58 protein-coding genes, 1 tRNA gene and 1 pseudogene (2 of these 60 running past the window's edge) are annotated in these 55,163 nt (G+C 59.3%); 31 read left to right on the forward strand and 29 right to left on the reverse strand.

Annotated features, from left to right (window positions below; genetic code table 11):
- Positions 1-1,039: the 3' portion of an NADH:flavin oxidoreductase gene (locus FXO12_RS23925; protein ID WP_034128747.1), read on the forward strand. 65 nt of this gene lie to the left of the window's left edge; only the last 1,039 of its 1,104 coding nucleotides appear in the window; its start codon lies beyond the left edge, outside the window; the stop codon is at positions 1,037-1,039.
- On the opposite strand, the gene FXO12_RS23930 is transcribed toward FXO12_RS23925, so the two are convergent.
- Positions 1,008-2,210, reverse strand: a complete 1,203-nt coding sequence (locus FXO12_RS23930) for a glycosyltransferase family 1 protein (RefSeq protein WP_034128746.1) — start codon at positions 2,208-2,210, stop codon at positions 1,008-1,010. The genes FXO12_RS23925 and FXO12_RS23930 overlap by 32 nt on opposite strands.
- Positions 2,211-2,264: 54 nt before the next feature.
- Entirely contained in the window at positions 2,265-3,029 is a 765-nt protein-coding gene (gene cysZ, locus FXO12_RS23935) for a sulfate transporter CysZ (protein ID WP_054896976.1), read from the reverse strand.
- Between the two features lie 294 nt (positions 3,030-3,323).
- Here cysZ and trxB point away from each other — a divergent pair, with 294 nt between their 5' ends.
- Entirely contained in the window at positions 3,324-4,286 is a 963-nt protein-coding gene (trxB, locus tag FXO12_RS23940) for a thioredoxin-disulfide reductase (RefSeq protein ID WP_010206474.1), read from the forward strand.
- 168 nt (positions 4,287-4,454) lie between these two features.
- On the opposite strand, the gene FXO12_RS23945 is transcribed toward trxB, so the two are convergent.
- The 6 genes from FXO12_RS23945 to FXO12_RS23970 are packed head-to-tail and all read right to left on the reverse strand — an operon-like array spanning position 4,455 to position 7,378.
- Positions 4,455-4,793: a HopJ type III effector protein gene (locus FXO12_RS23945; protein ID WP_054896975.1), complete on the reverse strand. Its 339-nt coding sequence runs from the start codon at positions 4,791-4,793 to the stop codon at positions 4,455-4,457.
- A complete protein-coding gene (locus FXO12_RS23950) occupies positions 4,786-5,082 on the reverse strand; it encodes a DUF1244 domain-containing protein (protein WP_057975046.1) in 297 nt (98 codons plus the stop codon). The genes FXO12_RS23945 and FXO12_RS23950 overlap by 8 nt, the downstream gene beginning before the upstream one ends.
- A 15-nt stretch (positions 5,083-5,097) precedes the next feature.
- A complete protein-coding gene (folX, locus tag FXO12_RS23955; RefSeq protein ID WP_003194073.1) occupies positions 5,098-5,469 on the reverse strand; it encodes a dihydroneopterin triphosphate 2'-epimerase in 372 nt (123 codons plus the stop codon).
- A gap of 2 nt (positions 5,470-5,471) precedes the next feature.
- The gene (gene folE / locus FXO12_RS23960; protein ID WP_003194072.1) at positions 5,472-6,032 is read right to left on the reverse strand and encodes a GTP cyclohydrolase I FolE; all 561 of its coding nucleotides are present in this window, start codon (positions 6,030-6,032) and stop codon (positions 5,472-5,474) included.
- A 20-nt stretch (positions 6,033-6,052) separates the two neighbouring features.
- The gene (gene folM, locus FXO12_RS23965) at positions 6,053-6,763 is read right to left on the reverse strand and encodes a dihydromonapterin reductase (protein ID WP_054921547.1); all 711 of its coding nucleotides are present in this window, start codon (positions 6,761-6,763) and stop codon (positions 6,053-6,055) included.
- A 57-nt stretch (positions 6,764-6,820) separates the two neighbouring features.
- The gene (locus FXO12_RS23970) at positions 6,821-7,378 is read right to left on the reverse strand and encodes a hypothetical protein (RefSeq protein WP_054896973.1); all 558 of its coding nucleotides are present in this window, start codon (positions 7,376-7,378) and stop codon (positions 6,821-6,823) included.
- Positions 7,379-7,591: 213 nt separating this feature from the next.
- Between FXO12_RS23970 and FXO12_RS23975 the strand changes: the two genes are divergently transcribed.
- A complete protein-coding gene (locus FXO12_RS23975) occupies positions 7,592-8,554 on the forward strand; it encodes a MerR family transcriptional regulator (RefSeq protein ID WP_057975047.1) in 963 nt (320 codons plus the stop codon).
- Here the strand turns inward: FXO12_RS23975 and FXO12_RS23980 are convergent.
- Positions 8,545-9,150, reverse strand: a complete 606-nt coding sequence (locus tag FXO12_RS23980) for a hypothetical protein (protein ID WP_034128738.1) — start codon at positions 9,148-9,150, stop codon at positions 8,545-8,547. The two genes, FXO12_RS23975 and FXO12_RS23980, sit on opposite strands and share 10 nt — an antisense overlap.
- 58 nt (positions 9,151-9,208) lie before the next feature.
- Positions 9,209-9,676, reverse strand: coding sequence for a PAS domain-containing protein (locus FXO12_RS23985; protein ID WP_057975048.1), 468 nt, complete (start codon positions 9,674-9,676; stop codon positions 9,209-9,211).
- A 129-nt stretch (positions 9,677-9,805) separates the two neighbouring features.
- Here FXO12_RS23985 and FXO12_RS23990 point away from each other — a divergent pair, with 129 nt between their 5' ends.
- From FXO12_RS23990 to FXO12_RS24005, 4 genes are all read left to right on the forward strand, one after another.
- Positions 9,806-10,261, forward strand: a complete 456-nt coding sequence (locus FXO12_RS23990) for a flavodoxin (protein ID WP_014719876.1) — start codon at positions 9,806-9,808, stop codon at positions 10,259-10,261.
- A gap of 175 nt (positions 10,262-10,436) precedes the next feature.
- On the forward strand, positions 10,437-11,219 hold the full coding sequence (locus FXO12_RS23995; protein ID WP_054896970.1) for a class II aldolase/adducin family protein: 783 nt from the start codon (positions 10,437-10,439) through the stop codon (positions 11,217-11,219).
- A complete protein-coding gene (locus FXO12_RS24000) occupies positions 11,219-12,121 on the forward strand; it encodes an alpha/beta fold hydrolase (protein ID WP_054921550.1) in 903 nt (300 codons plus the stop codon). The genes FXO12_RS23995 and FXO12_RS24000 overlap by 1 nt, the downstream gene beginning before the upstream one ends.
- A 118-nt stretch (positions 12,122-12,239) precedes the next feature.
- A complete protein-coding gene (locus FXO12_RS24005; protein ID WP_034128734.1) occupies positions 12,240-13,151 on the forward strand; it encodes an SDR family oxidoreductase in 912 nt (303 codons plus the stop codon).
- 176 nt (positions 13,152-13,327) lie between these two features.
- Here the strand turns inward: FXO12_RS24005 and FXO12_RS24010 are convergent, their stop codons facing one another.
- Complete coding sequence (locus FXO12_RS24010) at positions 13,328-13,552, reverse strand: hypothetical protein (protein ID WP_125919831.1); 225 nt, start codon at positions 13,550-13,552, stop codon at positions 13,328-13,330.
- 79 nt (positions 13,553-13,631) lie between these two features.
- Between FXO12_RS24010 and FXO12_RS24015 the strand changes: the two genes are divergently transcribed.
- The 3 genes from FXO12_RS24015 to FXO12_RS24025 all read left to right on the forward strand — a co-directional run bounded on the left by FXO12_RS24015 (position 13,632) and on the right by FXO12_RS24025 (position 19,991).
- On the forward strand, positions 13,632-15,422 hold the full coding sequence (locus FXO12_RS24015; protein ID WP_014719872.1) for a DUF1302 domain-containing protein: 1,791 nt from the start codon (positions 13,632-13,634) through the stop codon (positions 15,420-15,422).
- A gap of 27 nt (positions 15,423-15,449) precedes the next feature.
- Entirely contained in the window at positions 15,450-16,808 is a 1,359-nt protein-coding gene (locus FXO12_RS24020) for a DUF1329 domain-containing protein (protein ID WP_054921552.1), read from the forward strand.
- A gap of 687 nt (positions 16,809-17,495) precedes the next feature.
- Positions 17,496-19,991 (forward strand): LuxR C-terminal-related transcriptional regulator, encoded by a 2,496-nt coding sequence (locus tag FXO12_RS24025; RefSeq protein WP_057975049.1) that lies wholly within the window; start codon positions 17,496-17,498, stop codon positions 19,989-19,991.
- Here FXO12_RS24025 and FXO12_RS24030 read toward each other — a convergent pair.
- Positions 19,988-20,863, reverse strand: coding sequence for a helix-turn-helix domain-containing protein (locus FXO12_RS24030; protein ID WP_057975162.1), 876 nt, complete (start codon positions 20,861-20,863; stop codon positions 19,988-19,990). The two genes, FXO12_RS24025 and FXO12_RS24030, sit on opposite strands and share 4 nt — an antisense overlap.
- 136 nt (positions 20,864-20,999) lie before the next feature.
- Here FXO12_RS24030 and FXO12_RS24035 point away from each other — a divergent pair, with 136 nt between their 5' ends.
- Positions 21,000-21,938 (forward strand): DMT family transporter, encoded by a 939-nt coding sequence (locus FXO12_RS24035; protein WP_057975050.1) that lies wholly within the window; start codon positions 21,000-21,002, stop codon positions 21,936-21,938.
- A gap of 52 nt (positions 21,939-21,990) precedes the next feature.
- On the opposite strand, the gene norR is transcribed toward FXO12_RS24035, so the two are convergent.
- A complete protein-coding gene (norR, locus tag FXO12_RS24040) occupies positions 21,991-23,538 on the reverse strand; it encodes a nitric oxide reductase transcriptional regulator NorR (RefSeq protein ID WP_054921562.1) in 1,548 nt (515 codons plus the stop codon).
- Positions 23,539-23,685: 147 nt separating this feature from the next.
- On the opposite strand from norR, the gene hmpA reads away from it, so the two are divergent.
- The 8 genes from hmpA (at position 23,686) to queC (ending at position 32,068) form a co-directional block, all read left to right on the forward strand.
- The gene (gene hmpA, locus FXO12_RS24045; protein WP_057975051.1) at positions 23,686-24,867 is read left to right on the forward strand and encodes an NO-inducible flavohemoprotein; all 1,182 of its coding nucleotides are present in this window, start codon (positions 23,686-23,688) and stop codon (positions 24,865-24,867) included.
- 222 nt (positions 24,868-25,089) lie between these two features.
- On the forward strand, positions 25,090-25,596 hold the full coding sequence (locus FXO12_RS24050) for a disulfide bond formation protein B (RefSeq protein WP_047711744.1): 507 nt from the start codon (positions 25,090-25,092) through the stop codon (positions 25,594-25,596).
- Positions 25,597-26,389: 793 nt separating this feature from the next.
- A complete protein-coding gene (gene cyoA / locus FXO12_RS24055; RefSeq protein ID WP_034128724.1) occupies positions 26,390-27,331 on the forward strand; it encodes a ubiquinol oxidase subunit II in 942 nt (313 codons plus the stop codon).
- Positions 27,332-27,334: 3 nt separating this feature from the next.
- Complete coding sequence (gene cyoB, locus FXO12_RS24060) at positions 27,335-29,353, forward strand: cytochrome o ubiquinol oxidase subunit I (RefSeq protein WP_003194053.1); 2,019 nt, start codon at positions 27,335-27,337, stop codon at positions 29,351-29,353.
- 3 nt (positions 29,354-29,356) lie between these two features.
- Positions 29,357-29,983, forward strand: a complete 627-nt coding sequence (locus FXO12_RS24065) for a cytochrome o ubiquinol oxidase subunit III (RefSeq protein WP_003194052.1) — start codon at positions 29,357-29,359, stop codon at positions 29,981-29,983.
- On the forward strand, positions 29,983-30,318 hold the full coding sequence (gene cyoD, locus FXO12_RS24070) for a cytochrome o ubiquinol oxidase subunit IV (RefSeq protein WP_003194051.1): 336 nt from the start codon (positions 29,983-29,985) through the stop codon (positions 30,316-30,318). Before FXO12_RS24065 ends, cyoD begins: the two co-directional genes overlap by 1 nt.
- 11 nt (positions 30,319-30,329) lie before the next feature.
- On the forward strand, positions 30,330-31,217 hold the full coding sequence (gene cyoE / locus FXO12_RS24075; RefSeq protein ID WP_003194050.1) for a heme o synthase: 888 nt from the start codon (positions 30,330-30,332) through the stop codon (positions 31,215-31,217).
- 152 nt (positions 31,218-31,369) lie between these two features.
- Complete coding sequence (queC, locus tag FXO12_RS24080) at positions 31,370-32,068, forward strand: 7-cyano-7-deazaguanine synthase QueC (RefSeq protein ID WP_057975053.1); 699 nt, start codon at positions 31,370-31,372, stop codon at positions 32,066-32,068.
- Between the two features lie 107 nt (positions 32,069-32,175).
- On the opposite strand, the gene FXO12_RS24085 is transcribed toward queC, so the two are convergent.
- Positions 32,176-33,039 (reverse strand): queuosine precursor transporter, encoded by an 864-nt coding sequence (locus FXO12_RS24085; RefSeq protein WP_014719862.1) that lies wholly within the window; start codon positions 33,037-33,039, stop codon positions 32,176-32,178.
- On the reverse strand, positions 33,026-33,631 hold the full coding sequence (locus FXO12_RS24090; protein WP_080757657.1) for a helix-turn-helix transcriptional regulator: 606 nt from the start codon (positions 33,629-33,631) through the stop codon (positions 33,026-33,028). Before FXO12_RS24090 ends, FXO12_RS24085 begins: the two co-directional genes overlap by 14 nt.
- Positions 33,632-33,842: 211 nt before the next feature.
- On the opposite strand from FXO12_RS24090, the gene FXO12_RS24095 reads away from it, so the two are divergent.
- The 3 genes from FXO12_RS24095 (at position 33,843) to FXO12_RS24105 (ending at position 37,092) form a co-directional block, all read left to right on the forward strand.
- The gene (locus FXO12_RS24095) at positions 33,843-34,925 is read left to right on the forward strand and encodes a pyridoxal phosphate-dependent aminotransferase (protein ID WP_054896960.1); all 1,083 of its coding nucleotides are present in this window, start codon (positions 33,843-33,845) and stop codon (positions 34,923-34,925) included.
- Between the two features lie 84 nt (positions 34,926-35,009).
- On the forward strand, positions 35,010-35,717 hold the full coding sequence (locus tag FXO12_RS24100) for a helix-turn-helix transcriptional regulator (RefSeq protein WP_054896959.1): 708 nt from the start codon (positions 35,010-35,012) through the stop codon (positions 35,715-35,717).
- A 175-nt stretch (positions 35,718-35,892) separates the two neighbouring features.
- Positions 35,893-37,092 carry an MFS transporter gene (locus tag FXO12_RS24105; protein ID WP_173647456.1) on the forward strand — a complete coding sequence of 400 codons (1,200 nt, stop codon included), beginning with the start codon at positions 35,893-35,895 and terminating at the stop codon, positions 37,090-37,092.
- 48 nt (positions 37,093-37,140) lie between these two features.
- Here FXO12_RS24105 and FXO12_RS24110 read toward each other — a convergent pair whose 3' ends face one another.
- The 8 genes and pseudogenes from FXO12_RS24110 to FXO12_RS24145 all read right to left on the reverse strand — a co-directional run bounded on the left by FXO12_RS24110 (position 37,141) and on the right by FXO12_RS24145 (position 46,429).
- Complete coding sequence (locus FXO12_RS24110) at positions 37,141-37,857, reverse strand: hypothetical protein (RefSeq protein ID WP_057975054.1); 717 nt, start codon at positions 37,855-37,857, stop codon at positions 37,141-37,143.
- Positions 37,858-37,941: 84 nt separating this feature from the next.
- Entirely contained in the window at positions 37,942-39,195 is a 1,254-nt protein-coding gene (locus tag FXO12_RS24115; protein WP_057975055.1) for an aspartate aminotransferase family protein, read from the reverse strand.
- Positions 39,196-39,304: 109 nt separating this feature from the next.
- Positions 39,305-40,317, reverse strand: a pseudogene (locus tag FXO12_RS24120) (diguanylate cyclase domain-containing protein).
- A gap of 137 nt (positions 40,318-40,454) precedes the next feature.
- Positions 40,455-42,353 (reverse strand): alkaline phosphatase D family protein, encoded by a 1,899-nt coding sequence (locus tag FXO12_RS24125; RefSeq protein WP_160049772.1) that lies wholly within the window; start codon positions 42,351-42,353, stop codon positions 40,455-40,457.
- A gap of 157 nt (positions 42,354-42,510) precedes the next feature.
- A complete protein-coding gene (locus FXO12_RS24130; RefSeq protein ID WP_125919832.1) occupies positions 42,511-42,732 on the reverse strand; it encodes a hypothetical protein in 222 nt (73 codons plus the stop codon).
- Positions 42,733-42,999: 267 nt separating this feature from the next.
- Positions 43,000-45,243, reverse strand: coding sequence for an ATP-binding protein (locus FXO12_RS24135; protein ID WP_160049773.1), 2,244 nt, complete (start codon positions 45,241-45,243; stop codon positions 43,000-43,002).
- Entirely contained in the window at positions 45,240-45,854 is a 615-nt protein-coding gene (locus FXO12_RS24140; protein WP_054922006.1) for a biliverdin-producing heme oxygenase, read from the reverse strand. Before FXO12_RS24140 ends, FXO12_RS24135 begins: the two co-directional genes overlap by 4 nt.
- Before the next feature lie 212 nt (positions 45,855-46,066).
- Positions 46,067-46,429, reverse strand: coding sequence for a response regulator (locus FXO12_RS24145; RefSeq protein ID WP_003194033.1), 363 nt, complete (start codon positions 46,427-46,429; stop codon positions 46,067-46,069).
- Between the two features lie 162 nt (positions 46,430-46,591).
- On the opposite strand from FXO12_RS24145, the gene FXO12_RS24150 reads away from it, so the two are divergent.
- Complete coding sequence (locus FXO12_RS24150; protein ID WP_054897818.1) at positions 46,592-47,023, forward strand: VOC family protein; 432 nt, start codon at positions 46,592-46,594, stop codon at positions 47,021-47,023.
- A 30-nt stretch (positions 47,024-47,053) separates the two neighbouring features.
- Positions 47,054-47,428, forward strand: a complete 375-nt coding sequence (locus FXO12_RS24155) for a cytochrome c family protein (RefSeq protein ID WP_034128041.1) — start codon at positions 47,054-47,056, stop codon at positions 47,426-47,428.
- A 20-nt stretch (positions 47,429-47,448) separates the two neighbouring features.
- Here the strand turns inward: FXO12_RS24155 and FXO12_RS24160 are convergent, their stop codons facing one another.
- The 3 genes from FXO12_RS24160 to FXO12_RS24170 are packed head-to-tail and all read right to left on the reverse strand — an operon-like array spanning position 47,449 to position 49,331.
- Positions 47,449-47,856, reverse strand: coding sequence for a barstar family protein (locus FXO12_RS24160; protein ID WP_306109888.1), 408 nt, complete (start codon positions 47,854-47,856; stop codon positions 47,449-47,451).
- Positions 47,857-47,911: 55 nt separating this feature from the next.
- Complete coding sequence (locus FXO12_RS24165) at positions 47,912-48,169, reverse strand: colicin E3-like toxin immunity protein (RefSeq protein ID WP_082430498.1); 258 nt, start codon at positions 48,167-48,169, stop codon at positions 47,912-47,914.
- Between the two features lie 7 nt (positions 48,170-48,176).
- Positions 48,177-49,331 carry an S-type pyocin domain-containing protein gene (locus tag FXO12_RS24170; protein WP_057975058.1) on the reverse strand — a complete coding sequence of 385 codons (1,155 nt, stop codon included), beginning with the start codon at positions 49,329-49,331 and terminating at the stop codon, positions 48,177-48,179.
- Between the two features lie 193 nt (positions 49,332-49,524).
- Between FXO12_RS24170 and FXO12_RS24175 the strand changes: the two genes are divergently transcribed.
- Both FXO12_RS24175 and FXO12_RS24180 read left to right on the forward strand, forming a co-directional pair.
- Positions 49,525-49,995 carry a helix-turn-helix domain-containing protein gene (locus FXO12_RS24175; RefSeq protein ID WP_054922011.1) on the forward strand — a complete coding sequence of 157 codons (471 nt, stop codon included), beginning with the start codon at positions 49,525-49,527 and terminating at the stop codon, positions 49,993-49,995.
- A complete protein-coding gene (locus FXO12_RS24180; protein ID WP_054922014.1) occupies positions 49,992-50,567 on the forward strand; it encodes a PIN domain-containing protein in 576 nt (191 codons plus the stop codon). The genes FXO12_RS24175 and FXO12_RS24180 overlap by 4 nt, the downstream gene beginning before the upstream one ends.
- 80 nt (positions 50,568-50,647) lie before the next feature.
- Here the strand turns inward: FXO12_RS24180 and FXO12_RS24185 are convergent, their stop codons facing one another.
- On the reverse strand, positions 50,648-51,019 hold the full coding sequence (locus tag FXO12_RS24185) for a PH domain-containing protein (protein ID WP_014719840.1): 372 nt from the start codon (positions 51,017-51,019) through the stop codon (positions 50,648-50,650).
- Positions 51,020-51,175: 156 nt separating this feature from the next.
- Here FXO12_RS24185 and FXO12_RS24190 point away from each other — a divergent pair, with 156 nt between their 5' ends.
- Positions 51,176-51,811, forward strand: a complete 636-nt coding sequence (locus tag FXO12_RS24190; protein WP_054897816.1) for a LysE family translocator — start codon at positions 51,176-51,178, stop codon at positions 51,809-51,811.
- 7 nt (positions 51,812-51,818) lie between these two features.
- Here the strand turns inward: FXO12_RS24190 and FXO12_RS24195 are convergent, their stop codons facing one another.
- Positions 51,819-52,148, reverse strand: a complete 330-nt coding sequence (locus tag FXO12_RS24195; RefSeq protein WP_054897815.1) for a hypothetical protein — start codon at positions 52,146-52,148, stop codon at positions 51,819-51,821.
- Between the two features lie 83 nt (positions 52,149-52,231).
- Positions 52,232-52,316, reverse strand: a tRNA-Leu gene (locus tag FXO12_RS24200).
- 108 nt (positions 52,317-52,424) lie between these two features.
- On the opposite strand from FXO12_RS24200, the gene queA reads away from it, so the two are divergent.
- From queA to secD, 4 genes are all read left to right on the forward strand, one after another.
- Positions 52,425-53,474 carry a tRNA preQ1(34) S-adenosylmethionine ribosyltransferase-isomerase QueA gene (queA, locus tag FXO12_RS24205; RefSeq protein ID WP_034128030.1) on the forward strand — a complete coding sequence of 350 codons (1,050 nt, stop codon included), beginning with the start codon at positions 52,425-52,427 and terminating at the stop codon, positions 53,472-53,474.
- Positions 53,475-53,479: 5 nt separating this feature from the next.
- A complete protein-coding gene (gene tgt / locus FXO12_RS24210; protein ID WP_032803964.1) occupies positions 53,480-54,595 on the forward strand; it encodes a tRNA guanosine(34) transglycosylase Tgt in 1,116 nt (371 codons plus the stop codon).
- A 43-nt stretch (positions 54,596-54,638) separates the two neighbouring features.
- Positions 54,639-54,977 (forward strand): preprotein translocase subunit YajC, encoded by a 339-nt coding sequence (gene yajC / locus FXO12_RS24215; protein ID WP_003175975.1) that lies wholly within the window; start codon positions 54,639-54,641, stop codon positions 54,975-54,977.
- A gap of 62 nt (positions 54,978-55,039) precedes the next feature.
- A protein-coding gene (gene secD / locus FXO12_RS24220) for a protein translocase subunit SecD (RefSeq protein WP_003194025.1) crosses the window boundary here: on the forward strand, positions 55,040-55,163 show its start. It continues 1,745 nt past the right edge of the window; 124 of the gene's 1,869 nt are visible here — the first part of the coding sequence; its start codon is at positions 55,040-55,042; its stop codon lies beyond the right edge, outside the window.

A 55,163-nucleotide genomic window follows, 5' to 3' on the forward strand; every position in this document is an offset into this window, starting at 1 on the left:
CATGGCGCCCATGACTCGCTCGTTCTCCCCTGGCGGCGTACCCAATTCCAAAGTCATTGAGTACTACCGCCGCCGTGCCGCTGCCGGTGTGGGCTTGATCATCACTGAAGGCACCGTGGTCGGGCACCCAGCCTCCAATGGCTACCCCAACGTGCCGCATTTCTACGGTGAAGCCGCCTTGGCTGGCTGGAAGAAAGTGGTCGATGCAGTCCACGCCGAAGGCGGCAAGATTGTTCCGCAGCTGTGGCATGTGGGCAGTGTGCGCCGTATGGGCACTGAGCCTGATGCCAGCGTGCCGGCTTATGGCCCGATGGAAAAGCTCAAGGACGGCAATGTCGTTGTGCACGGCATGACCAAACAGGACATCAAGGACGTGATCAACGCCTTCGCCCAGGCCGCCAAGGATGCCCAGGCCATCGGCATGGACGGCGTGGAAATCCACGGTGCCCACGGCTACCTCGTGGACCAGTTCTTCTGGGAAGGCAGCAACCAGCGCACCGACGAATACGGTGGCAGCCTGGCCAACCGTTCGCGCTTCGCCATTGAGCTGATCCAGGCCACCCGCGCCGCTGTCGGCCCGGACTTTCCGATCATCTTGCGTTTCTCCCAGTGGAAGCAGCAGGACTACACCGCGCGCCTGGTGCAAACCCCTGAGGCGTTGGGTGAGTTTCTCAAGCCACTGTCTGACGCTGGCGTGGATATTTTCCACTGCTCCACCCGTCGTTTCTGGGAGCCGGAATTTGAAGGCTCCGACCTTAACCTCGCCGGTTGGACGCGTCAGCTAACCGGTAAGCCAACCATCACGGTAGGCAGCGTGGGCCTGGATGGCGAGTTCCTGCAGTTCATGGTCAACACCGACAAAGTTGCCCAGCCTGCCAGCCTGGAGAAACTGCTGGAGCGCCTGAACAACGATGAGTTCGACCTCGTGGCAGTGGGCCGTGCCTTGCTAGTGGACCCGGATTGGGCGGTGAAGGTGCGCGAAGGGCGCGAGAGTGACATCTTGCCCTTCAGTCGTGAGGCGTTGATGACTCTGGTGTGAGCGGTAAGAGGGCGGGCACCGGTTGGCCGTCCTCGCATACCCCGCGCAACTGGCGCTCGAACTGCTCGATAATCGCCGGCCAGCCCTGACGGCTGGCATGTTGTCGGGCATTCAAGCGCACTCTGCGCAACGTTTCGCGCTCCTCCAGCAGCCAGATGGCCGCGTCGCAAAATGCGTCTTCATCCCCAGGCATCGACAGTGCGCCGCTATAGCCATGGCGCAGATGCTGGCTCGCGGCGGCCTGGTCGTAAGCCACCACGCCCAGGCCAGACGCCATCGCTTCAAGCACCACATTGCCGAAGGTTTCGGTCAGGCTGGGGAACAGGAACAAATCCCCTGAGGCGTAATGCCTTGCCAGCTCTTCGCCGCGCTGCGTTCCGCAGAACACTGCATCGGGCAAATCGTGTTCCATCGACGAGCGCTGGGGGCCATCACCGACCACAATCAGCTTCATGCGCCGCATTGGATAGGCAGCCTGCAAGGCATCAAAGCAGCGCTTGAGCAGCCTCAGGTTCTTCTCTTGGGCCAGGCGTCCCACATGCAGCACAGCAATATCGTGGTTCTCCAACCCCCAATTTTCACGCATGGCGTTATCGCGTTTGGCCGGGTGGAACAATTGGCTGTCGACACCCCGGGATAACATATCCAGACGCTCAAAATGCCGGCGCTCCAGCTCCAGGCGCTGGCTGGCGCTCGGTACCAGGGTCAGGCTCGAGCGGTTATGAAACCAGCGCAGGTAATGGGTGACCACGCGGCTCAACAGGCTCAAGCCATACTGGTTCGAATACTGCTGAAAGTTGGTATGAAAGCCGCTGACTACGCCGATCCCCAGGCGCCTCGCAGCGCGCAGCGCCGAGAGCCCCAGCGGCCCTTCCGTGGCGATATACAGCACATCCGGGCGTTGCCGCGTCCAGCGGCGCAGCAACTTGCGCATTGACGATTGGCCCCATTGCAAGCCTGGATAGCCCGGCAGTGGCCAGCCGCGGCACAGCAGCAGTTCATCGTCGCTGGAGCGGTTTTGGTCGGCACTCTGGCGTGGGCGTACCAGCTCGACCTGATGACCGCGTGAACGCAAACCCTCGCACAGGCGGCCAAGGGTATTGGCCACCCCGTTGATTTCCGGCGGGAAGGTTTCGGTAATGAGGGTGATGTGAAGCGAGGCTGTCGTCATGACTCACAGTGTCGGCGTGGGCCATGTCGTCATTGTGTCAGGGCGATGATGGATTTATGACTTGGCCACCGCCGGCTGCGCCATCGCCTCGGCGCCTTGCTCCCGCACCCAGAACAGCGTCGCCCCGGCCACCGCCGCTGGCATCATCAACAGGTTGACCACCGGCACCAGCAGTACCAGGTAGACAATGCCGCCAAAACTCATGCTCTGCCAGCGTTTCTGGCGCAGCCACGCGAGCATTTCGTTCCAGCCCAGCTTGTGGTTGTCGGCCGGGTAGTCGATGTACTGGATCGCCATCATCCACACGCCAAACAGCAGCCACAACGGCGCCGCGATCAGGTTGACCACCGGGATGAACGACAGGATGAACAGGCCGATGGCACGTGGCAGGAAGTAACCCAGCTTGCGCATCTCCCGCGCCAGGGTGCGCGGGACCATGGCAGCCAGCTCACCCCAACTGAACGGCGGGAAGTCGTCGGTGCCACGTACCACGACCTCGACCTTCTCGGCGAGGAACCCGTTGAACGGCGCGGCGATAATATTGGCGAGCATGGTGAAGGTGAAAAACACCATCAGCACCACCAGCACGACAAACAGCGGCCACAACAGGTAATTCAAAAAGCCTAGCCAGTGGGGCAGCGTCGGCATCAAGCTGTCGACCCACAGGCTGAACTGATGGCCGGCGAAATAGATCAACCCGACGAACAGCACCAGGTTGATCGCCAACGGCAACAGCACAAACAGGCGCAGGCCTGGGCTCAACACCAGTTTGAGGCCTTCACGCAGGTATTGCGGGCCGGAAAGAGCAGGGGCGGGCATGGGGTACTCCGAGCAAAATGGCGAACGCGCCGACCTTACCGGCTTTGCACCTGATGTGAAAGCGCGGGCAGGTAGGCGACATCCAGGGTTACAAAGGTGTCGATTAGCTTGATTGCACGCATAGAGAACACCTATGAGCTGGATTGTTATTGCGTATTTCCTTAATCTTGCCCCCCTCGATACGCTGCACCCATTATTTTTCAGGACCTGGCGAGTCAAAGCCTTCCCCAAGTGCTTCGCGGTCCTTTTTTATTCCCGCCGCCCTGTGGTCCGGGCGGTCGGTAGGAGTGAGTCATGTCTGATACCCGTCATTCCCGAGTGATTATTCTCGGTTCCGGCCCTGCCGGTTACAGCGCCGCTGTCTACGCTGCCCGGGCCAATCTCAAGCCGTTGCTGATCACCGGCATGCAGGCGGGCGGTCAGTTGACCACCACTACTGAAGTCGACAACTGGCCGGGCGATGTCCATGGCTTGACTGGCCCGGTGCTCATGGAACGCATGAAAGAGCATGCCGAGCGCTTTGAAACCGAGATCGTCTTCGACCATATCAACCAGGTCGACTTCTCGAAAAAGCCTTACAGCCTGACCGGTGACAGCGGTGTGTACACCTGCGATGCACTGATCATTGCCACTGGTGCCAGTGCGCGTTACCTGGGCCTGCCGTCGGAAGAAGCGTTCATGGGCAAGGGTGTTTCCGCCTGCGCCACTTGCGATGGTTTCTTCTACCGCAACAAGCCGGTTGCCGTGGTCGGCGGTGGCAACACGGCCGTGGAAGAGGCGCTGTACCTGGCCAACATCGCCAGCACCGTGACCCTGGTTCACCGCCGCGAGACCTTCCGCGCCGAGAAGATCCTGATCGACAAGCTGCACGCCCGTGTCGCTGAAGGCAAGATCATCCTCAAGCTCAACGCCACCCTGGATGAAGTCCTGGGCGACAACATGGGTGTGACCGGTGCCCGTCTGAAAAACAACGACGGCAGTTTCGACGAGCTGAAAGTGGACGGCGTGTTCATCGCTATCGGCCACACTCCGAACACCTCACTGTTCGAAGGCGTGCTGGAAGCCAAAGACGGGTACCTGGTGGTGCAGGGCGGCCGCGAAGGCAATGCAACTGCGACCAACATCGAAGGTATCTTCGCTGCCGGCGACGTGGCAGACCACGTTTACCGCCAGGCCATCACCTCGGCCGGCGCCGGTTGCATGGCGGCCCTGGATGCCGAGCGTTACCTCGACGGTTTGAAGGACGCTTCGTTCTAAACCCGTTGACTCAAAAAAACCGGCGAAAGCCGGTTTTTTTATGCCTGGGATCTAACCTACACCACTAAACAAATGTGGGAGCTGGCTTGCCTGCGATAGCGGTGTGATAGTCACCACCGCCATCGCGGGCAAGCCCGGCTCCCACATTGAGCGGGGTTGGTTATTAAATCAGCGGCGAGTCAGAGGCTGTTCAGCAAACTTCACTGCGGCCAGTCCATGGGCAATCAACGCCCGGATATTGCCATGGTCACTGCCCTCAGGCGTCGCCACCACCGACCGGTAATGCTCACCAAACGCCAGCAGTGCTTCCTTATCACTCAACCCTTCCAGCAGCGCCAAACCCAGGGTCTTGCACGACCCTTCATTCTGCCCAGCGGCATTTTCCACACCGCCGTTGATGAAGGCTTGCGGCTGGTAGTCGTAACCCGCCGCGACGAACGCCAAGGTATCGGCAAAGGCGTGTTCGCCGCTGTTGAGGCTGGCGCGCAGGGTGTTCAAATCAGTCATGAGGCTTTCCTTTGGCGAACGCGGCCTGTTGGTCTACGTTGGCTTCTTGCTGGTATTGGGCTTTCCACTCGGCGTACGGCATGCCGTACACCACTTCACGGGCGTCATCGAGGCTGACCTCGATCTGGCGTTCGTCGGCCTCGGCCTTGTACCACTTGGACAGGCAGTTGCGGCAGAAGCCGGCGAGGTTCATCAGGTCGATATTCTGCACATCCTTGCGGCTGTCCAGGTGGGCCACCAATCGGCGAAAGGCGGCGGCTTCGAGTTCGAGGCGTTGTTGGTCGTTCATAGGGCTCACTTAGTATCAGCGGCTGGCGGCCAGAGTGATCGAAACCGACTCGGCAAAGCGCAGCGCGTGGGGCTTGTCCACTTCGACTTCGGCGTACAGCACCGATTCGTTGCTCATCACCAGGTCCAGCAATTCCTGGGTCAGGCGCTCCAGCAGGGCAAAGCGATTGCCTTCGACGTGAGCGATGATGGCCTTGGTGATGGTGCGGTAGTTCAGGGCGTGGTCGATGTCGTTGTCACGCACGGCTTCCTGGGCGGCATACAGGATGGTCAGGTTGATCAGTACATCCTGCTTGTTGAGGATTTCGTCCTCGTTGATGCCGATAAAGGTGCGCAGGCACAGGTCCTTGACCCGGATACGCGCCATGCCTGGTTGAAGTTGTGGCATTGCTACTTGCTCCGTCCAATCAGTTGCAGGAACTCCATGCGGGTGGTGTTCGACTCGCGAAAGGCGCCGAGCATCACCGAGGTGTTCATGGTTGAATTCTGTTTCTCCACGCCGCGCATCATCATGCACATGTGCTTGGCTTCGATCACCACCGCCACACCGGCGGCCTGGGTCACGTCCTGGATGGCGTCGGCGATTTGCCGCGTGAGGTTCTCCTGGATCTGCAGGCGCCGGGCGAACATGTCGACAATGCGCGCCAGTTTTGACAGGCCCAGCACCTTGCCGGTCGGAATATAGGCCACATGGGCCTTGCCGATGAAGGGCAGCAGGTGATGCTCGCACAACGAGTACAACTCGATGTCCTTGAGGATCACCATCTCGTCATTGTCGGACGCGAACAGCGCGCCGTTGACGATTTCCTCCAGATTCTGCTCATAGCCATGACACAGGTACTGCATGGCCTTGGCGGCACGCTTGGGCGTATCGAGCAGGCCCTCGCGCTGCGGGTCTTCGCCCAGGCCCTTGAGGATCTCGCGGTAGTGGTGGGGCAGGGATAAGGTCATACAACATCCTCGTAAACGGCTTACTTGATATGCCGCCCACCGTTGACGGTCAGGGTGGTACCGGTGACATAGGGATTGTCCAGCAGGTAACGCACGCTCTGGTAGATCACCTCGGGCCCGGGTTCGATGCCCAGGGCCGACTTGGCCAGGACCTTGGCGCGATAGGCCGCGTCATCGCCTTCGTTGAACATCACCATCGCCGGTGCGATACCGTTGACCTTGATCAGCGGCGCGAACTGTGCGGCAAACGATAACGTGAGGCTGTCGAGCCCGGCCTTGGTGGCGCAATAGGCGATGTGCTGCTGGCTGCCCTTGCGCACCACGTCATCGCTGATATGCACGATATCGGCGGGTGTCGAGCGTTGCAGCAAAGGTGAACAATGCAGGTTGATCAGGTACGGCGCAAGCATGTGCACGCTGAACATGTCGATAAAGGCACGGCTTTCGTCGCCCGGGGTTTCGGCGACCCAGGCTGAAGCGTTGTGGATGATTGCTCGCAGGCTTTGAGTATGGGTTTTGACTGCGGCAATGAAAGCCAGCACTCCGGCTTCGCTGGAGAAATCGGCAAACACGCCGATGGCACCGCGCTCACGCAGCGCCTGCACGCCGGGGCGTTCGCTGCGGTAGCTGAACATCACCGCTTGGCCTTCATCCAACAGGCGCTCGGCACAATGCAGGCCGACACGCTGGCCGGCACCGGTGATCAGGATCGGAGCGTTGGTTGCATTCATGGGAGGCTCAAGTCGCTGGCAGGCTCAAACTATACCAGCGCGCCGGCCTCCCTGTACTCAAGCGGCGGCTTCAGTGACTTTGCGAGGGGGCGAAGGGTGCAGCCAGTTCGCCAGCAGATGGGTCGACAGCGGTATAAAGAAATAAACCATCAACGGGGTCAGGGCTGCGGTGCTCACCAGTACGCGGCTGAACAGGTCCAACTCGCTGAGCAGCGGCCCCAGGCCGAAGTTGAACAGCAACGATACCGGGAAAAAAGCCAACCAGATGGCCACCGCCTGTTTCCAGCGTGGCGGGCGGGCACCCGCTGCGCCGAACCAGCCATCGATACCGCTGACACGGTGTTCCGACGGGTTGGCAAATAGCTCGCTGCCACGGCTCAGCCACGCGCTGCGCGAAGCGGAGAACTCCCATGCGTGCAGGGTTTTTTCATCGGCGAAGCGGAAGATGATCTGGAATTCATCATCATGGGGTGGTGGCGCCAGCACGCCGGAGCCCAGGTAACCGGGGAAGTCAGTCGCCAATTGCTCGCCTTCGCGCAGCCAGGCCATCAGTTCTTCGTAGCGACCTTTGGCCACGCGGCGCGCAACCATCAGGGTGACGGGTGAGGTAGACATCGTATATCTCCAAATCAGCAAGTGCGCCGAGCCGGGTAGGCGGCGCACGAACGAAGCTGCGGGGTGGTGCAGCGACGCAAAAGAACAGGCAAGGATTATTCCGGTTTTGCCCAAATACGCCAGAAACTTCGGATGGATCGCCGTAGATCTTGAATCATGCAGTTCAATCGGCGTTAAATAGGATCCAAATTCATACAAGTTTTTTGACTGCTGATGCCTGAAATCACTGCGCCTCTTCGCGAAACGACACCCGACAGCCACACTGACTGCGAGGGCCTGTTTCCGATTCGTGAAGTGGCAAGACTCACAGGCGTGAACCCGGTAACGCTACGTGCCTGGGAGCGTCGCTACGGTTTGATCCAGCCTGTACGCACCGAAAGTGGGCACAGGCTTTACTCAAGCACCGATATCGAAACCGTGCACCGCATCCTCGACTGGATCGAGCGTGGCGTAGCGGTGAGCAAAGTCGGCAAGCTTTTGGCGCGCGACCCACAGCCCAACGAGCCGGCTACAGCGTCACGCAGCGATACCGAACTGGAGTGGCGCCAATGGCAGGCGCAACTGCGGCAGGCCATCAGTGCCTTTGATGATCGTGAGCTCGACCGGTTGTACGGCCAGATCTTCAGCGTCTATTCGACGACCGTGGTGTTCCAGGACATTTTGGTCCCGCTGTGGCAGCAGTTGTTACGTCACCAAGGCCGCTTTGGCCAAGCCAGCGAGTGGCTGTTCTTCGACAATTTCCTGCGCTCGCGCGTCGCACGGTGCCTGCAAATAGCCTGTGCCTCGCCAGTGCCCAGGGTGTTGCTCTCAGCCATTGCCGGAGAGTGCCGTGAGCTGGAGTTGCTGGTGGCGGGCTTGTTGATGTCGAGCGAGAAACTGGCGGTCAAGGTCCTGGGCGTTGGCCAGCCACTGGATGAGTTGACGCTGATCTGCGAGCGCACTCGGCCGCAAGCCCTGGTGCTGTTTTCCAACCATGCCCCTGGCGCAGAGTTGGCGTCACGGCTCAATCGCCTGGCCTTCACCCTCGATTGCCCGTTGTTGCTGGCTGGAGAGGCGTCAGAGCTGGCAGAACTCAGCCTGGAGGGGGCATCGATTGGTTGCCTGGGCAATGACGGGCGCTTGATGCCGCGCCGCTTGCAGCAACTGCTCAGCGGCCATCTGGAGTCTCAGGCATGAACGTGAGGATGGACCAGGCGATGCTGGTGCAGGATGAACTGGCGTAACCGTTCGATCTCATCAGCATCGCTTTGGCTCAGGCGGTAGGCGAACAGGCCGCGGGCGGTTACCCGCTCCAGCGTACCGCGCAGGGCGATGCGTTCGTAGCCGGAAGGGCTGAACCACAGGGAAAACGTCTTTGGCGGTTTGACCCGGCCACGCACCTCTACCAGCACCCCTTTGAATGACACTTCGTGCACCCACAGCGCGCTGGAGTAGCCCTTGATGTTTTCCAGCGCCACCGGCGTTTCAAGCGCCAGGCGCCACGGGCGGATCATCGGCCCATCTTCAAAAATGCTCGGTACGCCCAAGCGTAAATGCACAGCATGAAACTCATCTTCCACCAAGTGCAACGGGAAGGTGAGTTGCTGGTTGTCGAACTGCGCCTGGATGGTGACCTGGTCGTGAGCCGCTAGCCGCGTGAGCAGATCGCGAATCTGTGCGCCGCCATTAACCGTCAGGCTCGACCATGCATCCCGCAGGTTGAGCTGCGGGTTGTGTGTCATGTCCTGGATAAAATCCAGCTCGTCCTGCGTCAATAGCGTGTCGCGTTGCATTGATCTGGCTCAAGGCTGAGGCATTAAAAAGCCATTATCGCTCTAAAGACCGCATTTTTTACAGTTTGTTAAATCCACTCGTCGCCTTGAGTGCGGCGAGCTCGCTCTTGAGCTCGGCCAACTGAGCTTCCAGTTGGGCGACACGCTTTTGTGCCTTGACTTGAGTGGTGACGTCTTTCTGCACACCGACGAAATAGGTTTGCTTGTCGACCTCGTTGTACACGGTCGAAAGCGATAGCTCGTTCCAGAAAGGCGTGCCGTCCTTACGGTAGTTACGCAGGATCTCTCGGCAGGTGCCGCCGCTGTCGAGTGCATCACGAATGGCGATCAAGGCCGGTTGGTCGCGGTCGCCCGCCTGCAGGAAGCGGCAGTCCTGATAGAGGATCTCGTCCAGCGTGTAGCCAGTCATCCTTTCGAAGGCCGGGTTGACGTAGATCAGTGGTTTCTCCCGGCCTTCGCGCTCGGCAACAACGATTCCGTCGTTGGACGCATTGACGACCATTTGCAGCAGTTTGGCGTTAATCATAGAGCGGTCCATGGCCTGGTTTTGACCTTGCCAGTTTATGGCAAGTCTGGAATGTTGCACGGTGCGCACTGAAATATTGGCACGGGCTGCTAATATCCCACGCTTTCACTCAACTACAGGATCAGATTGATGAAAGTCGCCATCCTCTCCGGCTCGGTCTACGGTACGGCTGAAGAAGTCGCTCGCCACGCGGAAGAAATCCTCAAGGACGCAGGTTTCAACGCCTGGCACAACGCGCGTGCCACGCTGGCAGACGTGCAGGCCTTTGCTCCCGATGCATTCCTGGCAGTGACCTCGACCACCGGCATGGGCGAGCTGCCCGACAATCTGCAGCCTCTGTACTCAACCATCCGCGACCAACTGCCCGCCGCCTGGCGCGGCCTGCCGGGAGCGGTCATCGGCCTGGGCGACGCCAGCTATGGCGATACCTTCTGTGGCGGCGGTGAACAAATGCGCGAATTGTTCGCCGAACTGGGCATCCGCGAAGTGCAGCCGATGCTGCGCCTGGACGCCAGCGAAAGCGTCACCCCGGAAGCTGACGCCGAGCCTTGGCTGGCCGATTTGATCACCGCGCTGCGCGGTTGAACCCCAGGGAGCGCCGTTATTGACGGCGCTTGTTTGACACGTATTTGTACTATTCTCTTGACTGACTCGCTCAGTCATCAAGCTGGCTGCCAAGGAAACTCCTTGCGCCTCGGCGTCTGACTAGACTGGCTCTCACTTTAGACACCATAAGAAGTGCGCCAAGGAGGTCATTGCCATGAGCCTAGCCCCTGCACCATCGCCACAAAACGTCAAAGCCCAGGTCAGCGCCGCCGAATGGCAAACCCGCGTGGACCTCGCGGCCTGCTATCGCCTGGTGGCCATGCACGGCTGGGATGACCTGATCTTCACGCATATTTCGGCCAAGGTGCCGGGCACTGAAGATTTCCTGATCAACCCCTATGGGCTGATGTTCCATGAGATCACCGCGTCGAGCCTGGTCAAGGTTGACCAGGCCGGCAATAAGCAAATGGACAGCCCCTACGAGATCAACCCTGCGGGCTACACCATCCACAGCGCCATCCACGAAGTGCGCCACGACGTGACCTGCGTGCTGCACACCCACACCGCTGCCGGCGTGGCGGTGTGTGCGCAAAAGCAGGGTGTATTGCCCATCAGCCAGCAATCGCTGTTTGTGCTCTCCAGCCTGGGCTATCACGCCTATGAAGGCGTGGCGCTCAATCATGAGGAAAAGGCCCGGTTGCAAGCGGATCTGGGTCCGAACAATTTCCTGATGCTGCACAACCACGGCCTGCTGACCTGCGCCGGCACCATCGCCGACACCTTCCTGATGATGTTCACCTTCCAGCGCGCCTGCGAGATCCAGGTACTGGCCCAAAGCGGCGGCACCGAGTTGATAGCCATCGAGCCGCAGATTCTCGCTGGTGCCAAGGCGATGGTGGCAGCTGTCACAAAAAGCGCCCAAGGTATGGGCGGTGCGCTGGCCTGGCCGGCGCTGCTGCGCAAACTGGATAATCAGGACCCCGGGTATAAAAGCTGATGCCACTCGCCGAGATACCGCTCAGAGCCTGGCGCAAGCGCGGCCAGGACTTCGTCTTTCGTGGCCACACCGTGCGGTATTGGGTGGCCGGGCAGGGCGAGCCGTTGCTGCTGATTCATGGTTTCCCCACGGCCAGTTGGGACTGGCACTACCTGTGGCAACCCCTGGCCCAGCGCAACCTGGTGATTGCCTGCGACATGCTCGGCTTTGGCGACTCGGCCAAACCTTTGGACCACGACTATTGCCTGTTGGAACAGGCCGATCTGCAACAGGCGTTGCTTGAGCACCTGCGCGTAGAGCAGCCGGTGCATGTGTTGGCTCATGACTACGGCGACAGTGTCGCCCAGGAATTATTGGCCCGGCATTACGAGGGGCGGTTCCAGATGGCGAGTTGTGTATTTCTCAACGGCGGGCTGTTTCCGGAAACCCATCGGCCGGCGCTGGTGCAAAAGCTGCTGCTCAGCCCGTTGGGCTGGATGATCGGTCGGGCCTTTGGGCGCAATGCCTTGGCCAGCAGTTTCAACCAGATCTTCGGCCCCCAGACGCGGCCCAGTGAAAGCGTGCTGGATGATTTCTGGAGTTTGATCAGTTGCAACGACGGCCCGCGTATCCTGCACAAACTGATCGCCTACATCCCCCAGCGCCGTCGTCTGCGCGAGCGCTGGCTCACGGCCATGCAGCGAGGCGAAGTACCTTTACGGGTGATCGACGGCGAGGTGGACCCGATTTCCGGGGCTCATATGGTCGAGCGCTATCGCCAACTGGTGCCCCAGCCCGACACGATAAGACTGGCCAATATCGGCCATTACCCGCAGATCGAGGCGCCGGTCCAGGTGCTCAAGCATTACCAGGCGTTTCGTGAGCGCATCAGCCAGCCTTCACCGCGCGCGGCCTATTCCTGAGCCTGCGCATCATCCCGCTGCCTTATCAAGCACCATTCAGCCCTGGCCGTCTTTATTGTGACCAAAGGCTGCTTGCGTGACACTCTGCCTATTCCCATTGTCGCCAGCGGAGTTCGGTATGAGTGAGTCAGTGCAGTTCCAGGATAAGGTGGTGATCGTCACCGGCGCCGGTGGTGGCTTGGGCCAGGCCCATGCGCTGCTGTTCGCCAGGCACGGGGCCAAAGTGCTGGTCAACGACCTGGGGGGGTCAACCCAAGGCGAGGGCGCCAACGCCTCGGCGGCCGACCGGGTGGTGGCGCAGATCCGCGCGGCGGGCGGCATTGCCGAAGCCAACCATGACTCCGTCACCGACGGCGACAAGATCGTACAGAACGCCCTGGATGTCTTCGGCCGGGTCGACGTGGTGGTCAACAACGCCGGCATCCTGCGCGACAAGACCTTCCATAAAATGGATGACAGCGACTGGGACCTGGTTTACCGGGTGCACGTCGAAGGCGCCTACAAAGTCACCCGCGCCGCCTGGCCGCATTTGCGCGAGCAGGGTTATGGCCGGGTGATCTTCACGGCGTCGACGTCCGGTATCTACGGCAACTTCGGCCAGTCCAACTACGGCATGGCCAAGTTGGGCCTGTATGGCTTGACGCGTACCCTGGCGCTGGAAGGGCGTAAGAACAACATCCTGGTCAACGCGATTGCCCCCACCGGTGGCACACGCATGACCGAAGGGCTGATCCCGCCGCAGGTGTTCGAGCGCCTCAAGCCGGAACTGGTCAGCCCACTGGTGGTGTACCTGGGCAGTGACGCCTGTGAGGAAACCGCAGGCTTGTTTGAAGTGGGTGGCGGCTGGATCGGCAAGACCCGTTGGGAGCGCAGCCTGGGTGTGGGTTTTGATCCCGAGGCCGGTTTTTCGCCGGAGGATGTGGCCGCGCACTGGCAGCAGATCTGCGATTTCGAAGGGGCTGCGCACCCCAAGGACAATATTGAGGCGCTGAAGGAAATGATGGCCAACTTGCAGAAGTTCAGCCTCTGATCATTGCCGGTAAATCAATGAATCCCACGGGGCGTCGATGACGCCCCGTTTTATTGCAGACATAAAAAAGGCCGCTGCATAGGCAGCGGCCGAAGTAAGACGTTGGATCAAGGAGCGACAAATCAACGTCAGTGAACACCGGGAACAGACTGATTACAGGATCAATCCGTTATAAATCAGCTTTTCTCCCCATTGCGGGAGCGGGCCGTTTGCCCTGAAAGCCAGGTAAGAATAATCGGTTGTAACAGAATGAGTAATAGCAGTTCGGGACAAGGACTATTACCAAATCGACAATAATTGCCCGGCACCATCGATGCCTCTGATAAGCCTTCATCCATCGCATGCATGGCCCGGTCCAGCGCCCGGCCAGAGAACCCCGTCATCCTTTCGAGCGACAACACGAATACCTCCTTGGTGCGCTTATCGCCCCTCAAGGGCGGCAGTAGGGTGGAGCCTTCTGTCACTCACCGGGGAAGACGCATGACAAAAACAATAATGCGCGCCATCTTCACGCCACAGGCGCTGGCCACTGCGGTTGCGCTGGGCTGCTGTGCCCAGGCGCAGGCTGTTTCGTTCAACATCGGCGAGATCGAAGGGCAATTCGACTCCTCGCTGTCGGTCGGCGCCAGTTGGGGCATGCGCGATGCCGACAAAAGCCTGGTCGGCACGGTCAATGGCGGGACGGGCCAGGCGTCCACCGGTGATGACGGGCGCCTCAACTTCAAGAAGGGCGAGACCTTCTCCAAGATCTTCAAGGGGCTGCACGACCTTGAGTTGAAGTACGGCGACACCGGGGTATTCGTGCGTGGCAAGTATTGGTACGACTTCGAGCTCAAGGACGAAGACCGCGAGTTCAAGCCCATCAGCGACCACAACCGCAAGGAAGGCGCCAAGTCCAGCGGTGCGCAGATCCTCGATGCCTTCGTCTACCACAACTACTCCCTGGGCGACCTGCCCGGCACCGTGCGCGCCGGCAAGCAGGTGGTCAGTTGGGGCGAAAGTACCTTCATCGGTAACTCCATCAACAGCATCAACCCGATCGACGTGTCGGCGTTCCGCAGGCCCGGTGCCGAGATCAAGGAAGGCTTGATCCCGGTGAACATGCTGTTTGCCTCCCAGAGCCTGACCAATCAACTGACCGTGGAAGGTTTCTATCAACTGGAATGGGACCAGACGGTGCTCGACAACTGCGGCACCTTCTTCGGCGGGGACGTGGCGGCGGATGGCTGCACCAATAACTACACCGTGGGCAGCCCGGCGATCCGACCGCTGCAACCGGTGGCGGCTGCCTTTGGCCAAGGGTTTGGCGTGACCAATGAAGGTGTGATTGTGCGGCGTGCCGGTGACCGCGATGCGCGCGACTCCGGCCAATTCGGCGCAGCCCTGCGCTGGCTGGGTGATGACACTGAATACGGCCTGTACTTCATGAACTACCACAGTCGCACACCGACCGTCGGCACCCTGACCGCCAATACCAACCTGGCCACCATCGGGCGCATCATCAACACCGCCAACGCCCTGGCGCCCGGTTCCGGGGGCGGTTTGGCGCAAAGCACCATGCTCGGCCGCGGCCAGTACTACCTGGATTACCCGGAAGACATCCGCCTGTTCGGCGCCAGTTTCTCCACCACCTTGCCCACGGGCACGGCGTGGACCGGCGAAATCAGCTATCGGCCCAATGCGCCGGTACAGCTCAACACCACCGACCTGACCCTGGCCCTGGTCAACCCCATTGCGGGCCAACTCGCCTCACCCATCCGCAGCAATTTCGGCGATGACAACAAAGGCTATCGCCGCAAGGAAATCACCCAGATTCAGAGCACCATGACCCAGTTCTTCGACCAGGTACTGGGCGCCGAGCGCCTGACCCTGGTGGGCGAAGCGGCGGTGGTGCACGTCGCCGGCCTGGAAGACAAAACCAAACTGCGCTATGGCCGAGACTCGGTGTACGGCGCCTACGGTTTTCAAGGTGACACCGACGGTTTCGTCACCTCCACCTCCTGGGGCTACCGGGCGCGGGCGATCCTTGACTACAACAACGCGATTGCCGGTGTGAACCTCAAGCCCAACCTGTCCTGGTCCCATGACGTCGCGGGCTACGGCCCCAACGGCCTGTTCAACAAAGGCGCCAAGGCCATCAGCGTCGGCGTGGATGCGGACTATCGCAGCACCTACACCGCAAGCCTCAGCTACACCGACTTTTTTGGCGGTGACTACAACACCCTGACCGACCGCGACTTCCTCGCCCTCAGCTTCGGCGTGAACTTCTGATCTGGCTTAAAAGAAGGACAAGACCCTATGCGTAAGATGATTGCAGTGTTGGCCCTGAGCGTATTGGCCGCCAACGTAATGGCGGCGGTATCGCCCGAAGAAGCAGCCAAGCTCGGCACTTCCCTGACCCCGGTCGGCGCCGAAAAAGCCGGCAATGCCGATGGCTCGATCCCCGCCTGGACCGGTGGCATCCCCAAAAACGCCGGCACGGTGGACAGCAAGGGCTTCCTCTCCGACCCCTTCGCTAACGAAAAACCGCTGTTCGTGATCACCGCCGCCACGGTGGACAAGTACAAGGACAAACTCTCCGACGGCCAGGTGGCGATGTTCAAGCGCTACCCCGAGACCTACAAGATCCCGGTGTACCCCAGCCACCGCACGGTCAACTTGCCGGCGGACATTTACGAGTCGATCAAGCGAAGCGCCCTGAATGTGAAGGCGATCAACGATGGCAACGGCCTGGAGAACTTCACCGGCAACCGTTACTACGCGTTCCCTATCCCCAAGAATGGCGTCGAGGTGCTGTGGAATCACATCACCCGTTACCACGGCGGCAACCTGCGGCGCATCATCACCCAGGCCACGCCCCAGACCAATGGCAGCTACACGCCGATCCGTTTCGAAGAAGAAGTAGCGGTGCCGCAAGCTATCCCGGATATCGACCCGGCCAAGGCCGCCAACGTGCTCAGCTATTTCAAGCAGTCGGTCACCGCGCCGGCGCGGCTGGCGGGCAACGTGCTGCTGGTGCATGAAACCCTCGACCAGGTGAAGGAACCGCGCCTGGCCTGGATCTACAACGCCGGCCAGCGCCGTGTGCGGCGTGCACCGCAGGTGTCTTACGACGGCCCGGGTACCGCCTCCGACGGCCTGCGCACTACCGACAACTTCGACATGTTCTCCGGCGCACCCGACCGTTATGACTGGAAACTGGTGGGCAAGAAGGAGATGTACATCCCTTACAACAGCTACAAGCTTGATTCGCCGGGCCTCAAGTACGACGACATCATCAAGGCCGGCCATATCAACCAGGACCTGACCCGTTACGAGTTGCACCGCGTGTGGGAAGTGGTCGGCACCGTCAAGCCCAGCGAGCGGCACATCTATGCCAAACGCCATATGTTCATCGACGAAGACAGCTGGCAAGTCGCCCTGGTGGACCACTACGACGGCCGCGGCCAACTGTGGCGCGTTGCCGAAGGCCATGCGCAGTTCTATTACGACCACCAGGTGCCGGCCTACACCGTGGAAACCCTGTACGACCTGATTGCAGGGCGCTACATCGCGCTGGGCATGAAGAACGAGGAGAAGAGCAGCTTCGTGTTCGGCTTCGCGGCCAAGGCGGCGGACTACACCCCGGCTGCACTGAGATCGGAGGGCGTTCGCTGATTCCACACTGAAATGAGGTTGAAAATGTGGGAGCTGGCTTGCCTGCGATAGCGGTGGGCCAGGCCGCTCATCGATTGCTGTTGCACCGCCATCGCAGCATAGATATCTACACAACTTTGTAGGCTGTAGCGGCAGACGGTAACTACGATGCGAAGCGAGTCGCCCTTGATCTTGATCTGTTTTTGATCTTGATCTTAGGCGCCCCGTTAAACCACGCTGGCGGATTACGGGCACACCGAGCCAAAGCGAGGTGCCGAGTGGTGGGGCAAGAGCCCTTTTGGTTACTTTTGGCTGGGCCGGCATTCCGGGCTCTTTTCCAAAAGTGACCCGCTGTAAAAGCGGAACCCTAAGTGGCCGTTACCGCAGGAATGGATATGTACACGGTCCAACTGTGTTGACTGTCAGGCCGTCTTCGCAGGCAAGCCAGCTCCCACATTTGGACTGCGGCGCGTCAGGTATATAAGCGTCGGCTGTCAGTCCGTCACGGGAGCAAGCTCCCTCGCCACAGGTCCAGCGTCGCACCAAAGTTGTGTAGATACCTATGGCCATCGCAGGCAAGCCAGCTCCCACACTGAAGGGCGTATACCTTGGTTTTTATGGTCTTCAATCAACCCGCTGAATACTTCTTCAACAACCGCCAACCACAGGTCTAGGGTGACGCAACAATAAAAACAGCAGGATGCAGCAATGACCGCCATGACCCGCTGCCTGGACCGTCCTGGATTTATGCCACGGCTGTCCGCCCACCATGCGTTGCGTGCGCGGCTGACTGTGCCTCTGCTGACGGCGCAGGCGCGGGTAAGGTTGCTGTGCGCACCGGGAGGCAGTGGCAAGAGCGCGTTGCTCGCCGAGTGTGCGCTGCAGGCGCCGAAGGGCTGTCAGGTGGTGTGGATGCCACTCAACGGTGCCGCGCTCAGCCCCTTGGAATTCTGCGCACGGCTGGCGCAGCAGCTTGGCTTGCCGTTTGTGGATGAAGCCACGTTATTGCTCGACTTGGGCCGTTGGCCACACACCACGTGGTTGTTTCTGGATGATTTCTGTCGCTCGCCTGCGCCTGAGCTGGATGCGCTGCTGGACCGTTTGCTCGCCGCTGGCAGCCCGCAGTTGACCTGGTGGCTGGGCGCGCGACGGCGCCCGTTGTGCAATTGGCCACGCCTGTTGCTCGACGATGAGTTGCTGGAGTGCAGCGAGTTGTTTTTCAGCGCTGAGGAAGTCGAGCAACTGCTCGCCCCGGGGCATAGCGTCGACAGCGTGATGCAGTTCAGCGCCGGTTGGTGCGCCGGTGTGCGTATCGCCTTGTTGGGCGACGGCCACCCCGACAAGACCCTGCTCGATTACCTGCAGCATGAGCTGTTCAACACCTTGTCGGCACCATTGGCTGAGGCCTGGCGCGTGCTGGCCCATCTGCCGCGTTTCAACCTGAACCTGTGTGAGTACTTGTTCGGTGGTGGTGACGGCGCTGAGCATTTGCGCGAATTGCAGGCACTGGGTGCGTTTATCCAGCCCTGGGAAGACACCAGCGACTGGCTCCACATTTTCCCACCGTTGGCGCGACTGCTGCGCGACGAACCCTGGCCGGCCAAACGCTCCTGGCACCGACGCGCGTGCCAATGGTTCAGCGCCGAGGGTGACTGCCAGGCCGCGTTCGAGCAGGCGTTGCTGGCGCAGGAATATGAAGTGGCGGTGAGCCTGTTGCAGCACTTCAGTTTCGAGGATTTGTTTCGCCAGCAGAACGCCGTGTTGCTGTTGCGCCTGCATGAACAGCAGGGCGATGAATTGATGTTGGGGTCGGCGCAACTGGTGGGGCTGCTCACGGCCGCGTTGTTGTTTGCCGGGCGCTTCGAACAGGCGGCCTTGTGCATCGACCAACTGGCCCGGTTCGCCCCGCAACCGACGCCCGCCGCGCAGCGCTATCTGCTGGCGCGCTGGCAGGCGCAGTGGGGCTGGTTGCTGCATTTGAGCGGCGACGCCGAACGCTCCCGCGAGCACTTTCTCGAAGCCCTGCAAGCGTTGCCCGACAGCGCCTGGACATCGCGCCTGATGTGCCTCTCGGGCCTGACCCAGCAAGCCTTGCTGCGCGGTGAGTTGGAGGCCGCCCAACGCTTGAACCGTGAAGCGCTGTGCCTGGCCCGGGTCCACGGTTCGCTGGTATTGGAGGCCCTGCTGGAGTTGGACCACGCCCAATTGCTGGAGCAGCGTGGCGCGCCGTACCGGGCGCAAAGCCTGTTGGAAACGGTGCAAGCGATGTTGGCCGGGCAACGGCTCAACGCCGGGCCGTTGGTGGGGCGTATTGTTCTGCGCCGCGGGCATCTGGCCTTGCGTCAGGGCCAGGACGGCCTGGCCGCCGAATGTTTCGAGGCCGGCTTGAGCATGTGCCTGCAGAGCCAGGACAAGCGCGTTCTGTACGGCTTTCTGGGCCTGGCGCTATTGGCGGCCAATCGTGGCGACTACGCGCAGGCCTTCATTCAATTACGCGACGCCGAACGCCTGATGCAGCAGCGCCATGTGCCCGACACGGTGTACCGTGCGGTACTGCTGTTGGTCAGTGGGCACTTCTGGTTGCAGCAAGGCCGCGCCGAATTGACGGTGCAAGCCGTGCGCCGGGTGTTGCGCCACTTTCGCGGGCCTTGCGCCAAGCAGGCACCGCCGGCCACCTTGGAGCTGATCCCGCGCCTGGAATATTTGCTGGTACTGGCCGAGGTCAAGCTGGGCTGTGCCGAGCAACCTATCGCACGGCTCAATGCCTTGCTCGACACCTCACGGCAACGCGGCATGCTTTGCCTGGAAACCGAATTGCACCTGGTGCTGGGTGAAGTGACCTGGCAGCTTGGCGACCCGGCGTTGGCGCGTCGGTCGCTGCAAGCTGGCTTGGCGCTGGCAGAGCGTTGCCAGGTGCAGCAGGCGGTCCGCGAGTTGCGTTTACGCGCCCCGGGACTTTTGAGTGAGCTGGGCCTGGAGCCCCAGGCCGCGCCTGCCGGGGCGGCGCAGAACCCGCTGAGCCAGCGTGAGCTGGAGGTGCTGCAACTGATCGCCCTGGGCAACTCCAACCTGGAAATCGCTGATCGCCTGTATATCTCCCTGCATACCGTCAAGACGCATGCGCGGCGTATCCACAGCAAACTCGGGGTAGAGCGACGCACCCAGGCGGTGGCCAAGGCGAAGACGTTGGGCTTGATGGTCTAGGCGCAGAATGCCTGGCGGTATTGGCCCGGCGTGGCGCCCATGGCGTGGCGAAAGCGCTGGTTGAAATGACTGGCGCTGGAAAAACCGCACAGCAAGGCCAGCTCACTGATCGGCAAAACGCTGCTGCGCAGCAGGTTTTTCGCTCGCGCCAGACGCCGTGCCAGCAGGTATTGATGGGGCGGCACGCCGAAGCTTTGGCGGAACATTCGGGCGAAATGGTATTCGGACAGCGCGCACATGGCGGCCAACTGGCCGAGGCTGATGGCGTCTTCCATATGTTGATCGATGTACTCCACCAACCGCCGCCGTTGGTGCGCGGCCAACCCGCCTTTCAAGCGCAAGCCTTCGCGGGCGCCGACCTGGTTGAGCAAGGTATGGCTGAGCAGTTCGTGGGCCAGGCTGCTGGTCAGCAGGCGCTCGCCGGGCTCGTGCCAGTTGAGGCTGACCAACTGGTGAAAACGCCTGGCCTGGAACGGGTCTTCAAGGAAGGTGCCCTCACGCAAGTGCAGCTCCCGTGGCTCACGGTCCAGCAGGGTGACGCAGCCGAGGGCAAATTGTTCCGGGCTGAAATACAGGTGGGCCAGGCGAATATCGCCATTGATTACCCAGGCCGACTGATGCTCGGCCGGCAGGATGCACAGTTTGTCGGGGCCGCCCTTGAGGCCAGGCTGATCACGCCGAAAGGTGCCTGTGCCACCGCCGATGTAGCAGGACAAGGTGTGATGGCTGGGAGCCTGGTAATCCTGGGCGTCATGGTGGTTGCTCCACACAGCCGCAGCCAACCCGTCACCGAGCTCGGCGCAGGCTTGCAGGCGTGCGTGGGGCGAGCGGTTGAGGGCTTGGAAGACGTGCAGCGTTTGCAGCTCTGGCATGGTGTGTTCTCCGACACCCTGCATCCTACGCTCCACGGCTGGCGCTGTGAGCCCATCGCCCGACAAAAGCGCAAGAATGTGCAAGAGCCTGCAAGGGGTTGAAGGCCACACTGTGGCTCAATCGACGGAGCCGGCTATGAATCTTTTCCTGTATCTACTCACGGTGCTCATCTGGGGCACCACTTGGATCGCCCTCAAATGGCAGTTGGGCGTGGTCGCGATTCCTGTGTCGATTGTCTATCGCTTCGGCCTGGCCGCTCTGGTGCTGTTCGTGCTGTTGCTGCTCAGCCGCAAGTTGCAGGTGATGAACCGGCGCGGGCACATGATCTGCCTGGCGCAGGGGCTGTGCCTGTTCTGCGTCAACTTCATGTGCTTTGTCACCGCCAGCCAATGGATCCCCAGTGGCCTGGTGGCGGTGGTGTTCTCCACGGCGACCTTGTGGAACGCGCTCAATGCCCGGGTGTTTTTCGGCCAGCGGGTGGCGCGTAACGTGCTGATGGGCGGGGCGCTTGGGTTGTTGGGGCTGGGCTTTTTATTCTGGCCGGAGCTGGTTGGGCATACCGCCAGCCCGCAAACCTTGTTGGGCCTGGGCTTGGCCCTGCTGGGCACCCTGTGCTTCTCGGCGGGCAACCTGTTATCGAGCCTGCAACAGAAGGCCGGGCTCAAGCCGCTGACCACCAACGCCTGGGGCATGGCCTATGGGGCGGCGATGCTGGCGACCTATTGCGCAGTACGTGGTATTCCCTTCGAGATGGACTGGAGTGCGCGGTATATCGGCGCGCTGTGGTACCTGGTAATCCCAGGCTCGGTGATTGGTTTTACCGCGTACCTCACCCTGGTGGGCCGCATGGGGCCGGAGAAAGCGGCGTATTGCACGGTGCTGTTTCCGGTGGTGGCGCTGAATGTGTCGGCCGTGGCCGAGGGTTACCAGTGGACGGCGCCGGCGTTGATGGGGCTAGTGCTGGTGATGCTGGGGAATGTGCTGGTGTTTCGTAAGGCCCGTGCGCTCGATTGTTCCCACGCTCTGCGTGGGAATACCGCTCGGGACGCTCCGCGTCCGCTCTCGAGGCCATGATGCGGAGCGTCGGGTGAGGCATTCCCACGCGGAGCGTGGGAACGATCACCGATCACTTGAGGCCTAGCCGCTTGGCCATGCGCCCCAGGTTGGCGCGGTCCAGGCCCAGTTCGCGGGCGGCGCTGGCCCAGTTGTGCTGATGGCGTTCCAGGCAGGCGCTGATGAGTTGGCGCTGGTAATGCTCGGTGGCCTGGCGCAGGTCGCCGCTGACCACCGGGAGGGCAGGGGCCGGTGCCTCTTCGGCCGCAGCCGCAGTCACGTCGGGCAAGTCCAGGTCCAGGGCGCTCAGGCTGAGAATCTTGGGGCGCTCGCGGCAGTTGCCCAGGGCTTTCAACGCGCTGCGTCCGATCAAGTGCTCCAGCTCGCGCACATTGCCGGGCCAGTTGTAGGCCGTTAGGGCCGCCTGGGCATCTCCGGTCAGGCGCAGGCTGCCCAGGCCCATGCGTGAGCGGTTCTGTTCGAGGAAGAACCCCGCCAATAGCAGCACATCACGCCCGCGCTCGCGCAGCGCTGGCACTTGCAGTGGGTAGACGCTCAAACGGTGGTAGAAGTCGGCACGGTAGCGGCCATTGCGCACCTCTTCGGCAAGGTCGCGGTTGGTGGCAGCAACCAGGCGCACATCCACCTGGTGCTCCTTGTCCGACCCCAGGCGCTGCAACTGGCCGCTTTGCAGCACGCGCAGCAACTTGGCCTGCACGGTCAACGACAACTCACCCACTTCATCCAGGAACAAGGTACCGCCATTGGCCAGTTCGAACTTGCCCCGGCGCTCGTTCGACGCGCCAGTAAAGGCGCCGCGCACATGCCCGAACAGTTCGCTCTCTACCAAGGTCTCGGGCAGGGCGGCGCAGTTGAGGCTGATCAGCGGTTTGTCGGCGCGGGAGGAGGCGGCGTGGATCGCCTGGGCCACCAATTCCTTGCCGACCCCGGTTTCGCCGGTAATCAGCACGGTCAAGTCACTGCCGCCGACCAGGTTGATTTCCTCGACCAGGCGCTTGTGCGCTTTGCTCTGGCCGATCATTTCCTTGGGCTGCTGGCCACTGGCCTGGCGATAGATCTCGGCGCGCTGGTGCTCGTCTTCGGCCCGCAGCGCCAGGCGCTCGATGCGTTCAGCCACGTTGACGGTGGCCGCGGCGAGGCTGGCGAAGGCTTGCAGGGCGTCCAGCTCGACCCGTTCAAAGCGCTCGGTATCGAGGGCGTCCAGGGTCAGCAGCCCCCAGGGCTGGTCGTCGATAAACAGCGGGCAGCCCATGCAGTCGTGGACTTCCAACTGGCCGTGCAAACCGGCGACCAAGCCGTCATAGGGGTCGGGCAATTGGCTGTCACTGTCGAAGCGGGTAGGGCCGGGGCTGCTCAGCAGGATCTCGAAGCGCGGATGTTCGCTGACCTTGAAGCGTCGCCCCAAGGTATCGGCGCTCAAGCCGTCCACGGCCAGCGGCACCAACCACTCGCCGTCCAGGCGTAACAACGCGGCGGCGTCGCAGGGCAGCAGCGCACGCATGGCTTGCAGCAGGCGCCGGTAGCGCTCGCCTTCGGGCAAGTCCCGGGACAGGTCAGCGACCAGCGGCAGTAAGGTGGTGAGCAGTGGTTGTGCAGTCATAATGACTCCCTGTAGTCCTTATGACTATAAAGTGTAGGAAGTCATACTGACTACACAATATTTAAGTTATTGAAAATAAATGATTTTTAAGTTGGCACGATTACTGACTGCCTAAAAGCAATCAGTAAGAAGACCCAGGAGTCTCCCATGCTTAGTGCCCAAGACCGTGCCATCATCAAATCCACTGTGCCCCTGCTGGAAAGCGGCGGCGAAGCGCTGATCACCCATTTCTATCGCATGATGCTGTCCGAGTACCCGGAAGTCCGCCCGCTGTTCAACCAGGCCCACCAGGCCAGCGGTGACCAGCCCCGCGCCCTGGCCAATGGCGTGCTGATGTACGCGCGGCATATCGACCAGTTGGACCAACTGGGCGACCTGGTGGCCAAGATCATCAACAAACACGTGGCCTTGCAGATCTTGCCGGAGCATTACCCCATCGTGGGGACGTGCCTGCTGCGGGCTATTTCTGAAGTACTGGGCAGCGAGATTGCCACCCCCGAGGTCATGAGCGCCTGGGGCGCGGCCTACGGCCAGTTGGCGGACATTCTGATCGGCGCCGAAGCGGCCATCTACGACGAAAAAGCCCAGGCGCCCGGCGGCTGGCGGGGGGCGCGGGCGTTCCTGTTGGTCAAGCGCGTGGAGGAGAGCGACGAGATCATCTCCTTCTACTTCGCGCCGGTGGACAACGGCCCGATCCTGGCCGCAGCGCCCGGCCAGTACATCGGCCTGAAACTGGTGCTCGATGGCGAGGAAGTGCGTCGCAACTATTCCCTGTCGGCCCTCACCGACACCGGGCTGTACCGCATCAGCGTCAAGCGCGAAGCGGGCGGGCGGGTCTCCAATTACCTGCACGACCAGATGCATGTCGGCGCGACCATTGACCTGTTCCCTCCGTCGGGCGAGTTCACCCTGGCCGCCAGTGATAAACCGCTGGTGCTGATCAGCGGCGGGGTAGGCATTACGCCCACGCTGCCGATGCTCGAAGCCGCCCTGGCAACCGAGCGCCCGGTGCATTTCATCCATTGTGCCCGTAACGGCGGGGTGCATGCGTTCCGTGACTGGGTGGACACCCTGGCGGCCAAGCATCCGCAGCTCAAGCGTTTCTACTGCTACGCCGAGGATGACGGCATCAGCCCGGCGGCAGACAAGGTCGGGATGCTCAACCAGGAGCAACTGGCGGCCTGGTTGCCTGAGCAGCGTGATATTGATGCTTACTTCTTGGGCCCCAAGGGCTTCATGGCGGCGATCAAGCGGCATCTCAAGGCGCTGGGTGTGCCGGAGAAGCAGGCGCGCTATGAGTTCTTTGGCCCGGCGGCGGCGCTGGAATAGAATTTGGCCAATTGACCCTATCGGCATTATCGCGGGCAAGCCCGGCTCCCACAGAGGATCGCATTCCAATGTGGGAGCCGGGCTTGCCCGCGATGGCGTCCGCACAATCACTACATTTGCCACGATTAATCCGCTGTTAACCCCCCTCTGTTTTAACCACTGCCTGTGTGTAAACTTGTTGCCATCAGGCACAACCATAATCAGAGAAAGGGAAAGACGGGGATGATTGACGACATGCGTTTAGGCAGGGAGCGGCGCTTTCTGGTGTTGCTGGGCATCATCTGCCTGGCGCTGATTGGCGGGGCGCTGTACATGCAAGTGGTACTGGGCGAAGCACCGTGCCCGCTGTGCATTCTGCAACGCTACGCCTTGCTGCTGATTGCGCTCTTCGCGTTCATCGGCGCGGCCATGCGCACCAAGGGCGCGCTGACGTTCTTCGAAGGGTTGGTGGTGCTCAGCGCCTTGGGTGGCGTGGCTGCGGCCGGCCACCATGTGTACACCCAGTTCTTTCCCCAGGTCAGCTGCGGCATCGATGTGTTGCAGCCGATCGTTGACGACCTGCCCCTGGCCAAGGTGTTTCCCCTGGGCTTCCAGGTCGACGGCTTTTGCAGCACCCCCTACCCACCGGTCCTCGGCCTGTCCCTGGCCCAATGGGCGCTGGTTGCATTCGTGCTGACGGCGATCCTGGTGCCCCTGTGCATCTATCGCAACCGTCATCCCAAAGCCTGAACCGCCGCGCCTGCCGAACGCTCCGTTGCTTCTGAATGAAGGCGGAGCGTTTTTGTTTGTAGGGATTTGTGAAAGCACCGTGACGAGGGGCAACGGAAGGTGCGCGCAGCATGCGACATGTTGTCACATGAACGTTGTCGCAGGACGTTTCTGACCCGCCAAATCGGCCCTTGGATTTGCACCCCACGTACAAATTGTGCTGTCAGTTCGTGGTTCCCACGGCGGCCCGATTCGTGTGCGGCCCCAATCCCTGAAGCATCTATGAATGCCTTGTTTTATGGGCACTTGGATACCCTTGGCATGCCCTTACAGGCCGTAAGGGAAGTGGCACTGTGCCCAATAACACGGCAATTTTTGTGGTTTTTGTTGAGAATCGAACGCGATAAGATCGCGAATCTTTGCAACTTTGGTGAAGGATTGTTGCTGGAATCGATAAAAATTATTTCTCTATAAGACATGGTTTATACATCGCTAGCTAACTACAATCGCCCGCACTGAATGTCCGGTGCTGTTCAATATTTGAGCATTGGAGCGGTCGAGGAGCAGATGGAAGGCTCAATGCGACCCCAGGTTCCGGCAGCCTTTCAACTATCCGCACCAAATGGAATTGGTCTGTAACAAGGCCTTTAGCCACGAAATCGAATAAGAACTCACTGCAGGTCCGTGAAACGTACAGTCATGACGTGTCGGGCAGGCTCTTATTCAATCGAAGAGAAATGCCAACCCTTGGCAGGGTGAAGTGTTGGCGATCAAAACCCAACTGCATTGCGCAAGCTGCTTTAGAGGTCGTGAGATGAGTAAAAACAGGTACCCCCGATTACTAGGCTTTTTGCCGCTGCTTGGCATGATGTTAATGCTGGGAGGCTGCAAGTGGACCTTGCTCGACCCAAAAGGACAGGTCGGTCTGGATGAACGAAACCTGATCATCACCGCTACCCTGCTGATGCTGCTGGTTGTGGTGCCTGTGATCGTGATGACCTTCGCCTTCGCCTGGAAATACCGCGCGTCCAACACCAGCGCCACCTATGCGCCGAAGTGGTCGCACTCCACCAAGATCGAGATCGCGGTGTGGTTGGTTCCGATCCTCATCATCATCGCCCTGGGTTACGTCACCTATAAGTCGACCCACGCGCTGGACCCGTATCGTCCGCTGGAGTCCGACGTCAAACCTGTGAACATCCAGGTGGTCGCGCTGGATTGGAAGTGGCTGTTCATCTACCCGGACCTGGGTATCGCCACTGTCAACGAGATCCGCTTCCCGGAGCACACCCCGCTTAATTTCCGGATCACCTCCGACGCCGTGATGAACTCGTTCTTCATCCCTGCACTGGGTGGCCAGATCTACGCGATGGCAGGCATGCAGACCCGCCTGCACCTGATCGCCAACCAGAAAGCTGAAATGGAAGGCATCTCCGCCAACTACAGCGGCGCTGGCTTCACCGGCATGAAATTCAAAGCGATCTCGACAAGCCAGGAAGATTTCGACGCCTGGGTAGCTGCAGTCAAGGCCGCACCTAAACAGCTTGATCAAGCTGAATACGACGCTCTGACCAAACCGAGCCAGAACAACCCTGTCGCCTTGTACTCCGCGTATGAGCCGGACCTGTTTCAGAAAATCGTCGACAAGTACGAAGGTATGAAGCCAGGCAAGCCGGTCAAGCACGAGAAGAAAGAAGTGGCCGCGGTTGAAGGTTCTGATACAGGCGCGCATTCAACTGCTGGGGCAGAGGAGTAAACGATGTTTGGTAAATTAAGTTGGGACGCGGTCCCATTCCACGAGCCGATCGTAATGGTGACTATCGCCATGATCGCGCTGGGTGGTTTGGCGCTGGTTGCGGGTATCACCTATTTCAAGAAGTGGTCCTACCTGTGGACCGAGTGGTTGACCTCGGTCGACCACAAGAAAATCGGCGTCATGTACGTCATCGTTGCCATGGTCATGCTGCTGCGTGGTTTTGCCGACGCCATCATGATGCGTACCCAGTTGGCCATGGCCACCGAGGGTTCGCCTGGCTACCTGCCACCTGAACACTATGACCAGATCTTCACCGCCCACGGTGTGATCATGATCATCTTCATGGCGATGCCTTTCTTCACCGGCTTGATGAACCTTGCCTTGCCGCTGCAGATTGGTGCGCGTGACGTTGCCTACCCGTTCCTGAACTCCCTGAGCTTCTGGCTGCTGGTGTCCGGCGTGGTGCTGATCAACGTTTCCCTGGGCGTCGGCGAATTCGCCAAGACCGGTTGGGTTGCGTATCCGCCATTGTCGGGGCTGCAATACAGTCCGGGCGTGGGTGTGGACTACTACATCTGGGCGCTACAGTTATCAGGGCTCGGGACGACATTGACGGGGGTCAACTTCCTGGCCACCGTCCTGAAAATGCGCGCCCCTGGCATGAAACTGATGGACATGCCGATCTTCACCTGGACCTGCACCTGGGCAAACGTGCTGATCGTGGCTTCGTTCCCGATCCTGGCCGCTACCATGGCGCTGCTGTCGCTTGACCGTTACCTGGATTTCCACATTTTCACCAATGAACTTGGTGGCAATCCAATGATGTACGTGAACCTGTTCTGGGCATGGGGTCACCCTGAGGTGTACATCCTGATCCTGCCAGCGTTCGGTATTTTCTCCGAAGTGATCTCGACCTTTACCGGCAAGCGCCTGTTCGGTCACCACTCGATGGTCTACGCCTCTGGCGCGATCTCCGTACTGGGCTTCATGGTGTGGCTGCACCACTTCTTCACCATGGGTTCGGGGGCCAGCGTCAACGCCTTCTTCGGCCTGGCGACGATGCTGATTTCCATCCCGACGGGGGTGAAGCTATTCAACTGGCTGTTCACCATCTACCACGGTCGTCTGCGCATGACCAGCCAGGTCCTGTGGACCCTGGGCTTCATGGTGACCTTCGCCATCGGCGGCATGACCGGCGTACTGCTGGCCATCCCGGGTGCTGACTTCGTGCTGCACAACAGCCTGTTCGTGATCGCCCACTTCCACAACGTGATCATCGGTGGTGCTGTATTCGGCTACATCGCTGGTTTCAGCTTCTACTTCCCGAAAGCGTTCGGCTTCAAGCTGCACGAAGGCTGGGGCAAGGCTGCGTTCTGGTTCTGGATCTCGGGCTTCTTCGTCGCGTTCATGCCGCTCTATGCACTGGGCTTCATGGGCATGACCCGTCGTCTGAACGCCACCACCAACCCTGAGTGGGTACCGTACCTGTACGTTGCCATGTTCGGTGCGGTGATGATCGCTGTGGGTATCGCCTGCCAGCTGATCCAGCTGTACGTCAGCGTGCGTGATCGCAAGCAGAACATGTGCGAATCCGGCGACCCATGGAACGGCCACACCCTGGAATGGTCGACCTCGTCGCCACCACCGTTCTACAACTTCGCCGTGATCCCTACTGCGAACACCATTGATGCGTTCACCGAAGCCAAGGAAGACGGTACTGCGTACCAGAAGCCCAAGCACTACGAGCCGATCCACATGCCAAACAACACCGCCACTGGCGTGGTGATGGGTGCGCTGTTGACCGTGTTCGGTTTCGCGATGATCTGGCACATCTGGTGGCTGGCAATCGCGAGCCTGGTGGGCACTATCGGTTACTTCATCATTCACGCTGCCCGTGATGATCAAGGCTACATGGTGCCGGTCGAAACGATCGAACGCATCGAAGCCGAGCAGCACGCTCGCCTGGTAGCCGAGAAGAAGATCCCGGCCAACCGTGTAGAAACCTCGTTGGAACAGGCTTAAACCATGTCGAACTTAGTGACCAATGCTGGACACGCCCATGTCGATGACCATGGGCACGATGACCACCACCACGACTCGGGGCCGATAACCGTCTACGGTTTCTGGCTCTACCTGATGACCGACTGCATCTTGTTTGCGTCGATCTTCGCGGTGTACGCGGTACTGGTAAACAACGTAGCGGGTGGCCCGTCGGGCCACGACATCTTCGAACTGCCTTACGTGCTCGGCGAAACCGCCTTGCTGTTGTTCAGTTCGATCACCTACGGCTTCGCCATGTTGGCCTTCTACAAGGGCAACAAGAAGGGCGTACTGAGCTGGCTGGGCCTGACCTTCCTGTTCGGCCTGGGCTTCATCGGCATGGAGATCAACGAGTTCCACCTGCTGATCTCCGAAGGCTACGGCCCGCACCGTTCCGGTTTCCTGTCGGCGTTCTTCACGCTGGTCGGCACCCACGGTCTGCACGTATCCGCTGGCCTGCTGTGGATGGCAGTGATGATGTATCAGGTCAATAAGCACGGCCTGACCAACACCAACAAGACCCGCCTTAGCTGCCTGAGCCTGTTCTGGCACTTCCTGGACGTGGTCTGGATCTGCGTATTCACCGTCGTTTACTTGATGGGGACTCTGTAATGGCTAATGCACACTCCCATGACAGCCACGATTCAAGCCACGGCAGCGTAAAGTCTTACGCCATCGGCTTCATCCTGTCGGTCATCCTGACCCTGATCCCGTTCGGCCTGGTGATGTACCCAACCTTGCCGAAGTCGATCACCTTGATGATCGTCCTGGCGTTCGCGGTGATTCAGGTTCTGGTTCACCTGGTGTACTTCCTGCACCTGGACCGCTCCAAAGAGCAGCGCGAGAACGTGATCGCGTTTGTGTTCGCAGGCCTGGTGATCGTTCTGCTGGTTGGTCTGTCGCTGTGGATCATGTTCAGCATCCACACCTACATGATGGCGAAGTGAGGTAAGACCCGATGTCGCTTAAGCACTTTATCCAAATCACCAAACCGGGGATCATTTTCGGTAACGTGCTTTCTGTGGCGGGCGGTTTCTTCCTGGCCTCCAAGGGACATGTCGATCTGGCCATCTTCCTGGCTGCAATGATCGGTACGTCCCTGGTGGTTGCTTCCGGTTGCGTATTCAACAACTGCATCGACCGTGACATCGACATCAAGATGGAGCGCACCAAGAATCGCGTGCTGGTCCAGGGCCTCATCTCCCTGAAGCTGGCACTGATCTATGCGACCGTCCTGGGTGTTGCCGGTGTGGCCCTGTTGTACAAGGTGGCCAACCCGTTGGCGGCGCTGTTTGCCGTGATCGGTTTTGTCATCTACGTCGGCCTCTACAGCCTGTACCTCAAGCGCAAGTCGGTTCACGGCACGCTAGTGGGCAGTCTGTCGGGGGCAATGCCGCCGGTGATTGGTTATGTAGCTGTGACCAATAGCTTCGACATGGCCGCGCTGACGCTGCTGGTGATGTTCAGCCTGTGGCAGATGCCGCATTCCTACGCCATCGCGATTTTCCGCTTCAATGACTACCTGGCTGCGTCGATTCCGGTATTGCCGGTCAAGCGTGGCATCCAGGTGGCCAAGAAACACATCCTGCTCTACATCCTGGCCTTCCTCGTGGCGACCTTGATGTTGACCTTCAGTGGCTACGCCGGCATGAGCTACCTCGCCGTCGCCGCCGCGATGGGCATGTACTGGTTGTACATGGCCTGGACCGGCTACAAGGCGGTGGATGACACCGTCTGGGCGCGCAAGCTGTTCGTGTTCTCGATTTTCACCATCACCGCGCTCAGCGTGATGATGTCCCTGGATTTCCAAGTGCCGAAAGAGCTGTTGCTGACCTACGCCCACTGAGTGGTCTTGCAGTAAAAAAGCCCCGCCTTCGAAAGTCGCGCGGGGTTTTTTATTGAGCGCTGCGCTAAACCGGATACGCTGCGTTATCGTTGACGTTTTTCGCGAGCGAGCTCGCTCCTACCCCCCATTCTACAAATGCAGGAAGCAATGCAATGAGTAAAAAAGCCGTGATGGTCTTCAGTGGCGGGCAGGATTCGACCACCTGTCTGATCCAGGCCCTGCCGCTGTATGACGAAGTGCACTGCATTACCTTTGATTACGGCCAGCGCCATGTGGCAGAAATCGAAGTGGCCCAGAAATTGGCCAAGCAGTTGGGTGCCACTGTGCACAAAGTGATGGATGTGTCCCTGCTCAATGAGCTGGCGATCAGTAGCCTGACGCGCGACAACATCCCGGTGCCGACCGTGAACAGCTCGGGTGAAAGCCTGCCGAGCACCTTTGTGCCGGGGCGCAACATCCTGTTTCTGACCCTGGCTGCGATTTACGCCTATCAAGTGAAGGCCGAGACCGTCATCACCGGTGTGTGCGAAACCGACTTCTCAGGCTACCCCGATTGCCGGGATGAGTTTGTCAAAGCACTCAACCAGGCCCTCAAGCTGGGCATGGAATACGACGTGCGCCTGGACACGCCGTTGATGTGGCTGAACAAGGCCGAGACCTGGGCCCTGGCCGATTACCACGGGCAACTGGAGCTGGTGCGCGAGCAGACGCTGACTTGCTACAACGGCATCATCGGTACCGGCTGTGGCGAGTGTGACGCGTGCAACCTGCGCGCTCGGGGCTTGAATGACTACCTGCAGAACAAGGCACCTGTCATGCAGAGCCTCAAGCACAAGTTGCAACTCAAATAACCCTTGCAGGAGCGAGCTTGCTCGCGAAAAACCTGAGAGCGCCGCGTTCCACCAGATGCGCTGCGTGATCGTTGACGTTCTTCGCGAGCAAGCTCGCTCCTACAGGATTATTGATAGCGCTTGAACAATGAACGTGCCCCGTAGGCCGGCAGGATGTTGAAGAACGCAAAGCCGACTTTGATCGCGATCTGTACATAGATCATGCTGAGGATGTCGCTGGTCTGCATCGCCCCGTAGAAGGCGATAAAGCAGAACAGGAAGCTGTCGATAATCACCGCAAAGAACGTACTGAGGAATATCCGCAGGTATAGATACCTGGAGTTGGTCAGCTCCTTGATCTTGCACAGCAAGTAGGAATTTATATTCTCCGACACCAGGAACGACACCGAAGAGGCCACCAGCACCGACGACACTTGCAGGATCACGTCGGTATAAGGCCCATCCAGCTTCCAGCCCGGTAGCCCCGGCAGGAACGTGGAGCCATACAGCAGGATGATGATCATCGCGTTGCTGGCAAACGCAAACAGAATGGCTCGCCTGGCCAGGCGCAAGCCAAAATTCTCGTTGAGCAAGTCCACGATCAAGAAGGTCAGCGGGTACAGGAACGTGCCCGGCGTGACGATGATGCCCAACGACTCCAGGTAAATCGGTTTGGTCGCGGCAATGCTGGTGAAGATATAGAAGGTGAACAGCAGCAAGTTCAGGATGATGTAGATCATCCAAGAGTTTTCATTGCGGTCGTTTATATCGTAGGCGGTCAGCGTTCCGCCTTGGGAGTAGAACTTCTTGTACAGGTTCTTGATTTCCATCTTGTTGAAGTTGTCCATCATTTCACTGCTGAGCACTTCACTCAGCTTGATCTTGAGGACCTTGCCCGTGGCGATCACCATGATCACCGCCAGGCGCTTGTCGTTTTCAAAGCCCAGCAACTTGTATTTGCTGTTTTCCACGGCGCCCTCAGACGTTGTCATTGAAGCGCTCCTCAAGGATGTCGCCGATGACACACAAACGCTCTGAGTTCCCGCAGGGTTCGAGGGTGATGAACAGCTTCTTGGTGGCGCGGTCGTACACCAGTTTTTCTTTATCGTCGCTCGACGAGCCTTTCTGCACGATCAGCAAGTCCCCCGGTTCATTGAGGCCGGGAATCCCGTGCTCCAGGCGCACGCCGATCAGGTTGCAGGCGCTGCCAAAGTAGTAGGTCAGCGGATGAAGCGTGGCCAGCTCACCGATGCGCTTGCCCAGGCTTTGCATGAGCAGGCTTTCCTTGAGCACAGGCACTGCCGCCGGGTTCTTGTTACCCAGTGGGGAAACATTGCTCTCGATGACTTCCTTGGCTTCAAAACTGATCGTCTCGATTTCTTCGTAGGAGACGCCAAAGAAGTCAGAGATCTTGCGTATCGTCGACTGCTGTACGTTAACGACCTTGCCTTCCAGGATGTTATAGATGGTGGTCCTGGTCAGGCCGGCGGCACTGCTTAACGAAAGCTGGGTTTCGCCACGACTCTTGATCAAGTACTTGATGTTGCTCTTCAAGTGCTCGGTTTTTTCCCGTCTGTGTATCAAGTGCTCACCACTTCCATTTAGTCATCAGTCCATGCCGGCAGAACCCATTCTTGACGGTTCGCGGCAGTGAAAGTGTTGCATGCGCCCGCTACAACAATAAAGTACTGAGTGCAGGGATACGCCTCGGTGGTAAATCAGGCAACGGCTTTCTCGTCATACTCTTCTGAACGGCCAGCGCGAATCCCTCGCGCCTCTACAAGGAGTAGTCACCATGGTGCGTGTCAGTCGTCGATCCCTTCTCGCCCTGGGCGCGGCCCTGCCTGTGTTGGGGCAGCTCAATTGGGCGCTTGCCAGCCCGGCGCCGACGAAATCTGACAAGGTACTACTCAATTATAACGAAAGCCCCTACGGCCCTTCAGACGCGGCTCGCCAGGCGATGGAGCGCGCGATTGCAGCCTCCGGGCGTTACCCTTACCCGGACATGTATGCATTGGCCGCGTTGTTTGCCGAGCAACAAGGCATCGCCGAAGAAAACATCGGGGTATTTGCCGGTTCGATGGCTGCCCTGCGTTACGCGGTGCTGGCGTTCGCCAGCCAGACCCGCGGCCTGGTGATGGCCACGCCGTCCTACGAAGTACCGCGCCAGGCGGCCGAATCGATCAAGGCGCCGGTGCATGAAGTTAACCTCGACGCCCAGCATGCCCACGATGTGCACGCCATGCTCGCCGCGGACCCACAGGCCGGCATGCTGTACCTGTGCAACCCCAACAACCCGACCGGTACGCTCACCTCGACCGAGGCTATCCGCCACGCTCTGGTGAATAAACCCAAGGGCAGCGTGCTGGTTGTGGACGAGGCTTATATCGACTTCTGCGACGCCCCCAGTTGCGTAAGTTGGGTCAAGGAACACCACGACCTGCTGGTACTGCGTACCTTCTCGAAGATCTATGGCATGGCCGGTGCGCGCCTGGGCCTGGCGATCGGCCACCCGGCGCTACTGGAGCGGTTGGCCGTGTTCGGCGGCGACAACGTCCCGGCCGGCGCCAGCTTGCTGGCCGCCCGTGCGAGCCTGGAAGACGCGCAACTGGTGGGCCAACGCAGAGCGCTCAATGCCAGGTTGCGCGATGAGACGATCGCCTGGCTCAAGGGCCGGGGCTTTACCTGCACCGTTTCCCACAGCAACTGCTTCATGATCGACGTGAAGCGCCCGGCAGAGCAGGTGATTGAGCAGTTGGCGGCACGGAATGTACTGGTCGGGCGGGTGTGGCAGGACTGGCCGCAGTGGGTGCGGGTGACGGTGGGCAATGAGCAGGAGATGGAGCGCTTTCGCGAGGCGTTCGCGGCGCAGGTCTAGCCCCTGGGTTTGCATCCGTTGCCTGGACAGGTAAGCCAGGCATGCTGCATGCTCGACCGGGTTGAATGATCAAGGAAGACACCCGTGCGACCTAATGGCCAACCCGATAAAAAATCGCCCATGCTGCCCGAGGATATGCGCCGCTTGCTCGATACCGAACTGAGCCGCCGTGGCCTGGGACACTTCGAGGTCTACCAGTGTGGGCCGACGCTGGACCAAGCGCAGATTGTGTCCAATTACCCCGAGGCCATGGAGCCTTCCGACACGGCCGACGATTTCTACCGGCGTGGCGAGCTGGTTTCATTGACCCGTACGCGGATCAAACCATTTTTCTGGAGTGATGAACACCTGCTGGCCGTGGCCGATGAGGCGGTGCCGGTGCCGGGCCCCTACAAACCCGTTGGCGAGGGCGCCAGTTTTATCGTGCATGGCAATCGCGGCTTCTACTCGGTGCTCAATCTGTGCAGCTTCGGCGAACATCGGCAATTTCGCGAGACCGTGCTGGCCCATCAAAGTGAACTGCAGATGCTGTTGGTCTCGATGTACGACGAGGCCCTGGAAGATCACGCGGCGCCTGTCGAACAACAGACGGTGCTGACCCCAAGGGAAACCGAAGTATTGTCCTGGGTCAGCCTGGGCAAGACCTACAACGAAGTGGCACTCCTGACGTCGATGACCTCCCATACGGTCAAGTTTCATATGAAGAATATCTTCGGCAAATTGCAGGTCAGCAACGGCAAATCAGCAATCGGCAAGGCCCTGCAATTGGGCTATATCCGCCACCCGGCCTGAGGCCGCAATCACCGCCTACCTGTCCAAATGGGTAGCTTGTTCGCCGCACAGTGCTGCATTAGTTTGCCCAGCTATGGAGTTTGGCGCCGGACACACCGGCGCCGCCATTGCGAAAGGACATCCGGATGAGCCGCTCTGCAGCTTTGCTCCACACCTGTGCCAGCGTGCTGCGCTGATGGGTACTTTTCACGCCTTGCGCGGCCTTAATGCGCGGTTGCAAGCATTGTTCATGATCACGCTGGTGTTCCGCACGGGCACCCTGGCGTTTCCTTTTTACGCGGCGTACCTGATTCATCAACACGCGATATCGGCAGGTACGGCAGGCCTGTTGGTCGGTGTATATGGCGCGGGCGCCCTGTGTACCGACCTGATCATCGGCGCCGTGATCAAGCGGTTTTCGGCCAACCGGGTCATTCTCGGTTCGTTGTTGTTCAACGCGCTGTTGCTGCTGGTCATTCCCTCGGTGGATAACCTGGTCGCGCTGTTCCTGTTGTCGTTTCTCTGGGGGGCCTGTTACGAAGCCTTCACACCGGCCGCGTTCTCCGAGACAGTGGCTCACAGTAATCTTGAGTCACGCAAAGTGGCGTTTTCCTGCAACCGATTGGCGATCAACATCGGTATGGCCATCGGGCCGCTACTGGGCAGCTTGATCTTCCTCAGCAATGCCGACGCGGTCTTCTACATCAATGCCGTGCTGTCCCTGCTGGCCTTCGCCGCCTGCCTGCGGTTTGGTCGGTCTCGGCAGGCCACCCAAGGCGTACCTGTCGCCGGCAAAGGCGAGGGTTTGCCCGAGGTGGCGGTTCATGAGTGTTCGCGACTGCTGGTGATCCTGTTGGCGGCGCTGCCGGTGCACGTGGCTTACGCATTACCGCCGACTTTTCTGTCGGCGTACATCATCAACTACACACAATTGCCGGCCTATTACGTGGGCATCATCTTCTTTATCAATGCGTTGCTAGTGATTGTGTTTGAAGTGCCGATCAACCTGCGCATGGCGCACTTGTCGAGCAGTCGCTCGCTGATCATTGGCCTGTTGCTGGCAGGCTGCGGTTTCTTCTTGATGGGCTTTGGTCAGGTCGGCGCGCTGTTGGTGCTTGCTACGGTGTTGTGGAGCCTGGGCGAGATGATTGTGTTCCCCGCGATCACCCACTACGTCAGCAGCATTTCCAGCCGCGACAGCGTGGGCCGCAACCTCGGCTACTACTCGGCGGGCGTCAACATCGGCGTGATGATCGCGCCCTCGTTGGCGTTCATGTTGCTGGCCCGGCCAACCTTGCCGTCACCGTGGCTGCTGGCAGGCTGTGTGTTGCTGCTGTTCGCAATCGCCGTGGGGATGATGAAAAGCTCGGCGGTGTTGTGGAATAAAGAGGCGTAGACGGCAACCGGCGCTGCGCCTTGCACGCGCGCCTGGTTGCGTCAGTACTTACTGGGCGGCGATGGCGTAGCCGTCAAAGGCGCTTTGCTGTTGCAGCGCGGTCACGATGCTCTTGCGCGTGACCGGTTGCTCGGCGCCGCTGTTGTCGATGAAGGTTTCGCTCGCAAGTTCCGCCTCGCTGCCTTCGCCCACAAAGGTGAAACCCAGGAACTCCAGCGCCTCGCGGTCCACATTGAGCTTGGAGCGCGGCGTGCGCAGCGGCAAGGTGACGCTGATGCCATCCTTGCTGATCACAAACACTTCGGTGTCTTTCTTGGCGCGTGCAGCCTTGCCCTTGCCGGCGCTCGGGTTGCTGATGGCCTGGTGCGACTGGTTAAGCACTTTGAGGGCCAGGCCATAGACCAATTCCTGGAACTCGGGATCGTCCTTGAAGCTGGACAGGATGCGGCTGATCGAGAACTGGCTGCTCAGGTGTTCCAGGGCGGCGTTGTCTGCGGCTTCGGCGTCTTTCAATTGTTTGAGCTGGCCCATCAGGTCATAGGCTTTGTCATCGTCGAAGGCATCGTGGGCCTGGCGGATGGCAACGCGTAGCTCGCGGATCTGGTCGCTTTCCTTGGAGGTGTGAAACGCGTCCAGCACCATCTCGCTGATGATCTTGGCGGCTGGCACATGCTGTGAAAGATTGATGGCGTTTTCGTATTCGGTTTTGGCGTACAGGGCGACTACGGATTCTTCGGCGGATTTTTCGGTGTAGGAATCAGACATTAAAATTTCACTGCGTAGTATGCGGAGAGACAAAAAAACGTCGGGCATTTTCAGCGGGTGAGGGGATCAGGTCAAGGCAGCCCGCTATTCGTCCAGCTGTGTGAGGCACGCCTGGAAGATATCCAGGCCTTCCTCCAACACGGCAGGTTCAATGGTCAGCGGGGCCAGCAAGCGCACGATGTGCCGCGACTTGCCGCTGGGCATCAGCAGCAAGCCAGCCTCTCGCGCCAGCACCAGCAGTTGCGCCAGTTGCTTGGGAGCGGGTGTGCCGTCGGCGTGGGCCAGTTCAATGCCCCGCATGGCGCCGACACCGGTTAGGCGGCCCAGGTAGGGCGACAGTTGCTGCGCGCGCCAGGCTTCATAGCGACCCACAATCGCGGCCTCCTGCGCGACGCCCCAGGCGTGCAGGTTTTTGTCGCTCATCACCTCAAGGGTCGCCAGCGCCGCCGCGCAGGCGACGGGGTTACCGGAGTAGGTGCCGCCCAGGCCGCCTTTGGGCAGGTTGTCCATCAGCGCCTTGCGCCCGACCACTGCCCCCAGCGGCATGCCGCCGGCGATGCTTTTGCCGAGCAGCAGCAGGTCCGGCTCGATGCCCAGGCGCGAGAAGGCGAAACGCTGGCGGGTGCGACCAAAACCCGACTGGATTTCATCAATGATCAGCAGGATGTTGTGCTGGTCGCAGAAGCGTCGCAAGGCTTGGGCAAACTCAGTGTCCAAGGCTAGAAAACCGCCTTCGCCCTGCACCGGCTCGATGATGAAGCAGGCCACATCGTTTATGTCGATTTCCACGCTGAACAGACGCTCCATCGCCTTCAGCGCGTCGGCGCAGGTTATGCCGTTATCGGTACTGGGGTAGGGCAGGTGATACACAGGGCCGGGCAGTACGCCGACCTTCTGCTTGTAGGGCGCGACCTTGCCATTGAGGTTGAGGGTCGCCAGGGTGCGCCCATGGAAGGCACCGTCGAAGGCGATCACCGCCGTGCGACCAGTGGCACCACGGGCGATCTTCAAAGCGTTCTCTGCCGCTTCTGCACCGCTGTTGGTGAGCATGCCGCTGACGGGGTAACCCACCGGGATAAAGGCGCTGAGGCGTTGCATCAACTCGATGTAGGGCGTATGCGGTGCGGCGTTGAACGCGTAATGGGTGAGCCGGGCCGCTTGCTCGCAAATGGCCGCCACCACGGCCGGGTGGCAATGGCCCAGGTTGAGCACGCCGATACCCCCGACAAAGTCGATGTAACGCTTGCCTGCAGTGTCCCAGACCTCGGCGTTTTTACCGTGACTGAGGCTGATGGGGTGAACGATGGAAATCGACTGGCTGATGCTAGCGTGACTCATGGCTCTGGGACTCGGCAGTGGTGGGCGCAGCGCTATCTAAGCCGCGCGCCCGGCCTTGCCGCAAACGAAATAAAGTCGCCGTGTCATTCCACCTTGGAAGGAGCTGCGACTATTCCGACACCCCATCCTTGCCCGCCGCCTTGGATCGGTACAAGGCTTGATCGGCCCGCGCCATCAGCGCAGCCGGGGACTCGCCCATGCGCCGCTCCACCACGCCCAGGCTCAGGGTAACGTTCAAGGCGCCCAAGGGGGCCGCCTCCTTGATTTTATGGCGAATCCTTTCGGCCAACTCTTTGGCCTCGTCCAGGCTGCTTTTGGGCAGCACCACCATAAACTCATCGCCGCCCCAGCGCGCCAGCAAGTCGCTTTTACGTACGCAGGCTTCCAGATGTTCCACTACCCGTATCAGGGTCTGGTCGCCGACGCCATGGCCGTATTGGTCATTGATCGGCTTGAAGTCATCGACATCCATGGCCACCAGTGCCAGGGGCAGGCGGAAGCGTTCGGCGCGGTCGCATTCCTCCAGCAGCACTTTTTCCAGGCGGTACCGGTTGGCGATGCGCGTCAGGGCGTCCCGCTCGGCCAAAGAGCGGTTTTCGTCCAGCTGCAATTGCAGTTGCTGGTTGACGCGCGACAACTCGAGGGTGCGCTCCGCGACCAGTGCTTCCAGGGATTGGTTGCGCTTTTGCAACTGTTCGATGGAGCATTTGCGCGTATGGATATCGCGGTGTGCGCCGACCATGCGCGCCACGGAACCGTCGGGGTTGCGGGCAATGACGTAGCCGCGGTCCTCGATCCAGAGGTACGTACCGTCTTCTTTTCGGCAACGGTATTCGCCCGGTAATGAGCGGCGCGTTGGCTGATGTAGTCATCGAACACCGTCATCACGCGAGGGTAATCCTCGGGGTGGATCACGTTCTCCCAGGTGAAGACGCTGTTTTCCAGAGAGTGGTGAGAGTATCCAAGCATTTCGTACCAGCCGGGATTGCGGTAGACGAAACCGGTATTGGCGTTCCAGTCCCAGATGCCGTCACTGACCAGTTCCATGATGGCGTGCAACAGGTCTACGTTAAGGTCGGAAACCTCATGGCGTAGCGGTTCTTTGCCGGATGTATCGTCCATCTGCACGCTTCCTGCGGGGGCTGGCGCCCAAGGCCAGTCATGGTTGACGCCGATACTCCGTGGCTGGCGCTACTGTACATCGGCGCTTGCGCGCTTTGAATAGGGCAGGTGTGCTGCTTTTGACGAGTGGCGAAACGCTATTTTTCTGGCGCCATCATCTTTGTCCGAGGCTTCCCATCCGCGTTGTGCTGGTAAATGGCTTGCGGTTGGCCCTGCTCATTGAAAAACACCTGGCCAATGCCCGCCGAGTTCCACAGCCGCTCACCCGCTTCGGCGTGCTCTGGAATATAGGGCACCACCTGCATGGTGCGGCGGCGGGTAAACCAGTTAAGCGGCGAACGCGGGGAGTAGAGCCAGCGGTTGAGGAGGTCGAACCATTCCAGCAGGCGCGGCGGGAACTCGTTCTTGATGCCGCTGCTGGTGATTTGCCAGATATTGGGGCCGCCGTTGCGGTGGCGGATCAGCACTTGGTAGACAAACGAGTAATGCACATCACCGGAAAGGATCACGTAGTTACCCGGCGTGCGCGAGTGGCGGAAGATATTCAAAATCACTTGGGCAGCGCCGCGGTGGGCCATCCAGTTCTCGGCGTCCACCAGCAGTGGGAAGCCACACCAGCTGAAAACCTTCTGCACCGTCTCGATCAGCTTGACGCCAAAGACCGGCGCGGGCGAGACAATGATGGCTGACGGGTGGTCCAGTAGCGCTTGTTGCAGTTCGCTCAAGGCTTCCCAGTCCAGCAGGCCGGAAGGTTGCTTGAGGGTGAACTCGCTGCGCCAGCGTCGGGTGCGGGTGTCGAGTACCACCAGCGCCGGTGTGGTGGGCAATACGTAGTGCCACTGCTGGAATTTCAGCAGCGTGGTGACTAGCTCATCCTGCTGTGTGGCGTCCAGGTGGTTGTCTTGCGCCTGGTTGGCAAGTGCCTGGGTTTGGCTCACCAGTTCGCCAAACACCGTGGGCTGGTTGCCCCAGCCCTGGCATAAAAGATAGGCCATCAACGCATTACCGATGATGCGTTTGGAGAAGGGATGGCCGTAGGCAGTTTCTTCCCATTGGGCGCTGAGGTTCCAGTCGTCGGTGATGTCGTGATCATCAAAGATCATCAGGGTCGAGAGGTGGGCGAATACCCGGGCGACCCCTGGAAGGCCACTGCGAAATTGATCGATCTGTGTCTGTTCGCGGGCATAGCGCTGCTGTTCTTGCGCGCTCAGCTGCGGCGGTTGGGGGGAGATCAGTGTCCACGGTGTGGGCGACCAGGCCAGCAGGTACATGGCGATCACTTCGGCAAAGGTCACCAGGTGATTATCGGCGGTGCTGCTGGTGAAAATCGGTTTCTTCACGCCGCCGAAAAAGCGCTCACGCAAGGTCTCGTTACTGTCCAGCGCGGGGAGCAGGTCGGCGCGATGGTAATAGCTGGCGCGATGCCCGTAGAGGGCGGCACTGTCGTCAACCACGGCCCCTTCCAGGTATTCGTCGAACAGGCCCAGGCGCGCGATTAATTCATGAATTGCCCGCAGCATGGGCCCCGCGACGTCGTCGGCGTAGACCTGGTCGCCGCTCATCATCAGCAAGGCGGGGCGTTGTGCCACGGTGGGAGCTTGCGCCAGCAGACGATCAATGCACAGCAACCCGTCATCAGCGCGATGGTGAGGCTTGCGGCAGGAGCCGTGGACCAGTTGGTGGATGCGCCCATGCACGACGAAATCGGGCAGCGTGGCGCCTGCGTACAGCAGATGGGGTGCCCACTGGGCTATTCCGCAGCCGTCAATAAACAGGTCATAGTGGATGTTTACATCCAGAGGCAGGGCGTCAGTCAGGGGCACATCGATCAAGTGGATAAACGAATGGCGCCCGACGGGAACGATTTGACAATGTGCATGAAGGTGAATATCCAGTGTTGATCCCTGAGCGTGCTGCAGCCTCATAACCAGCTTCAGTTCCCGGCTCGCCACCAGCCATAGCACCACACGCTTTGGTTCCAGGCGGCGCAGCAACGGGCCGGCAAGTACGGGGGGAAGTGACTGCAGTTCAGGCATGACGCGATCGGCTCACTAATAAGACAAGCACTCAGTATAACGCTGAAAATGTCGGCATTTCGTCAACGAACGTCAGACAGTAATATGTTGTGGCTATTAATGAATAAGCAGCGCCCTGGGCGCTACTTATTTAGTAGTTGCGCTTAAGTAAGTTTACTCAAAGAACATGGCCTTTGCCGAGACTGTCCAAGCCACCACCATTACGTCTGCCGCCTCTGTCTGCGGTGACCCCATTGTCATTAATCGAATTATCGGGAGCGATTTGATCGAGGCTTCGTTTCGAGCGTGAGTTGACCTTCTCGCTGGCTTGGGTGTCTTGGTCGGGGGCGGATTGGGAAATGTAAGTATTGACGGGATTAAAGCCGGTAGAATTGAACACGGTAACGCCTCACTATTAATGGCATGGTTTACATGGCATGTTCTTCCCTGTAACAGTGCTCGGCGTAAGTTAGTGGAGTTCGGTGTTTTTTGCGAGGTGTTCTATGTTTCTGTTTGTGATGGCTGAGTTGGTTTTATTGTTGAATTTTGGTTGTTTTATTTTGAAACTTTTTTAAAGAAATGCAATGTTGTATGAGTATATGTTTGGTTTTCCGTCCTCGGTTATGGGGCAGCAGGGGCAATATGGTTGCCCCTGCCGGCAAATGGCTCAGTTGTTTGCCTCAATCGTCACCTTCGGTACGGTAAATCGAAACTCGCTGCCCTGACCCTGCTTGCTCTCGGCTTCGATCCTGCCGCCATGCGCCTTAACGATGCCTTGGGTGATATACAGCCCCAGCCCGCTGCCGGTGGGGTTGTTTTCAGTCTGGGTCCAATAGCGATCGAACACATGGGGCAAATCGTCCGGCGCAATGCCCTCACCGGAGTCGCGCACCGAAAATACAATCTCCTCGCCGGCGCTCATGGCGCTGATGCCGATGTTGCCCTGGCGCGGAGTGAACTTGATCGCATTGCCGATCAGGTTCGACAGCACCTGGAACAAGCGCTCCGGGTCGGCCTTGATTTGCAGGCCAGGCTCGACATTGAACGACAGGTCGATGCCCTTTTCCGAGGCCAAGGGCGCCAGCAGCGAATACGCCTCTTCAAAAATCTGGCTGACGTCCAGCGCCACCGGCTTGACCACATAGCGCCCGGCTTCGATTTTCGAGGTGTCGAGCAAGTCTTCCAGCAACACGTTCATGCGCCCGGCAGCCTGTTGCATGGTGTCAATGGCGGAAGATATGCGCCGTGAAGTGTGGGGACCATCGGAGCTGAAGGCTTTTTGCATCATGCCGCAGAGCATGGAGATGACGGTCATGGGGTTGCGCAGGTCGTGGGAAACCACCGCGACCAGCTCGTCCCGCGCACGCACCGCTTGTTGCTCGCGCAGCACTTGGCGGGACAGGTCGTTCTCCAGGGCCGAGCGGCGCAAATCGTTGGCGGCAAACAGGTCGCCATGGCTCCACTTGGTGGAGATACCAGCCATTTCCACTTTCCAGATTTCAAACGAGGTGCGTGGGCGAAGGCGCATGCCCGCGTCGCAGGTTTCCAGATTCAGCGGCTTCTGCGGGTCGCCACTCCAGTGGATGTTCTCTTTGACTTCCGGGCGAAACCACAGCACCCCGTTATCCACAGGCTTGGGCAAGCTCATGGCGAGCACGCCGCTGGCCACGCTCTGGTATTCGGCGGCCGGCGGATAAACCGAGGCCAGGTTATGGCTGGAAAATACCGGTGCGCCGTCGCCCTGCAACCACTTGTGCAGCGCGCGTATCTGCGCCGGTTCCGGGCAGTTGCCGTAGCGGTGTAATTGCTTGTCTTCGATGATCGCCACGCCGCCGGAGAGGGTCAGGTCCATCAGCAGTCGGCCTTGCTGGGCCAAGCCGTCGAATACGTTATTGGCAGAGGCTTTCATCGCCCGATCCAGCAGCGCCAGCGCTTCGACTTTCTCGTCGCGCTGGCGGCTCAGCTCCAGGGCCTCCATGGCACTGATCTGCAATGACAGCACCTGGCCGATGGTCTGGCAGGCCATGCGCAGGTCGTTGGGCACCAGCAGCGGCTCACGGTTGCCGCAACTGATCAGGCCCCAGAGTTTGTCGCCCTTCATCAGTGAAATACTCATGGACGACAACACGCCCATGTTCTGCATGTACTGGCAGTGAATCGGCGACACGCTGCGCAGGGTGGCGAAGCTCAGGTCCAGAGGCTGCCCGGTGTCCGGGCGCAATTTGGGCACCAGCGGTACCGGTTCGTAGGATGCATTCGGGATGATCCGTAGCCAGTTGGTGCGATACAGTTCGCGAGCCTGCTCGGGGATGTCGGACGCGGGGAAGAACAGCCCGTTGAACAATTCCATGGACGGCGCCGAGGCCTCGGCGATCACCTGACCATGGCCTTCCTCTTCGAAGCGATAGATGAGCACCCGGTCATAACCGGTCATGGCCTGGATTTCGTTGACGGTGATGGCGTAGAGCGCCTCCAAGGTCTTTGCCGATTGCAGGCGGTGCAGCATCTTGCCCAGCTCGCTGGTGCGGCCACTGTGCGCTCGGGGTTTGAAATCCTTGAGCCGTGGTTCGAATTCCAGCACTAACACGCCCTGATGGCGATGCAACAGGCCTTCGAACTGCTCACCCTTGAAGGTTATCAGCAGGGGCGGCGAGTCCAGGAATGCGCTGTCCTCGGCCATGGTTTGCACGGCCTGGGCGTACTCCTCGCCAATCAATCTGTGCAACGGTTGATCCAACAGCGCCTCGGGGGCGTGGCCGAACAACGTACCGACGTTGGCACTTACCTGAATGATGTTCAGGCCAGGTTCCGACAAGGTCAGCAGCACGCCGTGGGGCTGGATGGCCCCCGGAAAACGAATGGGTTCGTCGGCGCAGTTGGCAAGCAGCTCTTCAAAATCTTCGGGTTTCATAGCAATACCTCCTGGCTGTCGAGCCATTGCTCAAAGCCGCTGAATGTCGAGCGGGCCGCCATCACCGCGCGCACGGCGGCATCTGTATCCAGTGGCTGACGGCCCAGATAATCGAGGAAATCTTTCCAGCGCCGTCCGGTCTCGGCGCCGTATACATTGAGAAAGGCACCGCCGTTGTCGGCGTTCACATCCAGGCGCAGGGCTATTTCCCGGCGCAGCACTTGGCCGCCCAGGGTGGCGCCTTCCAGCACATACAGGGCGCCGAGGCACGCAGCTGGTGTGTCTAATACGGGGAGCTGGGTACAGCGAGGCAGGGCATGGATGGCGTGCTCAGTCAGGCCGAGCGCGTGCAGGTCATGGACCAGGGTTGGCGTTTTCACACGCAACGCAGACTCATATCCGTCGGGAATCAAACCGCTGTCATACAGCGCCGCTTCCATTGGCTGATAAAAGCCGTGGTACGCCTGCAGCAAGCGCCGATACCACTGGGCATCCAGGCGCTCGGAAAAAAACGGCAGGCGCTGTTCCAACGCCACATGCAGCAGGCCCGTGCCCGTGCGCAACGTTTCCAACAAGGAGGGCGCACTAACGTCATGGGCCTGTGAATGCATTCAATGAGCTCGAACTGTGGGCCTGTCGGCCATGAATGACGCGTGAAAATGGGCGACGATTCTACACGACTCATTGTCGTCAGCTGAACGCAGAAGCGAAAAGGCTGACCATCGGATCAGAAAAGTCGCTCCCTGCACCTTACATGACCGCAGAACTAGCCCTCAAGTTCGGTTGAAATGATATCGCGCTGCTATCAATCCCGGGACTGGCCCTAGTGCGTCAATGCTGTCTGCACGCACTCAAGCAAGTGGTCGGTACTCCAGGGCTTGGGCAGAAACCGCACGGAACTGCCCAGCTCGGCGGCGATTTTCGTATTACCTGAGGTCAGCACTACCTGTACTTCAGGCCACCGGTGGGCGACGACACGGCTCAAGTCATAACCATTGAGCAAGCCGGGCATTTGAATATCACTGACAATCAAATCCACCGGGTCATCGCCGCGCTCCAGGTAAATCATCCCTTCGTCTGCCGATGCAAACGATGTCACCACCGCACCAAAGTCTTCCAGCACATCCACCATCAACGCCCGAATGATCTCGTCGTCTTCCAATACCAAAATCGATGGCTGAGCCATGATCCTTACTCCACCATCAGGGGTTCAGTAAGGTGGAGTAGGGGTTGGGTATATAGGTTCGATTGGATGTTTTTTAAACGATGGGTGGTCATTTGGCTGCTTGTGAGCCATGGGCACGACAATCCGTTAAGGTGAACGCCACCCTGCCATCCAAGGAATGCCATGTTCGACCGTAACCCACTCGTGCCTGAACTGATCGTCACCCGCCTTGGCGCGAGCCTGGCGTTCTGGATCGAACAGTTAGGTTTCGCTATTGCCTATCAGCGCGCAGAAGAAGGCTTTGCCTACCTCGACCTTAACGGCGCGCAAATCATGCTCGAACAATACGGCCCCGAGGCCGGCCAGTGGCTTACCGCACCGTTGCAGCCCCCATTCGGGCGCGGCATCAACCTGCAAATCGATGTGCCCGCCGTAGCACCCATCCTGCAACGCTTGGCGCAGATCGGCTGGCCCTTGTTCCGCGATGTAGAGGACGCCTGGTACCGAGCCGGTGACGTGGAGGCCGGGCAGCGCCAGTTCATCGTGCAAGACCCGGACGGGTATCTGGTGCGTCTGGTGCAGCGGCTGGGAGAAAGGCCGGTCGAACAGGCATAATCCAAGGCAACAGCCGATAGGGAGACGTGAATGAAGTATGTGTTATTGACTCTCGCCCTGACCGTTATCGCCGCACCCGCGTTCGCTGCGGGCGACGCCGAGGCGGGCGGCAAATTGTTCACCAAGACCTGCGGCGGCTGCCACAGCATTGGTGAAGGCGCGCGGGGTGGTTTTGGCCCGGAACTGAACGGCATCATTGGCCGGCCTGCCGGTACCACTCAGGACTATCAGTATTCGGATGCGATGAAGAACTCGGGCGTGGTGTGGACGCGGGAAAAACTGGCGGCCTACATTGAAGACCCGAAATCGGTGGTCAGTGGCACGCGGATGATCTTCTGGGGGATCAGTGACCAGGAGAAGATTGAAAATATCCTGGCGTATTTGGAGACATTCCAGCCCAAGTGAGATGCCCAGGCTGGCACGCATCACCGTCCTCTGTCCTCTGTAGGAGCGAGCTTGCTCGCGAAAAGCTCACAGGCGTCGCATTCATTCAGGAAGCACGCGTGATCGTTGACGTTTTCGCGAGCAAGCTCGCTCCTACAAAAAAGCCTTGCTGAACCCGCGACGCAAGGTCCGGGTAAAAGGGTCGCGAGTTCAGCCAAGCACTCCCATAGCATCTTGGCATCGTGGGGTAGGTGCTCTGAAAAAATATCCCAATCAGAAAACTCAAGCGTATCAGGCATTTCTACCAAGCCGGTGATGGCGTCCCAAAAAGCATCCCAGTTTTGGCGATACCAGTTGGGAAAGTTGAGTGAAGTGCACAGCGTGGCGTGAAGTTCTTTGTGGTTCTGGATGCGGCTAAGGTCAATTTTGATGAGGGATGAACGGGTCACTTGTGCACCATTTGCTTTTTCATCTGCTATAGCTCAGGCTGAATTCTTTGAGTCATTACTCGTTTGAAACTTCGTAATCAAATGCGATGAAGTAGTCACTTTCTGAAAGAGCAATTTCATGAGAAAAGCGCGGCTGTATCACTGATAGCCATTCCCTGCGCAATTCAAACATGCCGTTATTGACTTCCGCTGCGCTCAACAACCCGAGCGTGGAAATCACCGAATAGTCATCTCCGCAGTCCGCTGAACTTTCCGTTCCTCTTAGCCTCTCTGTGGTTCTGTCGAACCATTCCAACCTTATTTTTAGTCCCATGTAGTCCTCACAAATATTTTTTGATGTTTCGTTTTTTGATCGGCCCTTTTAGCTGCTCGCCGCTTATGTGGTTGAACGCACCTATATGGCTCCCATCACTTGCTAGATAAACCTCCAGCTTCCCGTGCTGAGAGTCCCATTCATAGATCTTCCGACCTTTTTCCTCAATCCAGCGTTCTCTCAGCCCGGCGCCTCCTTGTCTGGGAGTCTTGGGTTTTGCTTTTATCAGTTTTTCAAAGCCAGTTATTTGTTCAGTGTTAGGCGCTTTGTGGTACTTGTGATCCCCAGCCTTGGCACCTACCACCACATACAGCGGCCGAACCCCCGACTCCGCCGGAAACACCAGAATAAAATCCCGATAGTCCGGTGGGTAAATAGGGTTAACCAGAATCTGCGCCGCCGTTCCCGTCGGTGGGTAGATCCAGATCACCGGTGCTTGCGGCGCAGCCTCCAATGCCGGAATACCTAAGGTGTCATTTGGATCAACGGAGGGCGTCCAGATCAGCTCTACGCCATTATTCAAATCTGCTACTAACTGGCCACTGCGGTTTTGAAATTGCACCACATCAATCATCTGCCAATCGGCATTGTTACCTGTGTAAAACCCATACCCCTTGAGCGTGCCGTCGTCGCGTTGCTCGATATGCAGCCGCATCTGCGAACGCGCTCGTTGCAGCGAACGCAATTGTTCCTCGTTGTAGAGCGCGCTATCACTTAGATCCGACGGCCAAGCCAGCGCTACCAACCCTGTCAACAGGCTACCAGCGACGGATGCGCTGACTGTGGTCGCCGATTCCAAAAACGCTGAACGCAATGCCAACTGCCCTAAGCCGGCTGGCAGTGCACTGCCGCTGATCTTGCGCAAGGCAACCGCGCCTCGGGCGTCCACTTCGAGCCCGCCCAACAGACTTAAATGGCTGTACTCCTTGATCAGTTCCAGTGGAACAAAACCGGTGGGGCTCGAGTAATGGGCGATACCGTCAGGCAGTTGGCATGGCTTGATGAAGACGCAGCTGGGAGGTTTGGCTGGTGTAGGTGGCGGGGCAGGGGATGGCTCGAAAAAATCGACAGTAGGCGAATACGGCATACGCGACGGTTGCCGGGTGAGGATTCGTCGCTTGAGTAACGCTTGTTCGGTGGGTGGATAAAAGCGTTCTGACATGACCGATTCACTTCCTTGCGCGAGGGAGTGAGCCTATGAGGGGGAGTCAGGAACCGATATCAGCTCAATTTTCAGTTGATGTGGGAAAAGTTGACTGGTACGTGAGTCGCCGGCATTGTTTCGAATATTGCGATTTTCGTTTGTTTCGTTTAGCGTTGGCCTCAACTGAATTGCGCAAGACCGGAGTTGCATCATGACCATCAACAACCTTCCAAAAACGATCCTTCCGCTGGAAAAAGAAGTCGAGGCGGCAGTGCAAGGCCAGCGTGAATTAGCGTCCCTATTGTCGACCAAATTTGAAACCCAGCGCATCGACATCTTCGACAAAGAAGATAAGCCACACAGGCTTGTACTCCCAACCTCCGCACTGCGCCTGCTGGTCGATATTCTGGGCGAATTGGCGCTCGGCAATGCCGTCAAGGTAGTGCCGGTTCATGCCGAGTTGACCTCGCAGGAGGCGGCCGACCTGCTTAATGTGTCACGCCCGCATTTGGTCAAAATGCTCGAGGACGGCGCTATCCCTTTTACAAAAACGGGTCGACATCGGCGAGTCCGCTTTTCGGATTTGATGGCGTTCAAGCAACGGCGTGACGAGCAAAGCCAAGAGGCAATGGAAGCGCTGGTTCAACAGGCCCAGGAGTTGGGAATGGGGTATGACGGATGAGGTGTTCGCCCTTTACTGCGGTATACGACGCTTGTGTTCTCTATCCTGCGGCACTTAGGGACTTACTCATGTGGCTTGGTTTGTCTGGTTTGTATCGAGCGCGATGGACTGCCCAGATTCAGGATGAGTGGAAGCGCAACGTACTCAAGAACCGACCCGATCTTACGGCGGCTCAGGTGGACTGCACGTCGGCGCTTATGGACATTGCGATACCTGACGCTCTGGTGACCGGATATGAGGACCTGTGTTCGAGTTTGGATTTACCAGATCCGGATGACCGGCATGTGTTGGCAGCGGCCATTCGCAGTAAAGCTGAGGTTATCGTGACCTTCAATTTGAAAGACTTTCCACCGCATGTATTGGCTGCCTATGACATTGAACCGATGCATCCGGATGACTTTATTTCGGATCTCTGGGATTTGGATCAGGCGGCAGTGTTGGGAGCAGCGCAGAAGCAGAGGAGGGCGTTGAAGAAGCCCGCGATGGAGGCGGGAAGCTATCTCGAAATGTTGATGCGGCAGGGCTTGGTGCAGACTAGCAAGGCAATGGGACCTTATGAAATGATGCTGTGAGCAGGATGAGCCCGGTGTACGTCAGTTGAACCACAATAAAAAAGACCTTGAAACGCCAATGTCTTTTTTATGCCTGTGGATCAACTCAGCAGGTGCTTGGAAATCAGCCGCGAGATTTCCACGATCGAGGTCTTGCCAGTGAATTCGAACTTCACCTTCCCCAACGACGAAAAGTAAATCTCCAACTCCGAATCAAGATCAAACGTCCCGGACGTTTCCACCGAGTACGCCACGATGTTCTTGTACGGCAATGAGGTGAAGTCCTTCTTGCTGCCGGTAATTCCCTGCACGTTAACCGCGATGATGCGTTTGGTGGTGAACACGACGCCGTCGCGCATGGCCTTGTACGCGTCGACCACTTCTTCGCCGTCCAGCAGCAGGGCCGCTACGCGTTCGGCGTATTCGTTGTTTTGCTTGAGCTTGAAGAAGCCTTTGTTGTTGAAGTCGATCATGTGCCTGTCCTGGGTAAGTGGTGCCGTCGGTGTATGACGTTTTGCTTGCGGATCTGTATCTAACGCCTGGGCCTGCAAGCCCCTAGCATGACGCTCAACACGACCGCGTCGGCGAAGGATTTCACGCTGGCAGCTTAAAAAACCAGGAGCCAATCCATGCCTGATATGTCCAGCTTGCTCGCCTACGGCCTGATTTCACTCGGCATGGTACTGACACCGGGGCCGAACATGATCTACCTCATTTCCCGCTCCATCTGCCAGGGGCGCACGGCCGGGTTGATTTCCCTGGGCGGGGTGGCGCTGGGGTTTGTGGTGTATATGGTGTGCGCGGCGCTGGGTATCACGGCGTTGGTGATGGCGGTGCCGTTTGCCTACGACGCGCTGCGGCTCGGCGGGGCGCTGTATCTGATGTACCTGGCCTGGCAGGCGGTCAAGCCGGGTGGGCGTTCGCCATTCCAGGTGCGCGACTTGCCCAAGGACAGCCCGCGCAAGTTGGTTACCATGGGGCTGGTCACCAACCTGCTCAATCCCAAAGTGGCGGTGATGTATTTGTCGTTGCTGCCCCAGTTCATCGACCCGAACGGTCATGGCAGTGTGCTGGTGCAATCCCTGGCGCTGGGCTCCCTGCAGATTCTTATCAGCGTGAGCGTCAACGCGGTGATTGCCTGCATGGCGGGTTCCATCGCGGTGTTCTTCGTAACCCGGCCTGGTTGGCAGGTGCTGCAGCGCTGGCTGATGGGGTCGGTATTGATGGGCTTGGCGGTGCGGATGGCGGTGGAAGGGCGCAAGTAAGTCCACGTCACAGGATGGCTTTCAGGTAATCCTTGAGTGCGTGGAGCGGGGCGTCGAGTATTTCCAGGGTCGGTGCTTCGCGCACGTTCGTTGCGAGCCGCTGCAACTCGCGACCCATGACGGTATCGGCGCCACCCAGGGTGTCGAGTGCCAGAGACAGGCATTCATCGAGCTTCACTTGGATCTCGGCCAGGTTTCCCTGGCGCACCAACAACCCGAACACCTCGCGATCATAGCCCTCCATCACGGGATCATCGCGCAGCAACGGGCTACCGTCGTCAGTCTCATGCACCAGCTTCAATGCAAACAACGCAACCGCTTCAAGCGTCAACTCCATGGTCCCGCTCCCTCCACTGCCACGCCTGGCACTTTTTTGCAGGCGAAAAAAAAGACCTTGAATTTCAAGGTCTTTTTTTAAGATGGTGCCCCGAGGGAGACTCGAACTCCCACTCCTTTCGAAAACGGATTTTGAATCCGCCGCGTCTACCAATTCCGCCATCAGGGCTCAATGGCGGCGAAGTATAGAGATGAGATTACCGTTGGTCAATCACGTTTCATGGTCTATTTTCACTATTTCCGCTAGACTTCCCGGCCCTGCTAGACGAACCCCATCATGCGCGTTGCTGACTTTACTTTTGAGCTCCCTGATTCGCTGATCGCTCGCCACCCTTTGGCCGAGCGTCGCGCCAGTCGACTGCTGACCCTGGACGGGGTCAGCGGTGCCCTCGCACACCGTCAATTCACTGATTTGCTTGAGCATTTGCGCCCAGGCGATCTGATGGTTTTCAACAATACCCGGGTGATTCCGGCGCGGCTGTTTGGCCAGAAAGCATCCGGCGGCAAGCTGGAAATCCTGGTGGAGCGGGTGCTGGACAGCCACCGCGTGCTCGCCCATGTGCGCTCCAGCAAATCGCCCAAACCGGGGTCGAGCATCTTGATTGAGGGCGGTGGCGAAGCCGAGATGGTCGCGCGCCACGATGCCTTGTTCGAGCTCAAGTTTGCCGAAGAAGTGTTGCCGTTGTTGGAGCGCGTCGGCCATATGCCGTTGCCTCCTTATATAGACCGCCCCGATGAAGACGCGGACCGCGAGCGCTATCAGACCGTGTACTCACAGCGCCTCGGCGCCGTCGCCGCCCCGACTGCCGGGCTGCATTTCGACCAGCCATTGCTGGATGCGATTGCCGCCAAGGGCGTCGACACGGCCTATGTGACCCTGCACGTGGGGGCCGGTACGTTTCAGCCGGTGCGTGTGGATAACATCGAAGACCACCATATGCACAGCGAGTGGCTGGAAGTCAGCCAGGACGTGGTGGATGCGGTGGCGGCGTGCAAGGCGCGTGGCGGTCGAGTGGTTGCCGTGGGCACCACCAGTGTGCGTTCGCTGGAGAGTGCAGCGCGTGATGGCGTGCTCAAGCCGTTCAGTGGCGACACCGATATCTTCATTTTTCCAGGGCGACCCTTTCATGTGGTCGATTGTCTGGTCACCAACTTCCATTTGCCGGAATCCACGCTGTTGATGCTGGTGTCGGCATTTGCCGGTTACCCGGAAACCATGGCTGCCTACCAGGCCGCCATTGCTAACGAGTACCGTTTTTTCAGCTACGGTGATGCGATGTTTATCACCCGTAACCCGGCGCCGCGCGGCCCTGAGGACAACTTATGAGTCGTATGTCGTTTGAATTGCTCGCTACGGACGGCAAAGCCCGTCGCGGCCGCCTGACCTTCCCACGCGGCACTGTGGAGACCCCGGCCTTCATGCCGGTCGGCACCTACGGCACCGTCAAAGGCATGTTGCCCCGCGACATCGTCGCCACCGGTGCCGAGATTATCCTCGGCAATACCTTCCACCTGTGGCTGCGTCCGGGCACGGAAGTGATCAAGAAGCATGGCGACCTGCATGACTTCATGAAGTGGCAAGGCCCGATCCTCACCGACTCCGGTGGTTTCCAGGTGTTCAGCCTGGGCGCCATGCGCAAGATCAAGGAAGAGGGCGTGACCTTCGCCTCGCCGGTCGACGGCGCCAAGGTGTTCATGGGCCCGGAAGAGTCGATGCAGGTACAGCGTGACCTGGGCTCGGACATCGTGATGATTTTCGACGAGTGCACGCCATACCCAGCCGATGAAGACGTGGCGCGTATCTCCATGGAGCTGTCGCTGCGTTGGGCCCAGCGTTCGAAGAACGCCCATGGCGATAACACGGCGGCGCTGTTCGGTATTGTCCAGGGCGGCATGCATGAAAGCCTGCGCAAACGCTCGCTGGAAGGCCTCGACAAGATCGGCTTCGACGGCCTGGCCATCGGCGGTCTGTCGGTGGGCGAGCCCAAGCACGAAATGATCAAGGTGCTCGATTACCTGCCAGGCCTGATGCCCGCAGACAAACCTCGTTACCTTATGGGCGTTGGCAAACCGGAAGATCTCGTAGAGGGTGTGCGCCGCGGTGTGGACATGTTCGATTGCGTGATGCCAACCCGTAATGCCCGCAATGGGCATCTGTTCATCGATACAGGCGTGCTGAAGATCCGTAACGCGTTCCATCGCCATGATGATTCGCCGCTGGATCCTACCTGTGACTGCTACACCTGCCAGAACTTCTCCCGTGCTTATCTGCACCATCTGGACAAGTGTGGGGAAATGCTGGGTAGCATGTTGAATACCATCCACAATTTGCGTCATTACCAAGTCCTGATGGCTGGTTTGCGCGAGGCTATTCAACAGGGTACATTGGCCGCCTTCGTCGATGCCTTCTATGCCAAGCGTGGCCTCCCTGTGCCGCCCTTGGACTGAGTTTTCCGACCCTAAGATTCACTATTTGCAACTGGAGTGCTAAATGAGCTTTTTTATCTCTAACGCCATGGCTGACGCCGCTGCGCCTGCTGCTGCCGGCCCTATGGGCGGTGGTTTCGAGTGGATTTTCCTGGTCGGCTTCCTGGTCATTTTCTACCTGATGATCTGGCGTCCACAGGCCAAGCGCGCCAAAGAGCAGAAAAACCTGCTGGGCAGCCTGCAAAAAGGCGACGAAGTCGTGACCACTGGCGGTATCGCCGGCAAGATCACCAAGGTTTCCGATGCTTTCGTGGTACTGGAAGTCTCCGACACCGTGGAAATGAAGTTCCAGAAGGGCGCCATCGCCGCCACGCTGCCTAAAGGCACGCTCAAAGCGATCTAAGTAACAACCTTTACCAATCGACGGGGCGCGCAAGGCGCCCCGCGTTATAAGCGGGCGGCGTGATGCTGAACAAATACCCTCTGTGGAAATACGTACTGATCCTGGCGGTGCTGGCGATCGGTTTTATTTATTCCGCTCCCAATCTCTATCCTGATGACCCGGCGATCCAGATCTCTGGCGCCAGCA

It is taken from the genome of Pseudomonas sp. J380, assembly GCF_009827115.1.
Lineage (GTDB): Bacteria > Pseudomonadota > Gammaproteobacteria > Pseudomonadales > Pseudomonadaceae > Aquipseudomonas > Aquipseudomonas paracarnis.

Bases quoted from the DNA above. Each gene is read 5' to 3' on its own strand.
- FXO12_RS23930 (WP_034128746.1), bottom strand. From the start codon at position 2,210: ATGACGACAGCCTCGCTTCACATCACCCTCATTACCGAAACCTTCCCG.
- cysZ (WP_054896976.1), bottom strand. From the start codon at position 3,029: ATGCCCGCCCCTGCTCTTTCCGGCCCGCAATACCTGCGTGAAGGCCTC.
- trxB (WP_010206474.1), top strand. From the start codon at position 3,324: ATGTCTGATACCCGTCATTCCCGAGTGATTATTCTCGGTTCCGGCCCT.
- FXO12_RS23945 (WP_054896975.1), bottom strand. From the start codon at position 4,793: ATGACTGATTTGAACACCCTGCGCGCCAGCCTCAACAGCGGCGAACAC.
- FXO12_RS23950 (WP_057975046.1), bottom strand. From the start codon at position 5,082: ATGAACGACCAACAACGCCTCGAACTCGAAGCCGCCGCCTTTCGCCGA.
- folX (WP_003194073.1), bottom strand. From the start codon at position 5,469: ATGCCACAACTTCAACCAGGCATGGCGCGTATCCGGGTCAAGGACCTG.
- folE (WP_003194072.1), bottom strand. From the start codon at position 6,032: ATGACCTTATCCCTGCCCCACCACTACCGCGAGATCCTCAAGGGCCTG.
- folM (WP_054921547.1), bottom strand. From the start codon at position 6,763: ATGAATGCAACCAACGCTCCGATCCTGATCACCGGTGCCGGCCAGCGT.
- FXO12_RS23970 (WP_054896973.1), bottom strand. From the start codon at position 7,378: ATGTCTACCTCACCCGTCACCCTGATGGTTGCGCGCCGCGTGGCCAAA.
- FXO12_RS23975 (WP_057975047.1), top strand. From the start codon at position 7,592: ATGCCTGAAATCACTGCGCCTCTTCGCGAAACGACACCCGACAGCCAC.
- FXO12_RS23980 (WP_034128738.1), bottom strand. From the start codon at position 9,150: ATGCAACGCGACACGCTATTGACGCAGGACGAGCTGGATTTTATCCAG.
- FXO12_RS23985 (WP_057975048.1), bottom strand. From the start codon at position 9,676: ATGATTAACGCCAAACTGCTGCAAATGGTCGTCAATGCGTCCAACGAC.
- FXO12_RS23990 (WP_014719876.1), top strand. From the start codon at position 9,806: ATGAAAGTCGCCATCCTCTCCGGCTCGGTCTACGGTACGGCTGAAGAA.
- FXO12_RS23995 (WP_054896970.1), top strand. From the start codon at position 10,437: ATGAGCCTAGCCCCTGCACCATCGCCACAAAACGTCAAAGCCCAGGTC.
- FXO12_RS24000 (WP_054921550.1), top strand. From the start codon at position 11,219: ATGCCACTCGCCGAGATACCGCTCAGAGCCTGGCGCAAGCGCGGCCAG.
- FXO12_RS24005 (WP_034128734.1), top strand. From the start codon at position 12,240: ATGAGTGAGTCAGTGCAGTTCCAGGATAAGGTGGTGATCGTCACCGGC.
- FXO12_RS24015 (WP_014719872.1), top strand. From the start codon at position 13,632: ATGACAAAAACAATAATGCGCGCCATCTTCACGCCACAGGCGCTGGCC.
- FXO12_RS24020 (WP_054921552.1), top strand. From the start codon at position 15,450: ATGCGTAAGATGATTGCAGTGTTGGCCCTGAGCGTATTGGCCGCCAAC.
- FXO12_RS24025 (WP_057975049.1), top strand. From the start codon at position 17,496: ATGACCGCCATGACCCGCTGCCTGGACCGTCCTGGATTTATGCCACGG.
- FXO12_RS24030 (WP_057975162.1), bottom strand. From the start codon at position 20,863: ATGCCAGAGCTGCAAACGCTGCACGTCTTCCAAGCCCTCAACCGCTCG.
- FXO12_RS24035 (WP_057975050.1), top strand. From the start codon at position 21,000: ATGAATCTTTTCCTGTATCTACTCACGGTGCTCATCTGGGGCACCACT.
- norR (WP_054921562.1), bottom strand. From the start codon at position 23,538: ATGACTGCACAACCACTGCTCACCACCTTACTGCCGCTGGTCGCTGAC.
- hmpA (WP_057975051.1), top strand. From the start codon at position 23,686: ATGCTTAGTGCCCAAGACCGTGCCATCATCAAATCCACTGTGCCCCTG.
- FXO12_RS24050 (WP_047711744.1), top strand. From the start codon at position 25,090: ATGATTGACGACATGCGTTTAGGCAGGGAGCGGCGCTTTCTGGTGTTG.
- cyoA (WP_034128724.1), top strand. From the start codon at position 26,390: ATGAGTAAAAACAGGTACCCCCGATTACTAGGCTTTTTGCCGCTGCTT.
- cyoB (WP_003194053.1), top strand. From the start codon at position 27,335: ATGTTTGGTAAATTAAGTTGGGACGCGGTCCCATTCCACGAGCCGATC.
- FXO12_RS24065 (WP_003194052.1), top strand. From the start codon at position 29,357: ATGTCGAACTTAGTGACCAATGCTGGACACGCCCATGTCGATGACCAT.
- cyoD (WP_003194051.1), top strand. From the start codon at position 29,983: ATGGCTAATGCACACTCCCATGACAGCCACGATTCAAGCCACGGCAGC.
- cyoE (WP_003194050.1), top strand. From the start codon at position 30,330: ATGTCGCTTAAGCACTTTATCCAAATCACCAAACCGGGGATCATTTTC.
- queC (WP_057975053.1), top strand. From the start codon at position 31,370: ATGAGTAAAAAAGCCGTGATGGTCTTCAGTGGCGGGCAGGATTCGACC.
- FXO12_RS24085 (WP_014719862.1), bottom strand. From the start codon at position 33,039: ATGACAACGTCTGAGGGCGCCGTGGAAAACAGCAAATACAAGTTGCTG.
- FXO12_RS24095 (WP_054896960.1), top strand. From the start codon at position 33,843: ATGGTGCGTGTCAGTCGTCGATCCCTTCTCGCCCTGGGCGCGGCCCTG.
- FXO12_RS24105 (WP_173647456.1), top strand. From the start codon at position 35,893: ATGGGTACTTTTCACGCCTTGCGCGGCCTTAATGCGCGGTTGCAAGCA.
- FXO12_RS24110 (WP_057975054.1), bottom strand. From the start codon at position 37,857: ATGTCTGATTCCTACACCGAAAAATCCGCCGAAGAATCCGTAGTCGCC.
- FXO12_RS24115 (WP_057975055.1), bottom strand. From the start codon at position 39,195: ATGAGTCACGCTAGCATCAGCCAGTCGATTTCCATCGTTCACCCCATC.
- FXO12_RS24125 (WP_160049772.1), bottom strand. From the start codon at position 42,353: ATGCCTGAACTGCAGTCACTTCCCCCCGTACTTGCCGGCCCGTTGCTG.
- FXO12_RS24135 (WP_160049773.1), bottom strand. From the start codon at position 45,243: ATGAAACCCGAAGATTTTGAAGAGCTGCTTGCCAACTGCGCCGACGAA.
- FXO12_RS24140 (WP_054922006.1), bottom strand. From the start codon at position 45,854: ATGCATTCACAGGCCCATGACGTTAGTGCGCCCTCCTTGTTGGAAACG.
- FXO12_RS24145 (WP_003194033.1), bottom strand. From the start codon at position 46,429: ATGGCTCAGCCATCGATTTTGGTATTGGAAGACGACGAGATCATTCGG.
- FXO12_RS24150 (WP_054897818.1), top strand. From the start codon at position 46,592: ATGTTCGACCGTAACCCACTCGTGCCTGAACTGATCGTCACCCGCCTT.
- FXO12_RS24155 (WP_034128041.1), top strand. From the start codon at position 47,054: ATGAAGTATGTGTTATTGACTCTCGCCCTGACCGTTATCGCCGCACCC.
- FXO12_RS24165 (WP_082430498.1), bottom strand. From the start codon at position 48,169: ATGGGACTAAAAATAAGGTTGGAATGGTTCGACAGAACCACAGAGAGG.
- FXO12_RS24170 (WP_057975058.1), bottom strand. From the start codon at position 49,331: ATGTCAGAACGCTTTTATCCACCCACCGAACAAGCGTTACTCAAGCGA.
- FXO12_RS24175 (WP_054922011.1), top strand. From the start codon at position 49,525: ATGACCATCAACAACCTTCCAAAAACGATCCTTCCGCTGGAAAAAGAA.
- FXO12_RS24180 (WP_054922014.1), top strand. From the start codon at position 49,992: ATGAGGTGTTCGCCCTTTACTGCGGTATACGACGCTTGTGTTCTCTAT.
- FXO12_RS24185 (WP_014719840.1), bottom strand. From the start codon at position 51,019: ATGATCGACTTCAACAACAAAGGCTTCTTCAAGCTCAAGCAAAACAAC.
- FXO12_RS24190 (WP_054897816.1), top strand. From the start codon at position 51,176: ATGCCTGATATGTCCAGCTTGCTCGCCTACGGCCTGATTTCACTCGGC.
- FXO12_RS24195 (WP_054897815.1), bottom strand. From the start codon at position 52,148: ATGGAGTTGACGCTTGAAGCGGTTGCGTTGTTTGCATTGAAGCTGGTG.
- queA (WP_034128030.1), top strand. From the start codon at position 52,425: ATGCGCGTTGCTGACTTTACTTTTGAGCTCCCTGATTCGCTGATCGCT.
- tgt (WP_032803964.1), top strand. From the start codon at position 53,480: ATGTCGTTTGAATTGCTCGCTACGGACGGCAAAGCCCGTCGCGGCCGC.
- yajC (WP_003175975.1), top strand. From the start codon at position 54,639: ATGAGCTTTTTTATCTCTAACGCCATGGCTGACGCCGCTGCGCCTGCT.